At 48.5% G+C, this 57,671-nt stretch carries 54 protein-coding genes (2 of these 54 cut by a window edge); 6 read left to right on the top strand and 48 right to left on the bottom strand.

The window, feature by feature from the left end; translation table 11 throughout:
- The 4 genes from GGC63_RS25835 to GGC63_RS25820 all read right to left on the bottom strand — a co-directional run.
- Positions 1-522, bottom strand: partial view of a ferric reductase-like transmembrane domain-containing protein gene (locus GGC63_RS25835; protein ID WP_192704772.1) — the 5' portion only. 39 nt of this gene lie to the left of the window's left edge; the window shows 522 of its 561 coding nt (coding positions 1-522); it begins with the start codon at positions 520-522; its stop codon lies off the left edge, out of view.
- 26 nt (positions 523-548) lie between these two features.
- On the bottom strand, positions 549-1,556 hold the full coding sequence (locus GGC63_RS25830) for an FAD:protein FMN transferase (protein ID WP_192704771.1): 1,008 nt from the start codon (positions 1,554-1,556) through the stop codon (positions 549-551).
- Between the two features lie 37 nt (positions 1,557-1,593).
- The gene (locus GGC63_RS25825; RefSeq protein ID WP_079913229.1) at positions 1,594-1,935 is read right to left on the bottom strand and encodes a hypothetical protein; all 342 of its coding nucleotides are present in this window, start codon (positions 1,933-1,935) and stop codon (positions 1,594-1,596) included.
- A 214-nt stretch (positions 1,936-2,149) separates the two neighbouring features.
- Complete coding sequence (locus tag GGC63_RS25820) at positions 2,150-2,707, bottom strand: dihydrofolate reductase family protein (protein ID WP_192704770.1); 558 nt, start codon at positions 2,705-2,707, stop codon at positions 2,150-2,152.
- 200 nt (positions 2,708-2,907) lie between these two features.
- Here GGC63_RS25820 and GGC63_RS25815 point away from each other — a divergent pair, with 200 nt between their 5' ends.
- On the top strand, positions 2,908-5,190 hold the full coding sequence (locus GGC63_RS25815; RefSeq protein WP_192704769.1) for an ATP-binding cassette domain-containing protein: 2,283 nt from the start codon (positions 2,908-2,910) through the stop codon (positions 5,188-5,190).
- A 194-nt stretch (positions 5,191-5,384) separates the two neighbouring features.
- Here GGC63_RS25815 and GGC63_RS25810 read toward each other — a convergent pair whose 3' ends face one another.
- The 14 genes from GGC63_RS25810 to GGC63_RS25745 all read right to left on the bottom strand — a co-directional run bounded on the left by GGC63_RS25810 (position 5,385) and on the right by GGC63_RS25745 (position 23,424).
- Positions 5,385-7,421, bottom strand: a complete 2,037-nt coding sequence (locus GGC63_RS25810; RefSeq protein WP_192704768.1) for an IucA/IucC family protein — start codon at positions 7,419-7,421, stop codon at positions 5,385-5,387.
- A gap of 17 nt (positions 7,422-7,438) precedes the next feature.
- On the bottom strand, positions 7,439-8,653 hold the full coding sequence (locus tag GGC63_RS25805; protein ID WP_192704767.1) for a type III PLP-dependent enzyme: 1,215 nt from the start codon (positions 8,651-8,653) through the stop codon (positions 7,439-7,441).
- Positions 8,654-8,763: 110 nt separating this feature from the next.
- Positions 8,764-9,540 carry an HpcH/HpaI aldolase family protein gene (locus tag GGC63_RS25800; RefSeq protein ID WP_192704766.1) on the bottom strand — a complete coding sequence of 259 codons (777 nt, stop codon included), beginning with the start codon at positions 9,538-9,540 and terminating at the stop codon, positions 8,764-8,766.
- Positions 9,541-9,545: 5 nt separating this feature from the next.
- Entirely contained in the window at positions 9,546-11,399 is a 1,854-nt protein-coding gene (locus GGC63_RS25795) for an IucA/IucC family protein (RefSeq protein WP_192704765.1), read from the bottom strand.
- Positions 11,396-13,321 carry an IucA/IucC family protein gene (locus GGC63_RS25790; RefSeq protein ID WP_192704764.1) on the bottom strand — a complete coding sequence of 642 codons (1,926 nt, stop codon included), beginning with the start codon at positions 13,319-13,321 and terminating at the stop codon, positions 11,396-11,398. The genes GGC63_RS25795 and GGC63_RS25790 overlap by 4 nt, the downstream gene beginning before the upstream one ends.
- A 29-nt stretch (positions 13,322-13,350) precedes the next feature.
- Entirely contained in the window at positions 13,351-14,427 is a 1,077-nt protein-coding gene (gene sbnB, locus GGC63_RS25785; RefSeq protein ID WP_192704763.1) for a 2,3-diaminopropionate biosynthesis protein SbnB, read from the bottom strand.
- A 25-nt stretch (positions 14,428-14,452) separates the two neighbouring features.
- Positions 14,453-15,442: a 2,3-diaminopropionate biosynthesis protein SbnA gene (gene sbnA / locus GGC63_RS25780; protein WP_192704762.1), complete on the bottom strand. Its 990-nt coding sequence runs from the start codon at positions 15,440-15,442 to the stop codon at positions 14,453-14,455.
- Between the two features lie 188 nt (positions 15,443-15,630).
- The gene (locus GGC63_RS25775) at positions 15,631-16,095 is read right to left on the bottom strand and encodes a response regulator transcription factor (protein ID WP_192704761.1); all 465 of its coding nucleotides are present in this window, start codon (positions 16,093-16,095) and stop codon (positions 15,631-15,633) included.
- Between the two features lie 512 nt (positions 16,096-16,607).
- Complete coding sequence (locus GGC63_RS25770; RefSeq protein ID WP_192704760.1) at positions 16,608-17,945, bottom strand: LLM class flavin-dependent oxidoreductase; 1,338 nt, start codon at positions 17,943-17,945, stop codon at positions 16,608-16,610.
- Between the two features lie 13 nt (positions 17,946-17,958).
- Positions 17,959-19,212: an MFS transporter gene (locus tag GGC63_RS25765; protein ID WP_225948501.1), complete on the bottom strand. Its 1,254-nt coding sequence runs from the start codon at positions 19,210-19,212 to the stop codon at positions 17,959-17,961.
- Between the two features lie 213 nt (positions 19,213-19,425).
- Positions 19,426-20,268 carry an ABC transporter ATP-binding protein gene (locus GGC63_RS25760; RefSeq protein WP_192704758.1) on the bottom strand — a complete coding sequence of 281 codons (843 nt, stop codon included), beginning with the start codon at positions 20,266-20,268 and terminating at the stop codon, positions 19,426-19,428.
- Positions 20,269-20,288: 20 nt separating this feature from the next.
- Positions 20,289-21,344 carry a FecCD family ABC transporter permease gene (locus GGC63_RS25755; RefSeq protein WP_192704757.1) on the bottom strand — a complete coding sequence of 352 codons (1,056 nt, stop codon included), beginning with the start codon at positions 21,342-21,344 and terminating at the stop codon, positions 20,289-20,291.
- The gene (locus GGC63_RS25750; RefSeq protein WP_192704756.1) at positions 21,341-22,345 is read right to left on the bottom strand and encodes a FecCD family ABC transporter permease; all 1,005 of its coding nucleotides are present in this window, start codon (positions 22,343-22,345) and stop codon (positions 21,341-21,343) included. Before GGC63_RS25750 ends, GGC63_RS25755 begins: the two co-directional genes overlap by 4 nt.
- Positions 22,346-22,422: 77 nt before the next feature.
- Positions 22,423-23,424 (bottom strand): ABC transporter substrate-binding protein, encoded by a 1,002-nt coding sequence (locus tag GGC63_RS25745; RefSeq protein ID WP_192704755.1) that lies wholly within the window; start codon positions 23,422-23,424, stop codon positions 22,423-22,425.
- A 143-nt stretch (positions 23,425-23,567) separates the two neighbouring features.
- Here GGC63_RS25745 and GGC63_RS25740 point away from each other — a divergent pair, with 143 nt between their 5' ends.
- On the top strand, positions 23,568-25,208 hold the full coding sequence (locus GGC63_RS25740; protein WP_192704754.1) for an AraC family transcriptional regulator: 1,641 nt from the start codon (positions 23,568-23,570) through the stop codon (positions 25,206-25,208).
- A gap of 348 nt (positions 25,209-25,556) precedes the next feature.
- Here the strand turns inward: GGC63_RS25740 and GGC63_RS25735 are convergent, their stop codons facing one another.
- The 3 genes from GGC63_RS25735 to GGC63_RS25725 all read right to left on the bottom strand — a co-directional run bounded on the left by GGC63_RS25735 (position 25,557) and on the right by GGC63_RS25725 (position 26,971).
- Positions 25,557-25,925 carry a hypothetical protein gene (locus tag GGC63_RS25735; protein ID WP_192704753.1) on the bottom strand — a complete coding sequence of 123 codons (369 nt, stop codon included), beginning with the start codon at positions 25,923-25,925 and terminating at the stop codon, positions 25,557-25,559.
- A 176-nt stretch (positions 25,926-26,101) separates the two neighbouring features.
- A complete protein-coding gene (locus GGC63_RS25730) occupies positions 26,102-26,491 on the bottom strand; it encodes a hypothetical protein (protein ID WP_192704752.1) in 390 nt (129 codons plus the stop codon).
- Positions 26,492-26,581: 90 nt separating this feature from the next.
- Positions 26,582-26,971: a hypothetical protein gene (locus GGC63_RS25725; RefSeq protein WP_192704751.1), complete on the bottom strand. Its 390-nt coding sequence runs from the start codon at positions 26,969-26,971 to the stop codon at positions 26,582-26,584.
- Positions 26,972-27,240: 269 nt separating this feature from the next.
- On the opposite strand from GGC63_RS25725, the gene GGC63_RS25720 reads away from it, so the two are divergent.
- Positions 27,241-28,902 (top strand): S41 family peptidase, encoded by a 1,662-nt coding sequence (locus GGC63_RS25720; protein WP_192704750.1) that lies wholly within the window; start codon positions 27,241-27,243, stop codon positions 28,900-28,902.
- A gap of 268 nt (positions 28,903-29,170) precedes the next feature.
- Here GGC63_RS25720 and GGC63_RS25715 read toward each other — a convergent pair whose 3' ends face one another.
- The 3 genes from GGC63_RS25715 to GGC63_RS25705 all read right to left on the bottom strand — a co-directional run bounded on the left by GGC63_RS25715 (position 29,171) and on the right by GGC63_RS25705 (position 31,957).
- Positions 29,171-30,193, bottom strand: a complete 1,023-nt coding sequence (locus GGC63_RS25715) for a DUF4179 domain-containing protein (protein WP_192704749.1) — start codon at positions 30,191-30,193, stop codon at positions 29,171-29,173.
- The gene (locus GGC63_RS25710; RefSeq protein ID WP_192704748.1) at positions 30,186-30,689 is read right to left on the bottom strand and encodes an RNA polymerase sigma factor; all 504 of its coding nucleotides are present in this window, start codon (positions 30,687-30,689) and stop codon (positions 30,186-30,188) included. The genes GGC63_RS25715 and GGC63_RS25710 overlap by 8 nt, the downstream gene beginning before the upstream one ends.
- A 281-nt stretch (positions 30,690-30,970) precedes the next feature.
- A complete protein-coding gene (locus GGC63_RS25705; protein WP_192704747.1) occupies positions 30,971-31,957 on the bottom strand; it encodes an S-layer homology domain-containing protein in 987 nt (328 codons plus the stop codon).
- Between the two features lie 364 nt (positions 31,958-32,321).
- Here GGC63_RS25705 and GGC63_RS25700 point away from each other — a divergent pair, with 364 nt between their 5' ends.
- Complete coding sequence (locus GGC63_RS25700) at positions 32,322-32,960, top strand: hypothetical protein (RefSeq protein WP_192704746.1); 639 nt, start codon at positions 32,322-32,324, stop codon at positions 32,958-32,960.
- 37 nt (positions 32,961-32,997) lie between these two features.
- Here the strand turns inward: GGC63_RS25700 and GGC63_RS25695 are convergent, their stop codons facing one another.
- From GGC63_RS25695 to GGC63_RS25630, 15 genes are all read right to left on the bottom strand, one after another.
- Positions 32,998-33,870: an SDR family oxidoreductase gene (locus tag GGC63_RS25695; RefSeq protein ID WP_192704745.1), complete on the bottom strand. Its 873-nt coding sequence runs from the start codon at positions 33,868-33,870 to the stop codon at positions 32,998-33,000.
- 34 nt (positions 33,871-33,904) lie between these two features.
- Positions 33,905-34,708, bottom strand: a complete 804-nt coding sequence (locus GGC63_RS25690) for an aldo/keto reductase (protein ID WP_318781125.1) — start codon at positions 34,706-34,708, stop codon at positions 33,905-33,907.
- Positions 34,671-34,868 (bottom strand): hypothetical protein, encoded by a 198-nt coding sequence (locus GGC63_RS34675; RefSeq protein WP_225948517.1) that lies wholly within the window; start codon positions 34,866-34,868, stop codon positions 34,671-34,673. Before GGC63_RS34675 ends, GGC63_RS25690 begins: the two co-directional genes overlap by 38 nt.
- 103 nt (positions 34,869-34,971) lie before the next feature.
- Positions 34,972-35,409 carry a MarR family transcriptional regulator gene (locus tag GGC63_RS25685; protein WP_225948511.1) on the bottom strand — a complete coding sequence of 146 codons (438 nt, stop codon included), beginning with the start codon at positions 35,407-35,409 and terminating at the stop codon, positions 34,972-34,974.
- A gap of 164 nt (positions 35,410-35,573) precedes the next feature.
- Positions 35,574-35,972, bottom strand: a complete 399-nt coding sequence (locus GGC63_RS25680) for a DUF6843 domain-containing protein (protein WP_192704743.1) — start codon at positions 35,970-35,972, stop codon at positions 35,574-35,576.
- Between the two features lie 70 nt (positions 35,973-36,042).
- Positions 36,043-36,501 carry a DUF2269 family protein gene (locus GGC63_RS25675; RefSeq protein ID WP_192704742.1) on the bottom strand — a complete coding sequence of 153 codons (459 nt, stop codon included), beginning with the start codon at positions 36,499-36,501 and terminating at the stop codon, positions 36,043-36,045.
- 14 nt (positions 36,502-36,515) lie between these two features.
- On the bottom strand, positions 36,516-37,244 hold the full coding sequence (locus GGC63_RS25670; protein ID WP_192704741.1) for an NAD(P)-dependent oxidoreductase: 729 nt from the start codon (positions 37,242-37,244) through the stop codon (positions 36,516-36,518).
- 330 nt (positions 37,245-37,574) lie between these two features.
- Positions 37,575-37,907: a winged helix-turn-helix transcriptional regulator gene (locus GGC63_RS25665; RefSeq protein WP_192704740.1), complete on the bottom strand. Its 333-nt coding sequence runs from the start codon at positions 37,905-37,907 to the stop codon at positions 37,575-37,577.
- A 245-nt stretch (positions 37,908-38,152) separates the two neighbouring features.
- Positions 38,153-39,037, bottom strand: coding sequence for a creatininase family protein (locus tag GGC63_RS25660; protein ID WP_192704739.1), 885 nt, complete (start codon positions 39,035-39,037; stop codon positions 38,153-38,155).
- Positions 39,015-40,004, bottom strand: coding sequence for an aldo/keto reductase (locus GGC63_RS25655; protein ID WP_225948500.1), 990 nt, complete (start codon positions 40,002-40,004; stop codon positions 39,015-39,017). The genes GGC63_RS25660 and GGC63_RS25655 overlap by 23 nt, the downstream gene beginning before the upstream one ends.
- 120 nt (positions 40,005-40,124) lie before the next feature.
- The gene (locus GGC63_RS25650) at positions 40,125-40,442 is read right to left on the bottom strand and encodes a MocE family 2Fe-2S type ferredoxin (RefSeq protein WP_079913199.1); all 318 of its coding nucleotides are present in this window, start codon (positions 40,440-40,442) and stop codon (positions 40,125-40,127) included.
- A 37-nt stretch (positions 40,443-40,479) separates the two neighbouring features.
- On the bottom strand, positions 40,480-41,580 hold the full coding sequence (locus GGC63_RS25645) for a fatty acid desaturase family protein (RefSeq protein ID WP_192704738.1): 1,101 nt from the start codon (positions 41,578-41,580) through the stop codon (positions 40,480-40,482).
- An 88-nt stretch (positions 41,581-41,668) separates the two neighbouring features.
- The gene (locus GGC63_RS25640; RefSeq protein WP_192704737.1) at positions 41,669-42,571 is read right to left on the bottom strand and encodes a sugar phosphate isomerase/epimerase family protein; all 903 of its coding nucleotides are present in this window, start codon (positions 42,569-42,571) and stop codon (positions 41,669-41,671) included.
- 21 nt (positions 42,572-42,592) lie between these two features.
- A complete protein-coding gene (locus tag GGC63_RS25635; protein ID WP_192704838.1) occupies positions 42,593-43,690 on the bottom strand; it encodes a Gfo/Idh/MocA family protein in 1,098 nt (365 codons plus the stop codon).
- A gap of 108 nt (positions 43,691-43,798) precedes the next feature.
- Complete coding sequence (locus GGC63_RS25630; RefSeq protein ID WP_192704736.1) at positions 43,799-44,791, bottom strand: aldose 1-epimerase; 993 nt, start codon at positions 44,789-44,791, stop codon at positions 43,799-43,801.
- Positions 44,792-45,062: 271 nt separating this feature from the next.
- Between GGC63_RS25630 and GGC63_RS25625 the strand changes: the two genes are divergently transcribed.
- Positions 45,063-45,929 (top strand): helix-turn-helix domain-containing protein, encoded by an 867-nt coding sequence (locus GGC63_RS25625; RefSeq protein WP_079913194.1) that lies wholly within the window; start codon positions 45,063-45,065, stop codon positions 45,927-45,929.
- Positions 45,930-46,261: 332 nt separating this feature from the next.
- Here the strand turns inward: GGC63_RS25625 and map are convergent, their stop codons facing one another.
- From map to GGC63_RS25595, 6 genes are all read right to left on the bottom strand, one after another.
- A complete protein-coding gene (gene map / locus GGC63_RS25620; protein WP_192704735.1) occupies positions 46,262-47,011 on the bottom strand; it encodes a type I methionyl aminopeptidase in 750 nt (249 codons plus the stop codon).
- Position 47,012: 1 nt separating this feature from the next.
- A complete protein-coding gene (locus GGC63_RS25615; RefSeq protein WP_192704734.1) occupies positions 47,013-47,615 on the bottom strand; it encodes a TetR/AcrR family transcriptional regulator in 603 nt (200 codons plus the stop codon).
- 180 nt (positions 47,616-47,795) lie between these two features.
- Positions 47,796-48,749 carry a family 43 glycosylhydrolase gene (locus tag GGC63_RS25610; RefSeq protein ID WP_192704733.1) on the bottom strand — a complete coding sequence of 318 codons (954 nt, stop codon included), beginning with the start codon at positions 48,747-48,749 and terminating at the stop codon, positions 47,796-47,798.
- 33 nt (positions 48,750-48,782) lie between these two features.
- Entirely contained in the window at positions 48,783-50,549 is a 1,767-nt protein-coding gene (locus GGC63_RS25605) for a glycoside hydrolase family 2 protein (protein ID WP_192704732.1), read from the bottom strand.
- Between the two features lie 289 nt (positions 50,550-50,838).
- Complete coding sequence (locus GGC63_RS25600) at positions 50,839-52,278, bottom strand: family 43 glycosylhydrolase (protein WP_318781124.1); 1,440 nt, start codon at positions 52,276-52,278, stop codon at positions 50,839-50,841.
- 119 nt (positions 52,279-52,397) lie between these two features.
- Entirely contained in the window at positions 52,398-53,708 is a 1,311-nt protein-coding gene (locus GGC63_RS25595; RefSeq protein ID WP_192704731.1) for an ABC transporter substrate-binding protein, read from the bottom strand.
- A 321-nt stretch (positions 53,709-54,029) separates the two neighbouring features.
- Here GGC63_RS25595 and GGC63_RS25590 point away from each other — a divergent pair, with 321 nt between their 5' ends.
- Positions 54,030-54,935, top strand: a complete 906-nt coding sequence (locus tag GGC63_RS25590) for an ArsR/SmtB family transcription factor (RefSeq protein WP_192704730.1) — start codon at positions 54,030-54,032, stop codon at positions 54,933-54,935.
- 174 nt (positions 54,936-55,109) lie between these two features.
- Here GGC63_RS25590 and GGC63_RS25585 read toward each other — a convergent pair whose 3' ends face one another.
- The 3 genes from GGC63_RS25585 to GGC63_RS25575 all read right to left on the bottom strand — a co-directional run.
- Positions 55,110-55,832, bottom strand: a complete 723-nt coding sequence (locus GGC63_RS25585; protein ID WP_192704729.1) for an aspartate/glutamate racemase family protein — start codon at positions 55,830-55,832, stop codon at positions 55,110-55,112.
- Between the two features lie 95 nt (positions 55,833-55,927).
- A complete protein-coding gene (locus tag GGC63_RS25580; protein WP_079913174.1) occupies positions 55,928-56,350 on the bottom strand; it encodes a tetratricopeptide repeat protein in 423 nt (140 codons plus the stop codon).
- A gap of 529 nt (positions 56,351-56,879) precedes the next feature.
- Positions 56,880-57,671, bottom strand: the 3' portion of a protein-coding gene (locus tag GGC63_RS25575) for a hypothetical protein (RefSeq protein ID WP_192704728.1). The gene runs 6 nt beyond the window's last position; 792 of the gene's 798 nt are visible here — the last part of the coding sequence; the start codon falls outside the window, past its right edge; it ends in the stop codon at positions 56,880-56,882.

Here is a 57,671-nt window from a genome sequence, read left to right as displayed (position 1 = left end):
GAAGCCGCGAATCACGGATACACCTAATACAGCAGCTAGGGTAACGAGATACATCATATGAACCGCTGAATTGCTGGTGTCTGTACCCAAGTAATATCCGTGAATGAAGGCCATGAAAAATGACGGATATGCCATTAAGTGAAGTACGAACCATACAGACTTTTTCAGCTTATTGCGGAGGTCCGTTGTGAGGATCACAATCAGCATAAGGTAACCGGAAATCGTGCCGAGCCCATTCAAAATCGGATGTTGCTTTGACGTAAAAGGAACCAATACTTCTATCCATGTATACGGCATATATGCATCGATCACTGTAATAATGCCATGCAGCGAACCGATTCCAGCGCCTGCCAGCGTAAAGAAGTTATGCAGCTTGTACATGTTTTTTTTCCAAGTTACAGGTAAGATTGGCATGCTATAGGATATGCCGAGACAAATCCCGATAGCAAGAAACAAATAAGATACGATTCCTAATGAGCGAATAATCTGCCAGATCGGTAAGTTAACGATAGTTTGCAGCATAGTGATTCCTCCTATCCCTTCTGAATTTAAACCGTTAAATGAATTTCATCCGTATCGACTGTCTTCCACAATTCACTTTTCCCATAAAAATGACTCTGATAGTCTTCCGTAAACACCAGCGCCTCGTAACCGGGGGCACGTGCCAAGAGCAGCTGCGTTCCTTCCTCTCTGCCTAGAATGCAAATGGTTTTGGACCAGATTTCGCATTCAACCGGGTCTTGCCCTATGACCGTACATTGCACCGTATCGCTCGTACTCGGCCGCATTGTGCGCGGATCGATGAGATGATGCTGAGCTCCTTGGCTGTTGGTCCATTGTCTGCCTAAAGTACTGGAGGTCGCGACTGCCAAATTGTTGCGGTTAATTACGCCAAGCTCTTTCTTGGGATTCCAGGGATCTTCGATCCTGATAGACCACTGGTGCGTTCTTTCTTCACTAGAGTTCCATGCAAGGAGATCTCCTCCCGCGTTTATGAGGCCTTTTTCTACGAAACGCTTATTCCGAAGATAAGAAGCGAAGCGTTTAACCGACCAGCTTTTGACGATTCCGCCCAGATCCAGATGTAAGCCTGCTGGCAGGAGTACGGATTTCATCTTAACATCCAGAGCGATTAATGGATAAGCTTGGGCCGTATGGCGGTCGCGGAACGGACTTGAATCCACTCTATCTATGTCGAGCAGCTCGAACGATTCGCAATAGCCCGCTTCTATCAACGCCTGCAATATGAAGGGTTCGAATATGTGATCTGTCTTAGTGCGGTACAGCTCTGTGAGCTGCAAAACTTCTAGCATGGGGTCCGATACCAAGCACGTTTTGCCGGCCGACCGATTCAGATAACACAACTCGCTATTCGCCCGAAATCGACTGAAGCACTGTTCAACTGTCTCAAACCAGTTTTTTGCGAGATGGATCAAATTCTCTACCTCATTCTCCACAGCTTGGAACTTAACCTCGATCCACGTATTCATGGCGCTGAAACTACATTCATATTGACCAGGCGTATTAAGTTGGGTAACGTTCATGGACGTCATCATGTATCCCTCTTTTCAATAATGACATGCAGGCCGGCGATTACGATCTTCCAGTCTTTGAGCGGGAGAAAGTGTCCGAGTTGTGGCTCGAGCGTCTCTCCGTGTTGCCGGATAAATCGTTTTGGTTATTCTTGGTGCTCGGGTTGGTTAAACTTGAAGAACCAGGCGTATCGCTAGAGCCGGACATTGCTTGACTAGCCCAACGATCCATATAATCTTCTGTCCCGGCATTCGCTGAGATCTTTGGGTCCGTGGTGCTGTTTTTGGCAGCTGTTGTCGCTTGCTCGAATGCTGAACTTGCTTTCACTTCATGGAAGAGAAAAGCTGCAATGACCGAAGCCACCATACCAACCTGCCATTTAAACCATTTGGATTGTTTCATGTTAGCCATACCTCCTTTGTTTTATCTCGGTGAGAGAATTTTTGTGATCATGATTAATAAGCATCATTATGCCTCCTCTCTCTGAAATACTCATGAAAGTTTCCTTAACGTTTACTGAGAAATAGGATATGACCACAAAAGAAAGAGACCCCGTCTGTTATGACAAGGTCTTTCCGTTTGACAAAAGCTTGATATCCCATAAACTCACTTGCAATTATTCATTCCCGTTCAAATGATAGATTAGTTGCACTACGCCAGAGGAGAACGTTCTAGTATCCACTAATTTTAGATTCAACCTCTGTTTTATTTCATTAAACAATGGTTTTCCTTCTCCCAATATAACGGGGTGAACAGATAATCTAAATACATCAACAAGTCCTAAATTGATAAAAGTTGTAATAAGACTTGCCCCGCCATATAGCCAGATGTCTTTGCCAGGTTTATTCTTTAATTTATTTACTTCTTCGAGAATATTATCATTTATATATATTGCTTTATGATCTGTCCCTTTTTTTGTCCGGGAAAACACATACTTCTCTTTACTATGAACTAAGTCCCATATTTCTCCTTCGACTTCAGTTTGTTCCGTTCCTGGACTATATTGTCCCCATAAATCATAGCTTTTTCTTCCATAAAAAATAGTATCTATTTGATTTAAGAAATTAGTAAACCCCAGCTCAGAGTCCATAATACACCAATCAACTTCCCCATTCTTCCCTTCAATAAAACCATCTAAAGTAACTGCTAAATCTAAAATTATTCTTCGTTTCATGATATTTTACTCCTTTTCGTTAATATACCCCTCATTATAAACCTTATATACGTCACCTTATGTCATATTAGCGACAGGATCGAGTAACTTTTCAACTATGCTGCCTGCTAGTTTCGTCCCCTGCTTGAATATGACAGAAGATGGCATGAATACCCCAGTATACTGATTCGTGTATAAACTACTGGAAGGGTGTTGAAAGCATGGATCAAAACTGCATCTTCATAAAAGGCGCACGTGAAAACAACTTGAAGGATGTCACGCTTTTTGTCCCGAAGCGGAAGCTGACGGTCTTCACAGGGGTATCCGGGTCCGGCAAGTCGTCACTTGTTTTTGACACGATCGGTGCCGAGGCGCAGCGGGAGCTGAACGAAACGTTCAGCGCGTTCATCCGTAACCGGCTCCCGAAATTCAGCAAGCCCGAGGCGGAAGCGATCGAAAACCTTTCCCCCGCCATCGTCGTCGACCAAAAGCGGCTTGGCGGCAACTCGCGGTCGACTGTCGGTACAATTACAGATACCTACACACTCTTGCGGCTTTTGTTTTCACGTGTCGGGCAACCGTTCATCGGTTACTCCAACGCTTTCTCCTTTAATGATCCATCCGGGATGTGTCCTGAATGCCATGGTGTCGGCAAGATCGTCACGGCGGATCCTGGCAAGCTGTTGGACCGGGAGAAATCGTTGAACGAAGGCGGCATTACCTTTCCGACATTCCGCGTCGGCACGTGGTATTGGAAGCTGTACGTCATGTCGGGGTTGTTCGACAACGACAAGAAGCTGGGAGATTACTCGGAAGAGGAATGGAACTTGCTGCTATACGGTATTCGCGGTAAGGAAGCGAAAATAACGTTCGATACAACGTCTGGCCCGATGGAAGCCAGCTACGAGGGTGTCATTACGAAATTTGAACGGCTTTACATCAAGCGAGATTCGGAGGAAATAGCCGAAGCGACGTTAAGTCGCGCCCAGCCGTATATGTCCTGCAACCCCTGCCCGCTCTGTCGTGGGACGCGGCTTAATCAAGAAGCGCTAGGTTGTCGTATCGGCAGTTTGAACATCGCAGAGATGGCCGCCATGGAGATCCGAGAGCTCTTACGAGTCGTTCATGGCATTCAGGAGCCGGCAGCGGTGACGGTAACGTCTGCGCTGACCGAGCGGCTGCAGCAGCTGATCGACATCGGACTCGATTACCTTAGCCTCGACCGGGAAACGGCGTCGTTGTCCGGAGGCGAATCGCAGCGTGTTAAGATGGTGCGCCACCTCGGCAGCAGCCTGACCGACATACTATACATTTTCGACGAACCAAGCGCCGGGCTGCACCCGAGGGATGTCATTCGGTTGAATCGGCTGCTCCGCCGACTGTGCGACAAGGGAAACACGGTGCTCGTCGTCGAGCACGACCGCGACGTCATCACATCAGCCGATCATATCGTTGATGTTGGCCCCCGTGCCGGTGTGAATGGCGGGCGGATTGTCTATGAAGGAGACGTAGAAGGACTGCTGCGTGCAGATACGCAGACGGGCCGTCACATGCGGCACGAGGTACCGCTGCGCAAGGATGTCCGCAAACCGACCGGTATCTACCCGATCGTCGATGCGACGCTTCATAACTTAAAGCGGGTATCGGTTGACATCCCGGCAGGCGTGCTGACGGTCGTGACCGGCGTAGCTGGCTCCGGCAAAAGCTCACTGATCAATGGCGAGTTTCTGGCGCGCTACCCGGAGGCGATTGCGACAGATCAGTCGGCCGTCGGGGCTTCAGTCCGCTCGAACCCGGCGACGTATACGGGCATAATGGATGAGCTGCGCAAGCTGTTTGCACGGGTGAATACCGTGAGTGCCTCCCTGTTCAGCTTTAATTCATCAGGCGCATGCCAGACGTGCCAGGGGCTCGGCGTCCTTTATACGGATCTCGCCTTCATGGAGGGGATACGTACCGTCTGTGAAACGTGCGGTGGCCGTAGGTTCAAGGAGGAAGTGCTGCGCTACCGGTATCAAGACCGATCCATATCAGATGTACTGGAGCTAACAACGGAAGAGGCGTTGGCTATATTCGACAAACAGCCGGCCATCCGTCGCCGCCTACAGGCGGTCTCGGACGTCGGGCTAGGCTACGTGACGCTCGGACAGCCGCTGAGTACCCTGTCGGGCGGCGAGCGCCAGCGGCTTAAGCTCGCCTGCGAACTGCATAAGGCGGGCAGCATTTACGTCATGGACGAGCCGACGACAGGCCTCCACATATCCGATGTCGGACTGATGATCGACATCTTGAACCGGTTGGTTGACGCCGGCAATACGGTCATCGTTATCGAACATCACCCGGACATCATCCGGAGCGCCGACTGGATCATCGATATGGGCCCGGAAAGTGGAACCCGAGGCGGTACCGTCATGTTCCAGGGGACACCGCGACAGCTGATCGAAGGGCAAGGTGATGCGGCGCGATCGATCACCGGCAGTTATTTACGCGGTGAGCTGCGGTAGCGGGTATTTTTTAATGGAAATTCGCCGATTCTTCAAGCCGAATGAGACCTTTTGGTAAAGCAGTGTTCGCACTTCAATAGTTTTCCCGTACTGCTGCCAATGTGAGGGAAGAAATATAAAGCCATATGGATGGTAAAAAAGGCAAATCCCCTGCTGATATTTCAGTGGGGATTTGTTTTATTCTTGTGAGCTTTTCAGTTGAGGCTCAAACGATGAAACGGGTTCACCGATCGCCCGGCGCCTGAAGGCATGCTGCCCGAAGGAACCCCCTCCTGCTCGAGCAGCGGCTTGAGCAGGTTTTTCCATGGCCAAACCGGTTGATCAAACATCGCTTGCTCGACAATAGCTCTGACATCGGAAGAGAGCTCTGCTAGCTCCATAGCCTGCAGGAGGCTGCTTTTCATTACCTGCCATAACCGACTCTCACGGATGCCGTAATGTTCGGTGACCGCTTCAAGAATGGAATATAGATTGACCTGAATGCCTAAGGTTTGCAAATAGTACAGGAGCTTTTGAGGGGTCCCGTTATACAAGGAGTTAGGATAACCCGGCTTCATCTTGTAGCAGGGGTCAGCCAGCCCATTTTCTTCCATCCACGGAAGGTACAAGCGGACAGAATCGTGATCTCGGAGCAGCAGACCTGCTGCATGCCCGTCCTTTAGAACAAGCACCGCATTCTGCCCGTGAATTTCGGGCATGACACCTAGCCGGAACAGCCGCAAGCAAAGATGGAGAAAGTGCAGGCATACCTCGCCGAACAATACCTCGGCTCCTGCTGGGCTCGGCTCCTCCCCCTTCACCCGCATCCATGCATCCAAAACATGCGAGCCGTTCAGCGCATAGGCTGCCAATGCCGACATCGGCACGAGTGCCGTTCCATCCGACTCCATCAAGCTGGATGGATATTTTCGAACCAAAGCGGACAAATGTCTCGGCGGATCGTCAAAATAATCGGCAGATTCCGGCAGGTAAGCCCACCAGCATGTTTCGTCGCACAGGCTTAACTGATCCCGAAGTACGGGATCACGTTCTTTCGCCTGCTCCAGCAGGCGCTGTCCGCGCTCCCCATTCATCATGTGTACCGCAGGCAAATAGCGGACAGCACCAAGCGATACAATTCCAAGGGGCAGCTTCACATGCGCCGTACCTCCGCTGGCCGGAGCTAAGGAACGAGCGGACGAGCTCGCATAATAAGTGCCGGTCACCACATCCAACGGCACGAAGTCACCTGCTGCCTGCTCGTTCGCGAGCAATACAGGCAGGATTACGTCCAGCTGCCAAGGGTGAACGGGCAGCGCGATATAATCATCCTCCGGCAGCTGAAGTCGCTGCATAGCTTTCTTCAACAGTCTCTGCTCCTCCACGCTCAGCAGCAGCTCCGCAGGGCTTGGAGGAGCGTCCGTCTCTGACACTCGAACGCCTCCACTTTGCAGCAAATGCCGTCGCTGCACCGCAACCCATCGCAGCGTGATCGGCTGCCCGAATTCTGCACTGTAGCGCTGGTAATCTTGCCGACTCCAGCCCCCCTTGGCCTTCGCGACCGGATGAAACGGGCGATCCCGGAAGGCTGCCAGCCGCTCAAGACCTGCCAAATCCTCCAATTGCGGCGGATTCGTTCCGGCGGATACCTGTGAGGTACCGGACTGCTCCTCGCAGGTCCAGCCGGTTTGCTCCAGCGTCAGCTGCAGCAGTTTTGTCAATCGGGTCACGCCGTTTTCCGTCTCCCCCTCCGTTTGACCAGCGTTCACCGGGTATAATGCACCTGTTATACGGCTCCATACTTCCATAGCACCAATACGGACAGGAACAGCCTGTGCTGCCGGGGACACCTCATACACGCCTCCCCCGGTCACATAACGATAGGCCTGAACGATCGCCGGCCGGACCGGAAATAGCAGATACGATGCATCCGAAGGAAGACGACGCCAGCGAAACAGCTTTATGCAATCAGAAGATGACCTCCGCTCAGACAGCTCGTGATCCTCTGCCGTAAGCAGAGTCCCGAGAACACTCCCTGCGAAGCTATCCGTAGACAGAAGTTCTCCCGCTTCGATGATTTCGCCGCGTTCGCCAACATCCCATAATCCTTCTGCCAGAAGTGCGTTGATGAGATCGGACAGAATCTTTTCCTCTGCTTGCTGCAGAGAGTTTATGCCGCTCCCATTCCGCGAAGTCTGATCGAGTCTGATCCTGCCATTGCTTGTGAGCAGTTCTGTGGTGGCATCTTTCATCCTAAATCACCTCCTAGTCAGCTCGGATCGATAAAGATATGCTCGGGATGGGCATGGCTTAAGAAATCGTGGGCCGAAATCGTCCAGCCGTACGCTCCGGTATAACGAAACAAAAGTACGTCTCCGACGCGAAGACGGGATACACGAACATCCTTCGCCAGCACATCTTTCGGTGTGCAAAGCTCTCCGGCTGCTGTGATGTCCACATCGCGGACCTCTGGCCGCTCAAATGGATAATCCCATCTCTCTAATGGGACTATGTCGAACGGATGGCTGTGCTGCCAGGCACCCGGAAGCCGAAAATGGTGCGAGCCGCCCCGAAGTATGGCGTAATGCTTGCCATGGTTGCATTTGAGATCGATGACCTCGGCGGCGTAATAACCGCAGGCAGCTGCCAAATAACGACCCGGCTCAAATAACAGCTCGACGCCGGGAAGCCGCGTCGCTTCAAGTACGTTGCGCAGTTCTGACGTAAACTCAGGCCAATCGAATTTACGTTCCAAATCCGTATACGAGATGCCAAACCCTCCGCCTGCATTAAGATAGCGGAGCTGCAGACCGTAACGGGCCTGCCATTGCTGAACGCGCTCCAAGTACACAGATACGAGCTTGGCATGTAGACGGGCGTCCAGGTTATTTGAAATCGAATGCAGGTGGAAGCCCTCCAGCTGTACATGGGGCAGTGCAGCCGCTAGCTCAATGGCGCTGTCCGCCTGCTCCTCGTCAATTCCGAACTGGGTCGGTCTGCCGGCCATGACCAGAGTGGCCTCAGGGAAAGACGCTCTCAGATTGATGCGAAGCAGCACGGACGCCTTGACGCCCATCTGCCCCGCAATATGCGAGATGCGTCGCAGTTCATGCGTGCTTTCAGCATGAATTAAGGTCACGCCTAGAGCTAGCGCCTCTATAATTTCGGAATCCTTTTTCCCGGGACCGCCAAAAATAACCGGAATATCGCCGGAAACGCTGCGAACCTTACGTATTTCGCCGATCGACGCCGTCTCGAAGCCATGCACGATCGGAGCTAAGGCTTCCAACAGCTCCTTGGCCGGATTCGCTTTCATGGCATAGAACAAGCGGCAGCCTTCCGGCAGTGTGCTGATGCACGCGCTCACATGCTCGCGAAGCGCCTTCAGATCATAGAAGAAGGCGCACACCGGTTCCGATCGCTCCTGCTTCCACTGTGCTATGCGGGATATAACCTTATGATCTTCCCCAACCAACTGATTCATTAAATCTCACCCTCACCTTTCCTCATTATACTCACAGTTCCTGACCGCTCTCAGGCTTTGCACCACAGTCAGCCTTTCGGGCTGACCCTGGCTGACCGGAGCCAGCCCGCTTATGCCCTGTACTCAGGGTGAAATGCCTGCAGATGCGACCTCAGCGCACGAAACGAAACACCTCGTTCATCACCCAGCACGAACGATTTCACGCCAAGCTCTTGCCATTTAGCATAATCCTCTGCGGCGCGCGGAATGGCGCAATAAGGCACGCCTGCCTTAATGGAGGCGGCATACAGCTGCCTCAATCCCTCCTTCACCTGAGATGAACGGGTTTGCCACGGAATCCCGTAAGATTGCGATAAATCCGCAGCACCCTCCAGCACCATGTCGATGCCCGGAACCGACAAAATCATTTCGGCCTGCTCCACCCCGGCTCTACTCTCGATCATGGGAACGACCATTACCTCCTCGTTAGCCCTCTCAATATATTGCGTCAAGTCATATTTACCGAACGTCCCGGCCCGGCCGCTGTTCAAGCTTCGGCTGCCGATAGGACCGTATTTGCAGGCACGAACAATTAGCTCCATCTGCTCCCGGGTCTCCACATGGGGAACGACGATCCCGAGGGCGCCGGCATCGAGGACGCGCAGTATTTCCTTCGGATTGGGCTCGCTAACGCGCACCAATGGTGTAAGACCCGACGTCTCGGCGGCCCGTATCATATGCTCTAGAGTCTCCGGGTTAACCAGCACATGCTCCGTATCGATAATGATAAAATCAAAGCCCGCGCAGCCGATCATCTCCACGACAACAGGCGAGGGGATCGAACCGATCAAGCCGAATACCGCTTCCCCCAGCCCAAGCTTCCGCTTTAAACGATTTTCTCTTAGCATAGCGCTCACCGGTAAGGCCGGAGCGGATTAGACGCCTTCTGCAGACGAAGCTCCGTGTCCCCGAATAACCGTCTTGCCGTCAGCTGCTCTACTTCGATGGTGTCGGCAAATAAATCGAAAGCTTGAAACCGCGCTTCGTGCTGCGGGTGCTTGCGGCAGTAGTCATGAATGAGCTGCGCCGTCATCTGCCAGAAGGCTTTTTCCGAGAGCCCGTAATGGTCCTCCAGCAGGAAGCACAGCTCTGTCATATTAATGAAGAAGAAGGCATCATGGACAAAATCCCGGACCCCTTCCGCCTGATCCGTTTCAATAAAAGAATTCGGATTAATCCGCCTATGATGATCGGATAATGAGTGCAATGGAGGGCAAGCTTCAGGATGAGCCAGATGTCGCCGGGAAAACCGGATTCCGTCATGGAAATCCTTGAAGGCTACACGTGTGGGCCTTCCCTCTCTATGCAGCAGAATCATATTCTGAGCATGGGATTCTAAAGCCACACCATGAGCGAATAGCAAATGAATTAAGGGAAGAACGGCTGCCTCCAGCAGCTGCCAAGTCCATGCCTCTACCCCCTCGTTCTGCACCCACGTATCGATGAAAGGTTTCCCCGAACGCTCCAGATGACACAAAGCATTGAACGGTACGGCTTCCTCTCCGTCTCTAAGATACAGATGCAGGCTTTCCCGCCATATTGCCCCAAGTGCCCCATAGGCGCGGGGTCTCAATAGCTCCGGCAGCGTTTCATGGTCATAAGCCACACCTGCCACCTCACGGAGCAGTACAAAATCCATCTGCTGCGCTTCCGTATCCTGACGCACCAGCCCGCTTAGCCAATCGGAAATCAACGGCGCATTCAAAATCGTATGCTTGGCCAGCATCCGCCCTGTGGACGTATTCACCAGATTCATCGGCAGCTTTACATACGGTTTATGCCGCGAAGTCGCGTTGGCCAGCGTGCGGATGGACTGCTGGGGCCGGTAGCCATCCTGCCCTTCTCCAAGCACAACTACCTGCCTATCGGCTAGGTGGCGGTATAATACGCGCAGCGCCGTTTCCCTCCATTGCCAGGGATGAACGGGGAGGTAACGAACCTGTTGCGGATTGATCCCGGCGGCTTCGAGCCTGGCGGTAAAATCAGCGATCGTTTCCATACCCAGCTCTGCCTCCATGAAGGCTTCATAGGACTGCAGTGAGGCTGAAATCGCGTGAACACTGTCCTCGGCAGGCAATGCCAGCCAGAGCGGCTTCAGCAAGGGTTGAAACTCCGGCCCATACGTCGCATTATCAGGCCCGTTAAAGCCGATTCTGGATTTGTAGCACGGATGGTACGGGTGACCATCCATGATATTCCCTTCCAGCGCATCGTACATCCGCTCTTCGCCGGATAGCTCCCGATGCCGATTCACATACTGGGATTGCGTATCCTTCAGCAGCGTCTGCACCAATTCTTCAAGAAACCCGCCCAATCGCTCCTCAGGAACGTGCGGTCCGAGGACTTCAATAACGAATTGCTCCAGCCGGGCCTCGCTCCTCACGCCGTCCGCGTCCCTGCGTACGATTGGCTCTATGCGGTTCAAACGAATCCGGTCGAAGCTTGCTGTAGTGCGACCACGGATCATGTAAGCGACAGCTTGCCCCTTCGTATCAACAGCCTGGATAAGGAACGTGTCCACCGCTCCTTCGGAAGAGGATCGGCTGTAGGGGGCAATGTTTTCATATAGCAGTGCTTCCGCCAGCTGACGAAGGATTCTTCGCTCTACCTGTGCATATTGCGGTGAGCTTAGTGCCTTTGCCCAATCGACGTCCTTTGGGGCTGTGGGCGTGAAGTTTTCATTTTGCAATATATTCGGCCCGTTCATGACTTGAACTCACCTCCGCAATAGTAAATCGGATTCGGAATCTCTACAAAATCGGGTGTTTCTCCACGTCCTTGAAACCGGCTGATCAAATTCGCTTTGGCAGGCAGACTCCGTTTGTTCAGCAGATCATCGATGCACACGACTAATCCGGCGAATCGCCCCAAATTAGCACGATCATCGAGCAGAACCTGCCGGACCGTCTGCCAATAGACCGCTTCGCTTTTTTGATCGAATCGTGCCACAGTATGAATCAGCGCCCCCAAATGGTTAACGATCAAATAATACTGCAGCCTTAGCCACGCCTCGGCTTGTGTATACAATACCGGACTGGTCTCCGGTACGGTGTCCGGCGTCCATCCGTGAGCTATAGCCTGCTCCCTGCTTACGCTAATGCCTTCGAGATCGCGGACGTAATAGCGGACCGGCATGCCGTCTGCAAGCGTCAGCAGCGAATTTTGCACATGAGCTTCCATACTGATTCCCTTATCGGCAAACAAGCGGAGAAGCGTCAGCAGCGACAGTCTCAAGTAAGCTGACAGCCATGCGTGCCAATCAGGAAGCTTGCCGCCTCCGGACTGCCGGACGGCCTCGAACAGCAAGGGCTCCTTGCGGCCGGGAGGCACCTCAAACAGCGATGCAACGACGAAGCAGCGGCTCTGCTCTTCCACATCCAGCGCTACGGCATGACGGTAGACGACAGCAAGTGCCGAACTCACCGCCTCCCGATCCGCATCGTCTGCTTCTTCGTTCGGCAGCAAAACCGTCTGGTAGCCGGTTTCTTGCAAAATTCGCAGTCCCTCTACACCGGACTTTTCTCTGATCGCCCCATCCCCATCATCTTGTCCTCCTGCTGTATAATAGCCTTCCAGCTGCGCTCGTTTCAGCACAGCCGCCGCATCCATCGTACGCCGAAGCTGCTCTGACGTATTCTCGCGGATAAAGTTCGTAATCCGAACGTGAATGGGCAGCTTATAAAAGATGCCGGCCTGCGGGTCCCATACGGTCCTTACCGAAGATGTCGGATAAACCTTTTCACCGACAGCACCAAGCGGAACCAGCCTGCCATTGTCGATCAGCCGGCGTACGGTGCTTAGCTGCGATATGTATTCCGCCTGCCATGGATGTACCGGCAGCGGACGATAATTGATTGCCCGCTCCCCTAGTCTTCGGCGTGCTGCCTCCGCTGCCGCCGGGGATGGTGGACGGCTTTCACCGATCCACTCCTCACTGAGAAGCTCCGAGGCCACAGCAAAGTAATGCAGCGGAAAGGCTGACCCCAGCTCAGGCGCGTAGGCGGTCAAGTCTTCGTCGCTGAAGCCCTCTGAGCTTTTAGGTGTCGGATGAAACGGATGACCGTACAATAGCGCTTGCTCGGAGCGGATGTAATCAAAGCAAGTCACTTCCCGCCCCGCATTATCCATCGCTCGCTCCAGATAAAGAACTGTCCTGCGGATACTGTTGTAAATCTGCGCACGGAGCTCTGCAACTCGCTGCTTGCGTGATGCCTTTGGCTCCCTATAGCTCAACTCAAGCAGCAGTGCTTCGACGACTTGTTCAGTATCCGCGGTCTGGCAAGAATCGTTTTGCAAGACGGTAGTCGATGTGTACAATGCTTCCCCGTACACATGCTGGCCGATCATTGAAAAATAAGTTACGGTCCCCGCAATCCACTCTTCAGACCGGTCCAGTGCCAGAACGAAGACTTCCCCGTGATCAGCGGAGCGCTGCCGCAGTATGTCTGCCTTAACAGCTGTGGCTGTTGAGCTTTCTACAAATGCCGGCCATGCTTCTCCGATTCGCGGGTCCTGTATGCCTGTCTCCCGCAAAAAGCTGTTTAGCAGTCCCCGGAGTGCCGAGCGCTCCGCCAGCTCTCTGCATCGGTCTGAAGCAGCTTTTAACGGGACATGTTGTTGGTGCAGCATCCCCTATACTCCTTTCGTGAACCGATCTATTAATATAAAGGCAGCCGCTGTCCCGAACCCTCCTGTAGTGCCTGCAAATAAATGCGGCGGGCGCAAGCAATATCTTCAATCGCCATGCCCATCGGATTTAAAATAATGATTTCGTCATCAGTTTCACGCCCCGGCTTAGTACCGATCACGATCTCTCCCAGCTCAGCATGCAGCTGCTCCCTTGAGAATTTTCCCTCCAGAACGAGCTGGTTCAGCACCTTCTTCTCCCGATTGGACTGTTCCCAATCATCAACAACTACTTTGTCGGCTTGTAGATAGGCTTCTTTATGCACATCCATGATCGATATATTGCTGACAAAAGCCCCTTCGCGAAGCCACTCGAACGGAATATACGGCGTATCCGTTACTGTGCAGGTAATGACAACTTCCCCTTGGCGTACCGCTTGCTCCGCGCTGCCAGAGACTACTGTTCTGACTTGTGGGGAGAGCACACGGAGCACCTCTGCCAGCCGTTCTGCAGCCGTCTCCGACTGGTCGAACAGATGAACCTCTTCAATAAGAGGGTAGTGCTCCAGCATCGAGGTCAGCTGTGCCTTGGCAATCAGCCCGCATCCGACGCATGCGACAGAATGGAATCCTTGCTTTGCCAGCCGTTTTGCCGCCACGACGGTAACCGCTGCCGTCCGCATGCTGCTGATGAGCCCAGCCTCCATAACTGCTACGGGATAATGGCTTGCAGCGTCATTGAGCACTAGAATACCGCTCGCCCGCTCCAATCCCCGCACCTGTGGGTTGTCGTGCTTGCTCCCGATCCATTTGATACCCGATAAGGGCATCTCCCCGCCAATATGCGCGGGCATTGCAATAATCCGGTCGGCGATATGCCCTTCTTTCCCAGACGAGCGTAAATACGGCTTCAACGGCTGTACGAAGTCTCCTTTGGCGTGAAGCGCCAGCGCCTCCTCCAATGCCTCCACATACATGCGGGATGAACCGCCGCCCAGCACGGCGATCGTCTCCCGGTTCAGATAGAGCAGCTCCGGCCCATTTGAGCCCGGTGCGGTTAAGAGTGTCTCGGCAGCAAGAGGATGCTGTACTCCAGCTTGGTAGATCATAAAATGTATTCTCCTTTTCTCTATATTATGGTAATTGGGCAACCCACTCGTCATCGTACACTAAATCCAAATAGCGGTCCCCGCGATCAGGCAGGAGCGTAACAAGCCGCAGCGGACGATCGGGCAGAGCTTCCAATGAAGGAAGCAGCTTGCGAATGGCCGCCATGACGGAGCCCGATGAACCGCCGGCGAATATGCCTTCCTTGAAAAGAAGCTCACGGCAGCCCTCTGCGGATTCCCTGTCATTTACGTGAATCACGCCGTCGATTTCAGCGCGGTTCAATATTTCGGGGACACGGCTTGCGCCGATTCCCGGAAGCTCCCGTTTGCCTGGAGCCCCTCCAAACAGGATCGAACCGACTGCATCGACGGCAATAACCTTCAGATGAGGAAATTTTTCGCGCATTTTTCGGCTGGTCCCCATAATACTGCCTGAGGTGCTGACACCGGCAATCAATAGATCTGCGCGGTCAAGAGCATCTGTAATTTCTGTTCCCGTGCCTTCGTAGTGAGCTTTCCAGTTATTCTCGTTTGCATATTGATTAATCCAGAATGCGTGCGGTACCTGCCTCAGAAGTTCGTTTACCCTTCGAATTCGGGTCATCAAATACCCGCCTTGATCGTCGCGTTCCTCGACCATTTCAATCTGTGCGCCCATCTGGCGTAAAATGTTCAGGTTCGTGCTTGCGATTTTAGGATCAACCACGCAGGTCACGGACAATCCGTAGATGCGCGCCATCATAGCGAGAGCCACGCCTAGATTGCCTGAGGTACTCTCGATAATATGTGTCCTGGAATCAATCGCACCGGTCCTCAGTCCCTGCTCGATAATGTACCTGGCTGGCCTATCCTTCATGCTGCCTCCCGGGTTCATATATTCCAGCTTGGCAATAACCTGCACGTGCTTTTCCGGAAACAGCCTGCTTAAATGTACGAGCGGAGTCCGCCCTACACATTCGGCAACGGAGCCTTTTACTGAAGCCGTCTTTGCGTCCGCATGCAGTATAGATGACATCGTTATTCCTCCTCCTGAACCGCTACTTACAAAAGAATGATAATGATTATGATAATCATTATCATTCTTTGTGGCTTTATCGTAGCATACCGGAGAAATGAGCGTAAATTCTCCGAACAGATAATCCTAATGATTCGATTGGAGTAATTTTGTGATTTATGGGATAGAAAATAGCATGAACGGAACGATCATCCGTTTCGTATTACTGTCTCGGGGAAAAGCATTTGCTTGAGAGTATAAATAAAGTCTGCGCCGGAGCATTCGATCTCCAATGTTTTTTTGATGTTTTGCATATGTTTTTTGACGGTATTCTCTGAAACGCAGCACTCATTTGCAATTTTTTTAATGGAATAGTGATTGCACAACATGACGGCAATCTGGTGCTGCCGCTCGCTCAGCTTCGAACCGTGCATGTACGGACGAACCGAAACCTGGTTTCTCGAAACCGGTGCGTAGGCGTTCGAACTTAACGGCTCTTCCTTGAACCCTCCAGCCGGTGCGGCATACTCCAGCGTAATTTTTACTTGCTCGCCAATGTTCATGGCCGATACGGCTCTGACGATCAAGCTATGTAAACGAGCTAGTTTTTCCTGTTCGCCCGCATTTTGAATGTGAGAATCCACCGTAAGCTTCAAGTTTCTAACAGCCATCATTTCATCTCTCCCATGGAAGTCCGGTCATCATCGCCCGTTCACAGCGGGTATTAATTCCTAAAGGTATCTCCCGGATTTCATTGATTTTGATTTTTAAGAATAAAAGGATATGGCTGCGCCATTCCCGAGACCGTTTGCTTCACTTTTGTTTTACTTGGGATCATCTCTAGCCTGGTGTTTCAATGAAGCAATGCAAGCATACAGTTTCGGCGTCTAGCGTGAAGATAGGTAAGGTTGGTTATTTACCAACAAAAACGCCTCTCGGCGTCTTTGATGTTGGGCAAGGGGGTACTGAGATAAACCTCTATCGAGGTCTTTCAAAGATGAGCGACCTTAAAGTTTTGCTAAAGCAAAACTCATTTCGTAAGCATGGTAGGTTTATTCGCCAATCTGAATGCTCTTCATACGCGCTTTAGCGCTGTAAAGAACTTAAACATTTTGATGTGGTAAAATCGTCACATGCCGCCCGCAGCCAATACAAGCAGCCTTCTGCCGTCTCCTCCAGCTTAAGACTAGGTTGCATTAATCCGTTGTACGTCCGGATGCTTCAAGCCAAAATGCTCCCTAAGCGTACGGCCGCTGTATTCGGTACGAAACAATCCCCGTCTCTGGAGCTCCGGCACGACACCGGTAACAAAGTCTTCCAAACCGCCAGGGAAATACGGGGGCATCACATTGAACCCGTCGGCCGCCCCGCTTCTGACCCACTCTTCCATCACATCGGCGACTTGTTTCGGAGTTCCCACCGTCGTAAAATGCCCCCTAGCAGCGGCAGTGCGGTGAATTAACTCCCGGATTGTCAAGTTCTCCGCTTTAACCATTTCCACGAGCATCTCGAATCGCGCTTTCTGTCCCTTAACTTCGTTGAGAGCGGGTAAGTCGTGCAAAGGTACGGGCCCGTCAAGCGGATAGCGGTGCAAATCGATTTCAAGAGAGTTCGACAAGCGGATAAGCCCAAAATCGGGTTTAATGAGACTTGTGAGCATCGCCTCTTTCTCTCGAGCTTCCGATTCCGTCGCCCCGATAATGGGGCTGAAGCCAGGCAATATTTTCAATTCATCCGCATCTCTGCCGAATTTCGCCATTCTCCCTTTCAAATCCGCATAGAAAGCCCTGGCATGCTCTATGGTGTCCTGAGCCGTAAATACCAGCTCTGCAGTCTCTGCAGCTAATTCCTTGCCCGCATCGGAGGACCCCGCTTGTACCAGGACTGGAAACACCTGAGGCGATCTAGTGACGTTCAAAGGACCTTGTACGGAATAATATCTTCCTTTATGGTTTAGCGGGTGAATTTTACGATAATCGGTGAATAAGCCGCGCTCCTTGTCTGCTAGTAACGCGTCCTTTTCCCAGCCGTTCCATAAGCCTTTAACCACGTCAAGAAATTCCCTTGCTTGCTCATAACGCTCGCTGTGCTCAGGATGACGCTCCCTTCCGAAATTAACGGCCGTCACGTCGCCTACCGATGTAACGCTGTTCCAGCCCGCTCTGCCTCCACTGATATGATCCAGCGAAGCAAACATGCGTGCGGCATTGTACGGCTCCGTATAAGTTGTGGAGACGGTGCCGATTAGACCGATCCGCTCTGTGTTCATTGCAAGTGCAGATAACATGGTAAGCGGCTCCAGTCCTCCCCCGATTTTGTGTTCAATGGCGGGTGTCAGGACAAGAGCGTCAGCGATGAATAAGGAGTCCATCTTCGCTTGCTCCGCCATCCGGGCGAGCTGGGTATAATAATGAATGTCCGCTACAGCTTCAGGCCTAGTGTCAGGATGCCGCCAGGAAGCTTCATGATGGCCTGTATTCAGTACAAATAGGTTCAAGTGCATCGTTTTGAAGGGTTCGCTCATTCGTTTGGCTCCTTTACTTTTCGTTGGGCAGAGGGCGGTGACCGCAGCCCGGAATATCTTCTACTCCGCGCCGTGCAAGCTTCGGGGAAGCGAACAGCCCGACCAGCAGGCCACCTGCGGCGATAGCAGCTCCGTGCAAAACGAACAAACCGGAGGTGGTCAACATGGTTCCCAGTAGACCGCTAGTCATAGGACCTGCGATTTGTCCTGTAAATAAAATACTGCGCGTAAAACCTAATCTCGTTCCCAGCTCCCCCTCCGGCGCAGATCTTGTGACTACGAGAAAAACCGATTGTACAAGCGCGCTGGAGGCCGCTCCTTGCACAACCCGGCTGGACACTAGCCATTCCATTCCCGGTGCTAACGCTTGAAGGACAATCGCGACTCCGCATAATGCGGCGGCGAGGGCATAATTGCGATGAACCGGGCTTACATCGTTTCGACGCCCCCACCAGGAAGAGGTGAGCCATACGGCAGCCCAAAGTACGGCTTGTAAAATACCTACCCATACGGCCGTCTGAGCTGATGTGCCGATATAAGGCTTCAGATGCAGCGGCAGAACGGGGAGCAGCCCGAAGATGCCGAAGTTAGCTGTGATTCCTGCCAAGAGAAACAGACGCAGCTCACGTTTATGGAGCAGCCCTCGCAACGGGGCTGTTATGCCGGTTTGTGTCACGGCAGCTGTTCTTTTCTCCGACTGCCTCTCCTTCAACAGAAACGCGCATAGTATCGTCCATAGTGCTAGCAGGATGGCTAAGGAGTGAAGGATATAACGGAACCCGATGGCGCCCATCAGGACCCCCCCGAGCAACGGTCCTAGCATTGAGCCAGCAGCAAGAGCTCCCTCCAACTTACCGCGTGCCTTCCCCTGTTCCTCTTTGCCTGCTTGGGAGGCTGCGAAAGCTCCTACGGCATCGACAACCCCTCCCAAGGCCCCTTGAAGAAAACGGAGAAGAAACAGCTGAAACGGTGTGTTGGCTAAGCCCATCGCTGCCAGTACGCAGGCGGAGGATCCCAGTGCCCGAATCACCATCCATTTGCGGCTGGTGACGTCGCCAAGCCTGCCCCATAACGGGGCCGTCAATGCGGCCGATACTGCAGGAGCCGTCAAGCCCAAGCCGCTCCATAGCAGAACCGCGGCCTGGTCACCTGCGCCTAATTGCTCCATATAGAACGGCATTAAAGGAGCAATCACCATCGAGCTTAAAACAGACAAAAAATGGCTGCCCCATAGCAATCCAAAATTGCAACGAAACGAATTGGTCATATCACTGGAAACTGCTTAAGGCAGCTGTCCTTCGTCACCCCGCCCCCTCTACATTGATAATGATTATCATTTTTATCCCTCCCCGTGAATTATCTTATCATGGTTAATGTGGGACGAGTATGCTCTAATCGTATAGTTTTGGGTAATCCAATCGGAGTACGCGTCCCTCTGCAGGCAACGTGCCCGGGGACAGACATCCTTTTCATGTCCCCTTCATCCTCGTGCCTTACGCAATTCCTGTTTTGCCTTAAAGTCATGCCGTCCAATGATCTTTCGGCCTTTGCCATGCGGAACACATACAGGCGTACCAAAGAGAGGATCCGTGCCGATCTCGCAATCCATGCCGAATACGTCCTTAATCATCTGCTTCGTCATAATCTCCTCCGGCAGCCCTTGTGAATGGATTCCTTTGTTATGTACGGCAATGATATGATGCGCGTACCGGCAGGCGAGGTTCAAGTCGTGGAGCACCATGACGATCGTTCGCTGCTCTTCCTGATTAAGATCGTACAGCAGATCCAAGATTTCCACTTGATGCGCCATATCCAGATAGGTGGTCGGTTCGTCCAACAGCAGCACCTCCGTATTTTGCGCCAGCGTCATAGCGATCCAGGCCCGCTGCCGCTGTCCTCCCGAGAGGGAGTCAACCGCCCGGTCCTGCAGCGACTCCAGATGCGTCATCCGAAGTGCTTTGTCCACTTGGTGCTCATCCTCCTCCGACCATTGCTGGAACAGCTTCTGGTGCGGATAACGGCCAAGCCGAACTAACTGCAGCACAGTTAATGCCTCGGGCAGCACAGGTCCCTGCGGTAAAACCGCCATTTGCCTGGCTACCTCCTTGGTAGACATCTGGGAAATGCCCCGGCCATTGAGAAGGATCGCGCCCTGCTCAGGCTTCAGCAGGCGGGCGAAGGAACGGAGCAGCGTCGATTTCCCGCACCCGTTGCTTCCGATCAAGATGCTGATTTTTCCTTGCGGAATTTGCAAATCAAGCTGATCGATAATGAGCGCAGCGCCATAAGAAAGCGATAACGATTGAGCGGCTAGCTTATTCATAATGGATGCATATCCCCTTTCTATTCCGTCTGTTTTTTCTTTGTCTTGATCAGCAGGTACAAAAGCAAGGGCGCCCCGATCACGGCCGTGAACACCCCAGCAGGTACGTCGCGAGGCGCAAACACCGTGCGACCGATAAGATCGGCGGCAATCAGCAGTATGGCTCCGACGATAGCCGAGCAAATCAAGAGAAGGCCGTGGGAGCCACCTACCAGCTTGCGGGACAGATGCGGCGCCATCAGCCCAACAAAGCCGATTCCACCGACAAAAGCAACGGCAGAGCCCGACAGGGCCGCGGCCGTCACGAGGAGCGCGAATCGCTGCAGCTGAATTCGGCCTCCCAGCACAACCGGCAGCTCATTGCCGAGAACTTGGATGTTCATCCGGCCTGCCAGAACAAACAACAGCGGAATGAACAGCAAGAGCCAGGGAGCGAAGAACTTCACGGAGGTCCAGGTGGCGCCATACACTGTTCCTGTGATCCAAATTTTTGCCTGACTCGTGACAAATATCGGACTGAATACGAGAAAAAGTGTCTTAAGCGCTTCAAGCAGCGCGCTTACGCCCAATCCGACCAGAATCATGCGCAGCGGTGATACGCCCTTTTTCCAGGCTCCAAAATAAATAATCGCCGATACCACAGCCGCACCGGCAAAAGCAAATAGCGGCATCCAGACAATACTCGTCTTGACCTGAAAAACTGCCAAATAGAGTACCGCCATCATCGCCGCCCCGCTGGTGACGCCAATCACGTCGGGAGAGGCCAGCGGGTTGCGGACGACCGCTTGCAGAATGGTGCCAGCCAGGGCTAACGCCATCCCTGCCATTCCAGCCAGCAATATCCTCGGCAGCCGAAAGTTCAGAATGATGTTCGCTTCCATCGTGCCCGTGCCCATCCCGAGCATGACTTGGATCGTCCGCAGCGGTGAGATATAGAGCGTGCCTATGCCTACGCTAAAGACAGCAAGCAATGCTAGCATAAGGAGCAGGAGTAGTGACATCCAGGCGCTTTTTTTCTCAAAAATAAAGGATAGCTTTGGCCGCGGCCATCGAATCGTAGCATACCGGCTGCTCATTTAGTTAACAGCTCCTTTCGGGCCAGATGAATAAAGAAGGGAGCTCCAACAATAGCTGTCATGACGCCGACAGGTACTTCCTTGGGAAAAGCAATGAATCGCGCACCGATATCCGCCGCAAGCAGGAGCACCGAACCAAGAATGGCACAATACGGGAGAACGAAGCGGTAGTCGTTACCAACCAGCCCTCGAACCAAATGCGGGATGACGAGTCCGACAAAGCCGATCGGTCCCGCCAATGAAACCGCTCCTCCTGCCAGGAGTACGATGACCAGCAAGGAAACCAGCTTCACACGAAACGTATTTTGACCAAGACCGGTAGCTACCTCTTCCCCTACTGCTATCACATTCATGGCTTTGCTTAGCAGGAATGCACTTAACAGCCCGATTAGGCAAAACGGAAGCATCGTGAGGATCTGCTCCATCTTCCTCCCCTCTACGGAGCCGGCCAGCCAGAAAAAGACGCTGTCCAGCGTCTTCTCATCCGAGATTAGCATTGCTGACGTAAACGAAGAGAACAGGGCGGCCATGGTCGCTCCGGCCAATGTGAGCTTGAGTGGCGTGATGCCTTCGCGCCCCACCGAACTGACCGTATACACCGATACAGCCGCGACAGCCGCTCCCGTTAGGGCGAACCAGATCAGCTCCCCTTGGCTGGATAACGACAAGAATGTCACGCCCGTAACGACAAAAAAACCAGCGCCCGCATTCACGCCCAGTATACCGGGAGAAGCCATCGGATTGCGGGTCAGCGCCTGCATCATCGCCCCAGACACCGCTAATGCCGCACCGACCAATAAAGCAACGATAGCGCGAGGCACACGAATATCCCGAATAATGACCTGAGCGTTTGATCCATCAGCCTGCTGGAACGCTCGCCAAACCATGGACCAAGTCGTATCCGCATACCCGTATACAATGCTTGCCGCAAATAGCACGACGAGAAGTAGTAAACTCACAACGATTCCTATCATTTTGGATCCTGTATTTTGAAGTATCATCCTACGTAACCCTTCTATATAAAATGAAAAGCTAGAAACCCGCATAGGAATCCGTTACCGGATGCGGGTAAGCTGCATTAATTCAATATATATTTCGCCAGATCATCCAACAGTAAGTTTGCTGAAATGATGCCGCCGGAGGAATTCCAAATCCCATCGTTCACTTTAAACGCTTTACCTTTTTTAACGACATCCAGGTTCTTCCATAATGTTTCTTCCTGCCATGCTTTTTCGGTTTTGGTTGTTTCTCCCTTCTCGTCTTCCAGTGTAAAGTAGAATAAGATGTCCCCTTCCAAATCCGGTATGCGCTCTTTGCCGATAATGTCGGCGAATGTAGGCTTATCTTGAATTTCTGGACGCTTCAGACCCACTTGCTTCAATATACCGCCTGCAAACGTATCGTTATAATAAATGCGCACTTTATCGCCAATATAGAACCGGACAAGCGAAATTTTGGTGTTGATTTTATCACCCAGCTTCGCACACAGATCCTTGATCTTATTATCAAAATCAGCAAGCTGCTTATCGCCTTCAGCCTTCCTGTTCAATGCTTCCGCATATATTTTGAAATTGATCAGCGCATCCGAATTCGTCCGCTCGGAGAAGATGGTCGGCGCGATACTTGTTAGCTGGTCGTATATTTTTTCCTGACGAAGCTTGTTGCCGATAATCAGATCCGGCTTCAAGGCAGCTATAGCTTCCAGGTTGGGCTGATTCTCATCCCCTATGATCTGCACGCCCTCGAGCTGGCTCTTTAAATGATCGTAGTACGGCTGCACACCCCAGGCTTTGACCATACCGACGGGCTTAAAGCCTAGCGCCAGCGATGCTTCCACCGCATCATTAACCAGTACGACCACTCTCTTTGGCGTTCCTTTTACCGTGGTTTCCCCCATCGCATGCTTTACGGTGTAGGGTGCACCGGCATCAGGCTGCTGACCGCCTGCTTGCCCTACCGTTTTGGCGGCACTGTCCGCAGCAGGTGTGTTCGCTGTTGTTGAGCCGCATGCGGAAACGATCAGTATCAGCGACAGAAACAGCATCGTAAAAATTGCGCGTTGCGGATATTTCTGAATCATGAAGTTCTCTCCCCTTGTTTGTTGATAATGATTCTTGTTATCATTATTGGTATAGTGTAATACGTACTGGAAGAATCGTCCATGTCCTGAAGTATCCGTTTTATTGCACAAATCTACCTCTTTTAGATAGGAGCTGACGTGTTTTGGCCTTATCCATTCACCATAAGAGACCCTATACAATGTATCTGCTTTCCTCCGTGCGAAAATACGAGCGAGCCCATGCGGTTCGCTTGCGTCGAAGTCCTCTCCCCGTGCCTATGCTTTGCTGGATCGCCAAAGGGAGCGGGACCGCAGCTATCGACGGGACGGTTTATTCTGTACAGCCGCAGCAGCTGTGGTTCCTGCCTGCAGGCAGTCATTTGGAGGTGTCCGTTACAAGCCAAGAAACCGTGTATTATGTGGTGCTGTTCGAAGCATTGCAGGCAGAGAGGCGGCGGGGACAATGGGAGTTAGCCCCATTAAGCGGCGGCACTTCCCGATCGTCCCTACTCCCTCCTGGCCCTCAGCCACTCCAGAATCCCCAAGAGGTGGAGCGCAAAATCGAGCAGATGTATGCCCTTGGCAGGGAATACCAGATGGATTTGGTCAGCTCCGATGACGCAGCCTTGGTACGGTCGTCTCCTGTCGATTCAAACCTGCTGCTTCAATCTCTTGTTGAGCTGGTTCTCCGTTCAGCCCCGCTTCAGCATGCGAACCGGCCCCCCGATCCTGGTTTGGATGTATGCATTGCCTATATGCACGAGCATTTTCAGGAAAAGATCAGCCGCAATACGCTGGCAGGCCTGGCGAAGCTGACGCCTAACGCTTTTTGCCGCAGCTTTAAACGCACCACAGGACAATCGCCTACCGATTATTTAAACAGCCTTCGGATTGAGAAGGCCAAGCAGCTCCTCTCGCCATCCGTCTCTATCAAAGAAGTAGCCGTTGCCGTCGGTTACGGAAGTGAGTACTATTTCAGCCGCATCTTCAAAGAAACAGTGGGCTTGTCCCCCTCTCACTTTATTAAAAGAGAGCGTTTGAGGGTGGCGACCGCATCCCGATGCGGCTTTCATGAGAACCTCTCCTCCATGGGCATGGAGGCGGTAGCTGCTGTAGATTGCTACAGATATCCGTGGATGAACGACCATGAATACAGCTGCCAGTTATTATCTCAGTTGGAGCAGCTGCGTCTGGCCAAACCGGATTTGATTATTGCGGATTTCGCCCAGCGGTCGTGCTATGAAGAGTTCAAGCGGATTGCTCCAACGGCGTTTATCGAACATGGGCTGGATTGGCGGGCGACATACCGCCAGCTTGCCGAGCTGGTCGGACGCGAGAAAGAAGCCGAGCAAAGCATGGCTCGACTGGATGTGAGTATAAATGAAGCGAAGGGGCTTCTGATGGCATCCCCCGGGAATAACAGCAGCGTTGCTGTTGTTCAACTTTTGCCGCAGCGGATCCGTGTTCAAGGGACGATCCTCCATCCATTGAACGAATTGATTTATCAGGAACTCGGGCTGCTGCCCGGGTCCGGGGTACCGAGGAATAAAATGCGGGATGAGAGGCTTTCGGGAGAGGTGACCAGACTGGAAGCGGATCACCTATTCGTCATCAAGCTGGATACTCCCCCCCTCATGAGCAGGGAATCCGAAACGCAGCAGCCACAAGCGAAACCATTCGATTTGAATCCGCCCGGTCATAATCGGAAAATCCATCTCATTCCGAATTGGCTTGTCATGAGTTGGACCCCCCAGGGAAGAAGATGCATCGCTGAGGAGCTGGTGAGCAGCTTGTCTAAGAATTAACATCTATATTGTTAGATTAAGCCCGTAGAAGAGATCGTAGGGAAAGTATCAGGTGCAGCTCAAAATCTTGTTTTTACCTTAGATATTGAAAATGCAGCTTGTGCTAACCGCATGGAACCGATTCGCCTTGCTACCATGATATTCCTTCTCTACGATGTTTCTTGTGTGGATATATCACCATCCCAGAGTTCAATAGGAACATCATCAAGCACATCATGATACTCATGATTCCCATCAATGAACAAGGTGGCAATTGGCTTCTCCTAATGGAGCCGCTTCAGCCAGTACTGATCTTAATTACTTATTATTGTTGTGGTCTGCGTTTACTTGCTCTAGAACCTCCCTCATTTATGGAGTTATAGCAAAACAATTCTCTATATCATTTTCTTCTTCAAGTGCCCAATAAATGATTTTATTTTTATGAATAGTGAAGTGTTTTAACAGAAAGTATCTAATTTTTGTCCATACAAGATCTGGTACATTCCCGCCAGATAAATAGTCATCATATGAAGCGATAATCAATGCCATAAGTGCGAACCGTTCATTTTCATTAAGGTCTTGCTTTTCATAAAAAATGATAAATTCCAGTACTCTCGACGAATCAGTTATTTCGAGTTCCCAATCTTGCCTAAACGGCTCAAGAGTAGGTAAATCTAATTTACTTGTAAGACTTTTAATCGCTGCTCCCGTGATGTATAATGGACTTTCATCCTCCATTTTTACCCTCCGTTCTAATTATCTAGCATCCGTTGAAATGTCCATTTTATAAACTTATCGCGCAACAAAAAACACAGTATTTTTTACTTTGTTTTTATCATTCTTTCCTGTAGTTCCTTGTAATACACTATCCCCAAATCTGCATATAATCAGAACCTGCTTATGAAATCTTAATTTCATTCAGACATATATTCTTTCAGGCAGCGTTCAATGAATTCCTCGTAATTAGGTAATTCATGAGTCAACCAAACTCTTCCTGATTTAGACGGTTTATAAGCAACATTCGAGCTATTGGCGAAATGGGATGCCCAACCAATAATATCCTTTGAACTATCATAACCCAAAAAATATATTGGTTCGATTGCTTTCTTTAACAGCGGCTCAATGATTTGGGGGTTGTATTTCGCAATTGACGAAAGAATGGAGAAATATCCCTCTGCAGCTGATTCGCAATTGTAACTCGGAAGCCACGTAAGAAACTTTTTGACGATTTCGTTATCAACCAAGGATGCGTCTCCAACTTCAATCCTTCGTTGTATAAGTTCCATATCACTATGCTTAATCACGGAAAATCCCCTCTCCATGAAACTTCCATTTTATCTTAACGATTTCCTTACGGTTACATAACTGCTCGGAGTTACTTTACCCTATGGAATCTATGAATACTCATTCAATCCCACGAAATCTAATTGCTTATCTATTATCGTTGCGGTGAGATACACGCCATCGCCGCCATATGCAAGATGTATTTCTGGCGGGTCATGATTTTCATTAATAATAAGAGAAAATGACACTACTTGCTGTTCCTTAAATACTGTAAGATCTGCCTGAGGTGGTAGATTGTTTTCCACCAACATATTGATACTCTCTATATTTTGTTCTAGCCAGAGCAGGGTATTTTGAATCATAGGGAAGGTTTTTTTAAAATCTTCATCCGAACAAGCTGTTTTAAACATGACACCTGAACGATATTGTATATTACCAAGGATATAAATAAATGTAAAAAAGCAATTTCCATAACGAGTAAAATCTTCTATAGCAATCATCTCATCACCAACCTTTTATTATTACTTCTCATAAAAACTATCTTTTTATCGTTCCTTTTAGCAGCCTCTGCCCCAATAATTCCAATCAACAGTCACCCGATTCCAATCCCCTATCGGTTCGGAAAGGTAAAATTCAGGTAAAATTCAGATAAAGTTCAGGTAAAACTTAGCTTATCTTTCCGTTTTGTTCATGTTCCTCTGCTATGATCAAATCTGTGCATTACATCCGCCCCATCCCGGGAGTCAACTTCGATTGGAGGGCTTTACATATGAGCTTATGGGGGATGATTGATTCCGTCAAGTGGTTCACCGTTTATGACCTGCTAATCTCCATCATCACGATCGGCGTTTTAATCTGGTACTCCGTGCCGATTCGAGTCCATTACAGATGGCTTGATTTTATGCCTAGCGTCGGAATGCTGCTCGTTGCGGCCAGCATTATCAGCGGAGACCTTGATTTTTTTACTTTGTCGAACCTGATCTATTTGCCGGCCGTGATCGTCTTCTTATGCACGGTGAAGAAAGTGTTTAAACCGACACACACGATAAGGGTTCCGAAGTACCGGGCGCTTCGGGTCATCCTATGTGTATGCGCGGCGGCGCCGATCGGCCTCGGGCTTACGGTGGCGGGGGAACTCAGGTACAACCCGACAAGCCATTTCGGCAATATGAGCTACGCTTCGGCTTTTGTCAAAATGAACGAGCGTTTGTCGGTCGAATACCCGTTCGGGGAATGGAAGAAGATCGATTGGAACGCTCTCAGGCAAAAATACGAGCCGATCTTCCAGCAAGCCGACAGCAACAAAGACAGAGCCTTGTACGTGAAGACACTGAAAGAATATGTTTGTTCCATTCATGACGGACACGTTACTCTTTACAATGAAGAGGACATGAAAAAAGAAGTCGGAGGCAGCTTCGGGATCGGCATCATTCGCCTGGACGACGGCTCGGTGTTCGTCCGTTCCGTTGTTTCGGACAGTACGGCTGCCCAGAACGAGATCAAAGTCGGGGCGGAAATTGTGAATTGGGATCGGAAGAACGGCAAAGACGCTTTGCAAGACCTCGGTTGCACCATGACCTCTACGGCAACGGAGCAAGGCAAAATTAATAATCAAGAGCTGTTTATGACTCGAGGGCCAGTCGGAAAAACAATAGAAGTCGGGTTCAAAAATTGGGGCGAGCAAGAAACGAAAACGGCCACCCTGACCGCTTTCGACGATCAATTCAAATCGCTTAGATCAAGCGCGTCTGACAGCGAGCCGATTACCGGCAAGCTGCTGGATAACGGCTATGGCTATGTCAAAATCACCGCCTTCCCGTCTGACCCAATCGGAAAACCGGAGAAACCGCTGGAGGATCTGCTGAAGCTGTATCAGAAGGAGCAAGCCAAAGGACTGATTCTCGATCTTCGCGACAATAAAGGCGGCGAGGATGATCTCGTCGCCATAATAGCGGGATATTTCGTCCCGGAAAAGAAACTGTACGAATACACGAGCTATTATAACCGTTATATGAAGAAATTCGAGATCAACCGCAACGAAACGCGCATGATCAAGCCTGCCAGCAATGTGTTTACCGGGAAAATAGCGGTTTTGATCAACAGTCGGACGGTTAGCTCCGGCGAAGGACTCCCTCTTGTGATGAAAGGGATGCCTAACGTCAAATTGATCGGGTTTACTGGTACGAACGGCTCGTTCGGAATAGTGTCGAGCCGCATTACGATCAACATGCCGGAAGGATATTCAGCCAACTTTCCGGATGGACGGTCGCTGAATAAAGACAAACAAATTCAAGTCGACAGCAACTATACTGGGCAAGGCGGCGTGGCCCCCGACATCCGAGTTCCCCTGACAAGGGAAACGTTTAAACAAGTCTACATTGACGGGCAAGACGTCTTGTTGAACGAAGGGCTCCGTTGGTTGGCCAACTAATGTGATTATTGCCCATTTCTTCCTATAAAAAGGTTCCGAGTCTTTGGTGGAATGGGGAATAAACTCTGAACCTTTACCTGCTGCAATTAATTAAAAATAATAGTAATTAAATTGCCCCCAGGCATTGGAAATCAGCCAGTCCCCTTCCCTGCTCCTTTACATCGTGTCATACAATGTCAGCTCATAGTCGCCCATTTTTTCACTCGGGTCCTATGAATCGAAATTCAGCATTTTTGAGATCGTTACCAGTGTAGTGGAGGTTCAGTTTTTATAGCTGAATTTCTTTATCAAAAAATACAATAGATGCGATTTCCTTATCATTGATAACATTTTCAAAAGCTTTGATCGTAAGCATTTTGTCATTTAGATAATCCAGCAAATGCATTCCGGTAAAAATGCTAGTTGTTTCTGAGGTACCATCTTTATACTTTATCGTGATAGGGTAATTATCCAAATATTCATTTTTGCCAATTTCCTTTAATCGGCCGGCGGCTTCGTTAATCTCTTTCAACGAACTGCTTTCAATCTTTAAAGAAATCGAAATTGGCGAGATGGAGATCGTTTTTAATACTGCCGGATAACCAAACATGTCCATGTCTTGATTGATCTGATAAAGGGTAGAGTACTCCTTGAAATCCAACTTAAATGTGGTTTCCCAAGAACCCGGTATGACCGTTTCAAAAATCCCAGGAAATGGTTCCGCTGCTTGTACGTTTTTGAATTCGAAATGCAGGGTTTGGCCCGCGATTGAATTTTTGGTCATGATACTCATGACCAAGCGAATTTTATTATCATTTGGATTCCCATCATCTAGCACCTTAAATCCTGTACTAAAACTCTGATTTGTATTAATCATAGGTTCCTCAAAACGGTATCGCGCTGCATTTAGAACAGTGCCCTCTGGAGCAGTGAAGTCCATTAAGAGATAGGTAAGATTGCTGTCACCGATAACTTGCTTAATAGTAAGCGATCCGTTCTCATTTGCCACTTGTTTGTCAACCATATAAGCGCCATTTGACAAATATTGCGCCTGCTCCTTATTTACTGGATTAAGAAATTTTAAAAAAGCTTCATCTAATCCCATATATGCCGCTGCAATAGCTGTTGTAGTCAAACAAACCATCAGCACGGCAGCCAGTATTGCAGATCTTAAACGTTTCACGGGAGTAAATCCTCTATAACTTGTATTTTCATTCTGGCTTTGCACTAAAATGTTTTCAAACATCTTTTCTTTTTGTTCGGGTTTTGGCGTAAGAGCTTCAAAAATCCGATTAATATGTATGTTACTCAAGGTAAGTCCCTCCCAAGTCAAGTTTAAGTCGTTTGCGGCCTCGAGATAGTTGTGTTTGGATCGTGCTTTCTTTTTGCCCTAACATAGCTGATATTTCTTTTACCGAGTACTCCTCGAAATAGTAAAGATATAAAACGGTTTTGTATTTTTCGGGAAGCGAAAGCATCTTTGAAAGAACCTTCCTCGGCGGATCCTCTCCATTCCAAGAAGAAACTTCCGGTAAAGCGTCTAAAGCCACACGACGGGTTTTCCACCAATGTTTAAGAATGTCTTTACAGTAGTTTTGGGTAGTTGCAATCAACCAAGCTTTTTCATGCTCGTGGTCGTTGAAAACCGTTTGAGATTTGATCAGTTTTAGAAATACAGACTGAACAGCGTCTTCTGCATCAACGGGATTTTTCAAATATATATAGCACAGTCTGTAAACTAGATCTGCATGCCGTTGATATAGTTCGGCTAATTCTTTATCCGCACGCAATAAAGAATTGTTATTCATTTTTTCGCCTCCTACATACAACACGATTGGTGACTCGAAAATATCCCATTATCCATTGTTTTTTTATAATAAAGTATCGTGAATAGGCATGCTTAGTCACATTTAGCGTTCAAGGAAGTTGATGCCTCACAAGTTTCCCGCTTCCATCACCTTTATTTACACAAAAAAAAGAGGACATTTCCGTTCCCGTGAAACGGATGTCCACATATGTGTGTACAATATATGAAAATACAGTAGCTTCCTAGAAACGTCAACAAAACTTGTGAATTAATACTTAGATGCTACAAAGGTTCATCTGTCATTTTTCCGTCAGGGCTCATAACAAGCAAATAAATTTTATTATCTTTTGGATTTACGTAAGAAACGGAATACATGTGTAATGTTTTGTTTTTCCATCCGATAAATAAATAGGCCCCAAGCTTCTTGTTCTTAAGTCCTTCTTCGTCAATAACGTGATCTGGTATATCTTTACGCAAATAACCTGGTTCCTTAAAAAAGCTATATTTCCAATACGAATCGCTTCCATTTTCTAAATCACCGTTATCATGTGCTATTTCATGTTCTTCTTTAAATAATTTTTGTACTTCTTCTTGTGATAATCCCACTTTAAGCTTCTCTTTAATTTCGTGAACCTGTTTCATGATTAATTGATCTCGTTCCGTTTCCTTTCCTGCTTCTTCCTTTTTTCCTGCCGGCAACAAACGATCTCGTTTAGACTTGAAACGCTGAATAAGAGCTACGGCCTCCGCCCTTGTTACCCTATCGCCACCCTGATATCCTTCAACCGTCTTTGCTGTTTTTCCTTCGATTATGCCGATTCCAAGTAAGTATTCGATAGATTGGTCGATCGTTAATTTTTCACCTGAGGCATTGGCCAGATACTGTGCAGCTTTACCTCTTGACAGAGGAACAGGGGTTTCCTCTGATGTTGGATTGGTAATCTCCCAGCCCATCTTGGATGAAAAGGTAAAATATGGGGTGCTCCAATCAGAGGCATTAGGGTCCGGAATAAACTCCGCTGGCTGGTAAGCTCTGATTAGCATCGCCAAAAATTCAGCTTCCCCAACATGCTGGTCGGGTTTAAATGTCCCGTCTGGATACCCCTCGATGATGTGATTATTTAGAGCCCATTCGATGTTTGAATAACCCCAGAACGTTGTTGTTATATCGTGAAATGCGATATCCTGAGCATACGACGATTGACCGGTAAAGCTGGTTATAGTGGAAGTTATTAACGCGGTTGCAAGCATGACCTTGTACTTTTTCACATGTTCCACTCCTTTGGAGGTAACTTTATCTCTACAATATAAACGCTATTCTGAGGTGTTTTGTTACATCCAAACGGGAATGAAATGTGTGATTTTTTCTTTCTCCTTTTGGGGCCTCTCCAACCCATCTAAGTACAGGAGCAAATCGAAATTAAGCAAGAAAAAAGTTACTGTTGCTTTTACTGCAGGCATTCTCACAATGTGAAAAAGCGGTACCTTTGGGCCGCAGCCTTGAGAAATGGCTTTGTTAACCTTCCTTTGAATGCATGCCCCTTAGGTCAGCTGTTCCGTTTGTTTTTATATAAGGTAGTATGATAGCATTTCGGAATAAGGATCAAAAAAAATGAAATAAGGTGTGTTGCAGATGACAGATTTTAAAATGATTAAAAACCTGTTTCATATTACTGAACGAAACGGGTTTAGTCATGACGAGATACAAATCATTAAAACTATTTTTGGTGAATTGCCTCAGGTGTTTATAGATTATTATTTGGAACTCGGTAAAGACGAGCGACTGAATCATACGCAAGATAGTTTGGTTAAGCCCGAGCAATTCGACTATTTCAAACATAGCGAATACTTAATTTTTTATTGTGAAAACCAGCGTGTCTGTGTATGGGGAATCCATAAGAACGATTTATCAAGGACCAATCCCCCTGTCTATATGAGTTACAATGAAAAGGTATGGCATAAGGAATTTGAAACATTGACCGATTTTTTTCATGCGATGGCCTTTTTGCAAACTGTATTCGCTCTTGAATACGGCTGTGAATCGTTCTATTCCATAGAACAGACGGACTTGGATTTTATTCGTGAGAATTTTAAAAACAAAGGTTTCTCCTTTCGGCATTGGATCGGTATCGAATTTTATGGGAATTACGATGACAGTATCATAACGGTAATGAGAAATGACGATAGTTTTAATTTGATTTATGCTTCAAGCGACAAAGAACATTTTGATGAAATGGATCAGGTTCTTTCGAAACTGGGTGTTGTCATTTGAAATTTTTCTATAGTCACTGCATGTACTTAATCAAACCTTATAAATGAGAAATCGACTCTTTCAGGGCCTCTCTAAAACTTTTCGGAGGACGGCCGATCAAATTAGCTAGAGCAGGATCGGCTTGTGCAAAGTCTCCCTGACGACTCGCCAGAAACATACCCATCCGCATATTTATACTCGTTTCCCTCACGCCTCGTGACATCATGCGGTCCCGAAATTCTTCGTCCGACACAACGATCCGGCGGATGGTTCGCCCCAAGACCTCGGAAGCGATTGTCGCAATCCCATCCATGTCAATGGCCTCGGATCCCGTAAGATTGGGGGTCATGCCATCCAGTTTCTGCTCGCTTATGATCGCCGCCGCAGCCTCGGCCAAGTCGGAGTGGGCTGTCCAGGCAACTGGACCGTCCTCAGGAGCAATCAATTCCCCTGTTTTTATTGCTCCGCCAATCATCATAAGTGCCGAAGCAGTGTAGTAGCCATTACGGAGCGATGTGAAGGCTATACCTGAAGCTTCCAGCAGTTTTTCGGTAGCCGCATGATGAATCATGGGGGCGAAGTGAGATGTCGGGGAAGAGCCCATATGACTTGTGTATAGCACTCGACTGACCCCTGCCTTCTTTGCCGTGTTAATCGCGGTTTGATGCTGCTGAATACCATGCGGGATATCAGCCTCGCCCATGATGCCGGACGAAACGATGAGAACCTGCGATGCCCCCTCAAAGGCATGGTGCAAACTCTCGGCATCGTTGAAGTCGCCCCGACGGACACGAACTCCACGTTCCCGAAGCTCATGTGCTTGAAACGGATTGCGGACGCTGACACCGATCTGCTCGGCAGGTACACGCTTAAGCAACTGTTCTACCACGGCCCGCCCTAATTTCCCGTTGGCTCCGGTAACGATAATCATGGCAAACAACATCCTTTCATTTGTAGGATAGTGCTTATACGCGAACAGTCTTCCCGTTTCTAAATTGCATATTGGGGAATGAAGCGCCGGCGATCTCCTGTTCTGGTATCGCATCTTCGATTTCCCTGATATCATCTTCAGTCAAATGAATATTAAGTGACTGCAAAGCTTCTTGAAGATGAGCCTTCGATACGGTACCAATGAGCGGTATGATGTCTTCGCCTTTGGATAATATCCATGCAAATGCTAGTTGGGATAACGTCATTTGTTTTTTTGCGGCGATCCCACCCAGCTTTTTGGCCAAAGAAACGTTTTTCTCTATATTCTCTTCAAAAAATAATGGAACGTAGCCGCCTTTGCTCTTTTGGATTCGTTCGTCTGTCCAATGACCGGCAAGAAGACCATGAGCTAGCGCCCCAAAAGCAACAACGCCGATGCCCAATTCCCTCGCAGTCGGCAAAATATCTTTCTCGATGCTTCGGTTAAAAAGTGAATATTCGACTTCCACCCAGCTGATCGGATGCGTGGCATGCGCTCTTCTCAGCGTCTCTGCGTCAACCTGACTGACTCCGATCTGCCTGATATAGCCGGCCTTAACCAATTCAGAAATGGCACCGATCGTTTCTTCAACAGGGATACCCAGATCGATTCTCGCGGGCTGATAAAGATCAATATAATCAAGATTGAGTCGTTTGAGCGAATAAGCGAGATAGTTCTTAACATGATGAGGAGAGACATCCAGCCCGTACAAGGAACCGTCGATCGTATTTAATGCCCCAAACTTCAGCGATATAAAATAGTCATCCCTTTTGTACCCCTTCAACGCTTCGGCCTGCACCGTAAAAATCCCCTGTGTTGAGATGATTGATTCCACTCCCAAAGGCAGCATGAATGGCGGAAATGCCAGCACTTTTGACAGCTTCATTGACATTTGACATATGGCCGCAGCCGAGTCCGATTCTGGATAGCTCCAGTCCGTTTTGTTGATCTTTCATCATGACCATCTCCTAAACTTTAAAATATAATGTGTAGTCGTCTACCTAAATGTTTAAAAAAATATAATAATACATGGCAAATTCATCACTTCACATGGCAAATTCATTATTTCGGCGGCTGTTTTTCGACATTTTCAAAAGCACGGGTCAGCAAAGAAGCAAACATGGCTTTTTCGGCATCAGACATCCCTTGAGTGATCAATTCTTCAGATTTCGAGAAGGCATCACTCCTCTCGCTAAGAAATTGTTTGGCTTTGGCCGTTAGATCGATACGGAGGTTGCGTCCGTCGTCAGGGTTGCTGCTGCGCGTGATAAATCCGGATTTTTCTAGACCGTTCAATAAATTTGTCACAGACGGACCGCTTAAAGCCATTGTTTTTTCAAGATACTTTCGATTGATCTCTATATGCTCCTCTATGGATTGATAAATATGTGAGAGAAGAATCGCTTGCGAGCTGTTCAAGCCATGCTCCTTCAGAAGCTGGTCGATAATTTCCCGGACCCGTTGCGCGATAAGCTTAATGTATAGGCTATAGGGGTACATGTCGAAAACGCTTGGCATAAATTTCTCCTTAAATTCATGTAGATGTCTACACTATATATGGTTTTTATTGATTTGTCAATTGAAGTGTCAGATGTACCATTGTGCTGTTGATCTATCGATAACATTCCAGACAATGGTGTTTGCATCCAAGCTGATACATAATATCATTGTTGTTTCAAATAATTCTCGTACTGTTCTTTAGAACCGATAAAAAATGTAGAAGTTGTACCTCTGTCACTGCTATGCGTAGACGCTACATTGTGAAGTTGTTCATGGCTTACTTTTTTTCGCGTACCCTGATTGTCAATATAGTACACCTCTACAGGTCCACTTTTCAATGTAGACGATGTTTTCAACTCACCTGATTGAGGTATGATATAAATGTAAGCATTTCTTTCTTTTTGAAGTGGTGGGCTATCCGATTGTTCAAAAGTAACTTCTACTTGTCCAGTAAAATTTTCGGGTACTTGGTAAATATGGAGCGGATTTTTATTTATTGTAGCAATTAGAAAGACTGCACATATTACCAAGAAGGTTAGGGCTGCAGCTACATATTTTTTCATTGGTTCCCTCCTGTCATATTTACGATGGATTAGCAGTTAAAATATGGTTAGGAAGTTTCCATCAGCCTCGTTAAAATGGCTTAACGACCATAAGCACCAATATGGCAATCATAAGCAGCTGTGCTGCCGTCTCGATTGGTACGATCTTTTTTATCAGCAGTCCGAACTCGGCGGGTATTTCATTACCCTGGTTTTGACTTTCAGATATGAGCTTTATGATCTTTTTCATACGCGGCTCTATCCATCCGTCGATCATGACGATCAGAAGCAGCGATAAAAGAATGGATACATTCAGCCACATTTGGGCTAACCCCATCTTGGTTATGATCATAAGCCAAACCCCGGTTAAAATAAGTACGGTTCCGCCAATTTTAGGCATTATGGCAAGCTTGGTCGTTATCCCAAAAGTAAAGTGCAGCTGGTCTGCGGTTTTAGCGGATCTTCGAATGAAGGGCATCACGAAAGCGGGGCCCATTATGGCGATTGAAGCCACTATATGCAAAACGAGCAGGAATCCAAACAAACCCATTATCCCCTTTCTCCTTAGCGCGCCGTACTATTGCTTTGATAGGCTAGACCGACCCTTTTTCTTTTAAATGCTCCTTCGAGCTCAAGATGGTCCAACATACATTTTGCGACGTCGTCATAAGTTACATTCATCTCTTGAAGCCGGCTGAACAAGTGACCGGCTATATCTGCCTCGGAATATTCCTTTATCATCTCCGGAATTGGAATAGGCAAGGTTTCCGTTGTTACATGCAGATGAACCGGATCTGGATACTCTCGCGAATCCATCATTGTTCCCGGACACATAATGGACCAATCGAGCCCTGTCTGCTGCAGCCTTTCGAAATTCCGGTTGTGATTTCTAAACTCAGGTGGGAAACCGGGTAAATTGTTGCCAATTAGATCCGTATAGGGAATATCCAGCAGTCCGGCTCCTCCCATGATCCATACCCGCCCAGAGAAACTAGATTGAGCTTCACATTGGCTTATAATGTTATCAACGAGACGAACAAACTCTTCACCCTGGCCCGCATGGCTAGCTGCAATAATAGCGGCGCCTTGATGCGCGAGCGCCTCACCGACTCTCACCGGGTCCATCATATCGTCCACGATCACCTTCACATGCTTAATGGAATGCTCACCTAGTTGATCGTAAAGCTTCTCGGAATTTCGCACAAATGCGGTCATTTCGTGGCCCATTTGTATCCCTTGTGCCAACACTCTTTTCCCTGTGTTCCCCGTAGCTCCAAAAACAATAATTTTCATTATTCTTTCCTCCTCTGAATGGACCCCAATATTTGGTTAGCTCAAGCTTATCATCGCTTCAGAATGATGTTAAGAACCCACTTTTTAGTAGGGTACTTACTTAAAAGTAAGCATGGTAAAAAGGGATACCCTAGTTACACGCGGAGGACGGGAAGATTTTAACGACAGATTGGCGGCAATTCCACATGGTAAGGAGTTTTATTACCTCCACCCCGATATTTAGTTCGTATCAGGAGTGCGACTGCAGGTAAACAAAAAACTGCCCGGAATCCCGTGGCAGTTATTGCTTTGAGTTTGATTGAATCAGTGCACAAGCACATTGAATCAGCTTTATGACGCTGGCTCTTCATATTTCCGCTTATTGTGATTTTCTCCCCAAGCACACATAACTTCTGCTACAGGAATCAAAGTTCTGCCGTATTCGCTAAGAGAATATTCTACTTTTGGAGGGACAGTAGGGTAGACCGTTCTATCGACGATGCCTTCTCGTTCCAAATCTCGGAGATGTTGCGAAAGCATTTTTTGTGAAACATCAGGTATAAGCTTTTCCAGATCGTTGAATCTTTTTTTGGATTCAATCAAATGCCATAAAATCAATGGCTTCCATTTGCCGCTTAAAACATGAATGAGTGTCTCAATTGGACAGTCACGCTGATGAATCATGGATAAATCATCCCCTTACTTTCAAGTAAGTGCATTACCTGAAATTAACATAACAAAATTTTACGATAGCGCTGCTATCAAGTCAATTAGGAATATTTCCCCCAACATTCCGTAAAATTTTGCAAACGGGTTACGCCCAGCGGCTCCAATAGTTTGTTGGCAACGGACAAGTTCAACCGATAGCCATCGGTGGCACAAACGAATTTCGGCCACGGCCGCAGAGCACAACCATCTAGTAATCAAAACTAACTGTCCAACCTGTAATACTCGTACGTTTTCCATCGCGAACGGGAGGATACCGGTTTTTGATCCGGCCACGGCTGAGCCGTAACCCAGGACTTAGAGCCGGATAATACTCGGCGCCATATTTCTTCGATGCTTGCGTACGTTAGCGGCGGAATGGTCTTGGTGTCTCTAGCCCTGTTTAATGAACAAACCGCGGCACAAAGACGATCCAGACAAGCATTCATAATGTTTTGTCCCAGCTCAACCGTTGCTTCATCCGCATCGTCACCGAGCGCCATTTTCCCTCCGGAGCCCGGCACATTCTCCCATACCCTCGCCTGCATATCCACAAGATCGGGACGAAGGTACATTTGCTGGGATAGCTCGTATTTTCCAGCGTGATCCCCTGTGTACATTCCGTCCACGAGTTCAGGATCGCTTTGGACCCATACGGTAACCGGAACATGCTCCATAAAGACAGCAGCTGCTTGGCGTAAATCCGATTGATTACCACCGCTATGTCCTGAAACGACGACAATGGTTCGAAATCCAGCGTTGACGAACGACCTCAGCTGGTACAAAAATAAATGAATCATCACTGCAGGAGGAATGCCGGTTAGGAGAGGATCGGTTTCCCCTACTTCCTCCTCCAGCCATCTGGCGTGGTATCCAGTTTCATGAATGTGATAGCCCATAGAGGGTGCTACGATCCCTCCGGTACGACGAGCCGCTTCGATACAGAGCCATTCCGCTTTAAACAAATCAAGTCCAAAGGCACTTACCTGCCCATGCGGCTCACAAATCCCAAGCGGCAGATAAACAGCCGGGCACTCCGCCAACCTGGCTCTGAATTCATACGGCAGCAGCTCGGACCATAACACTTTAGGCCCAATATTTGGTTTCATAGAAGTTCCTCACCCATCTATAGTGGCGGCGAATGTCTTCAAAAACGTCCTCCGGCAAAGGCGGTTTGCCGGCAGCTGCAATGTTCTCATCGGCATACTTCATCACATGCATCGAGCTGATTGCTGTCGTCACTCCCGGATGCTGCAGAACAAACCGGATGGCCAGCTCGGCTAAGCTGTCGGCATATTGGGGGATGAATGCCTCCTTCAAGCGGTTCACTCGCTCTATATAGATAGAACGGGGCAAATAATCGAAGTACGATTTGCGGAAATCCCCTTCCTCAAATGGAGTGTCTTCCCGCAGAAAGCCCGTCAATCCCCCTTCGTCCAGAATACAGCGTGCGATGACGGCAACATGGTTCTCAACGCAAAATGGAATCAGGCAATCCAGAGGAAGAGGATCGAATAGATGAAATACCGTCTGCACCGAATCAATCTTTCCGCTCTGTACGAGTGATAAGGCAAGGTCATGGCGCTGATCAGGAAGCGAAATTCCGATTCCGCGGATCTTCCCCTCCTGCTTTAGCTGGAGCAGCTCCTCCATCCAATAATCTACGCGATCCCATTGGGGCCAATATTGGTGAAGCTGCATTAAATCAATCGTCTCTACACCAAGCAGCTTGAGCGAAATCTCTGTGCTTTCTCTAAGCCAGCCCTTGGGGTAGGCTGTCTCAATAGGAATCGGCTGGCCCCACCCCAGATTGCCGGGGCCTTGGGACTGGATTTTGGAAGCGATAAAGGGCTTCTCACCGGTCCACTCTCTCAGAGCCAGCCCGAGAATTCTTTCCGATTCCCCGTAATTACGAGCCGTATCAATAAAGTTGACGCCTTGCTCCAGACAGTTCAAGACGGACCGGATCAGTTCTTTTTCTCCATATTGCCCAAACACGCCGCCCAGACCCATAGCTCCAAAGCCTAAGCGGGAAACGGATGTTTCCAGTTTCCCGAATGGATTCTTTTGTATCATATGGCTCCCTAGACCTCCTGACCATTAAGTAAGTGGTGAAATACGATAACTGCGCATGCGAAAGCACTTCCAACCGGTGTTGTCCCCAGATTTCCTGATTTTCGTTCTTCACAACACTTTTTAAAGCTGAATAAATACTTTGTCATTCTCTATCTTTACCGGATACGTCTTAAGATCGACACACACGGGCGCTCGTTTGGCTGCGCCGGTCTTTATATCGAAACGGCCGTTGTGCTTCGGGCATTCAATAACACTCCCCATAACGAGCCCGTTCGAAAGATGAATTTTCTCATGGGTGCAGTACCCGTCGGTTGCGAAATATTCACCTTTATCGGTACGATACACAGCAAAAGTGCGGTCGTCATGGTCAAATCTTATGACATCTTCCAGTTCAATATCCTCCATATGGCAGACTTCCAGCCATTCTGTTACCTTCATGCCGGCTTCACTCCTTTCTTTATGACGCTCTTTAACGCTAAGACCTCGATAATTGTAATTCGAGATACAATTCGTTGGGGATCCCATACATATAGGGGCGTGCCGTGCTTGGCAGCGGTTTGACAACCACATAAGCCGGATCCTGCTTCTGCTTGCGCAGCGCTGTAATGACCTCTACCAGAGCCGCCCAAAGACTGGTTCGCGCAGCCGGGCAGTCCGCCTTCATCTCCTCGTGCAGCTTTGGAAGCGCATGATAGGGAACCATCGGGAACATATGGTGTTCCGTATGATAATTCATGTTCCAGTACAAGAACCGAAACACCGGATTCATATAGATCGTACGGGTATTCAGCCGATGATCCAGGACGTCTTCGTATAAGCCGAGATGCTGGGTGATGCCGAAGGTAATGACGACGATACCACCGTAAAACGAGGGCAGGAATACAAACATGGCCGGCAGCAGGCTTCCGGCATAGAGACAAGCTCCTATAACCCCCAGTATAATCAACATGTACACACGTGCTTCCCAGAACGTTTTCTTATACTGGGATTCAGGGATATATTCCTTCTCTTGAGCCTCCAATTTGCCGAAAGTATGCAGAAGGAACCGCTTGATTTCTATGGGACCACCGTATAAATGGAAGACCTCCAGCAGAAGCTGCTCCCAAATGGGCGGTCTCTCCGTAATGATTTCCGGGTCGCGTCCTACGATAATTGTATCCGTATGATGCCGGGCATGGCTCCAACGCCACGGAGTAGCCGAGCGAAGCACCATAAAGGAAGCGATCTGATATAGAACCTCGTTCATCCAAGGCGTTTTGAATGCCGTACCGTGTCCGCATTCATGCCATCTGGAATCGCCTGGTGTAGCGTAGAGAATTCCATACGCCAGGAAGGCCGGTACCGCCCACCAGGTCCCCCAGGAAAGAAAGGCCAGATAACCTAAGAGAACAAGTCCGGCGAACCATATTATCGTATCCCGTATCGCAGGACCGTCCTTTCTCTTCATCAATTCCTTCATTTTCTGGCGGGGAATCGGGCTGGTGTACCACTCAGCTGCTACCAGTCCCCGTTCCTCCGCACGTTTGCCCTCCGGTCCTGTAATACTGTAATCCCTTCTCTTGATCTGTACTTCCATCTCAAAGCTCCTTTCTATCGGTCAACTGGTAACGGATAAGCGCGCTTCTTTGCACGCTTATCCACCAATCAAACGTTCAAGGGTTGGTTTAGACGCCCAGTCGCTTCAGCTTGCCGTCCAGAAACCGCTTGGCACGGAGAATGTCGGCCTCGTCGAGGTGCTCAATAATGATCGGAATATTCGGGTGCAGCTTCGCCAACCGGGCCAAGTACAGATCGTAGTTCAGTATGCCCAGTCCCGGCGCCGGAAGCTCGACAGCCCCCGCTCCTCGGAAGGTATGGGATTCGGCAGCGTCGATATTGGCGTGCTTTTCCCCTTTATCCTCCGCCGGCTTACAGTCCTTGGCGTGGGCAATCTTGATTCTGTCGCCCAATGCATTGAAGATGCGGTGAATCTCTTCATCCACATGATGAATGTTCGTGTCCGTAAAATAGTTGGTAGGGTCCATTAGCAAGCCGAGCCCCGGATGATTCACATCGGAGAACAGCCGGGTCAGCTGATCGACCGAACCAATGATATTATTCACATAGTTCTCAACTAGGAACACCGAACCATGCTCGTAAGCGAATTTTGCCAGGTCTTCAATCTGTCTGCATATCTCTTCATAAGCTTCCTCTGTTCCGTTCTTCGAATCCCAGACCCAATCGCTTTCTTGGTTATATGTACCGGTTTCGCTGATGACATACGGGGTTCCCAGGTCGCGGGCATAGCGCAGGAGATTCTTTAACCCTGCGATGTTCTGTTCCCGAATATCCGGGTTAGGATGAATAATATTAGTGTATCCCGAGATGGCCACTATCGGCAGGTTAGCATCGCGGAATGCATGCTGAATGAATTGTGCCTTGTTCCTATCCAGGTTATGAGCGGTTACATCCAGATCTTTGAAGGATAGATCCAGTTGAACACAGGAAAAACCGTCCTTCTGAATTCGTGAAATCGTTTCCGCCAATGTGTACGGGTAGTATCCGTTAAAAATACCTACTGAAATCATGAATCATCGCCTCCCAAAACGTTATTTGAATGGACTAGCCACTTCCTCAAACAAAATCGTGCGCCCTTCGGCAATCGATCGGTAGCATCCATCGACGGCAGCCATCGTCAGCAGATTGTCCCTGCCGCTAATCTCAGGTTCGCTGTCCGTCTCTACCGCCCGAAGCAATTGAGCCATCGTCCCTTGAAATGCATCCGGGAACCATACCTCATCCCAGGTTGGACGATGCCACTCATTCGGCGATGTTTTGGTCGTGTATTCGATCGTACTGGGTACCCGCTCCGGATAGGAGGGCCATCCAATTGTCCCTTGTGCCAGACCGTCCAGTCCAACCACTCTCCACTTGATGTAGATGTCCTTCTCGGTGCCTTCGCCCGGCCATGCCCAGACATCATCAAGACTTGTCGCCAACAGCTCGTTAGCGTACTGGAACGAATATTGGGAAATACCGTCAATATGCCGGAAGGCCGTTCGCGGGTCCCGCCTTGCGACAGCCGTGATTTTCAGCGGGTTACCGAATAAGTACCGGAACGTATCGATATGGTGGATCCCCATGTTCAAAATTTCGACGTTCTCGTACTGATGCAGAAAATCCTGCCAGTGGGGAATCGCACGCATTTCGATTGTGGCCAAGACGGGCAATCCAAGATCACCCCGGCCCAACAGCGCCTTGAGGGCACGGATCGATTGATCGTAACGCATATTCGAATTGACCCCTAATTTGATGCCTGCCTCTTCACAAAGCTGGACGATTTCGGAAGCTTCACGTGAATTCATGGCCAACGGCTTTTGGCACAAAATGCCTTTGACGTGCTTTTGCTTTACGGCCTTTTTAACCACCTCAAGCTGCTTATCCGGCGGGATGGCAATGTCCAAAATCTCGATCTCCGGATCGGTTATTAGCTCTTCCCACGTTGCGTACACCTTCCCAATACCCCGCTGCTCCGCCACCGCTTTGGCATTTTCATATGTCCTAGAGGCTATGGCTGCTGGAGTGAATCCTGCATCCCGATATGCAACCAGGTGACAGTCCCTCATAATAAACCCGGAACCGATACAGCCGATTCTGAAATCTTTCCGATTGGGCAGCTGCGGTCGTATAGATAAATCCAAATCCATCGAATTCAAGCCGATTCCTCCTTATAGTCAAATTAGCGAATGACATGCAAAAAACAGCTCAACACGCTTCCTTCGCCAACTGCGGCAGCATCTTGCAAAACGAAACCGTCAACCCAGCTTCTCGGTCCACATGGAAGTCTCAAAGCGGAATGTTTCTCCCGGTAAGAGGCCTCTGGCTCCAGTCCGTTCCGATTCATAAGGCAAATTAAACGCGTCGGTAACATACGTATAAGGTTCCAAAGAATAAGCCGAGGACCAGTCCGGTCGGAACAGCACCAGATAAGGGAACTCCGGGCCGGGACGAAAGAGGATGGAATACGCGTTATCAGGCACGTCGATTCGGCAGGCGGCCCCGCCTTCCTTAAGGGTAATCAGCGAACAGCCCAGTTCGGGATACTCCACGATCGAGATGCCTTCGTTAAGACTTCGGCTGAACTCGGTCTGCGAAGGCAGGCCCTTAACCATTGCCTGAGAAGTTACAGGCCACTCCTCCAAGGCAGGAGCGTGGAGAATGATTTCTCCTCCACGATGGAAAGGCAGGGAAAAATAAGGGTGAAGCCCGAATGCAAAAGGCGACTCTTCCTCTCCCTCATTTACAATGGTGCCTTCCAAATATAGACGTCCCTTCAATAACCGGAACGTCATCGTAAAGGTCAGTGAGTGAGGAAAATAAGCCATTAGGTCCGGATGGGAAGCGTAGCAAAAACGGCTTGTTACATACGCTCCGCCATCGTCCGATACCCCCTTTTTCACGACCTCCCATGCCCGTTTACACAGTTCCCCATGCAGATGAAAATCCGGAGGTTCGTTAATGGGCAATCCGTAATCCCTTCCCCGATAGCTGAACCTTCCCTTATGTACGCGATTGGGGGGAAACAAGATAGGCATGCCGTATTGGAATGGCGCAAACGCCTCCGTTTGCAGCATCTGCAGACGGGCCGGCGGCTCGATGACCGGATGGCCTCCGCTTTCAAAACGAATAAGATTGTTCCCGATGCCAGTAATGATCTCTGCTGTGGAGCCGGTAGCCGGTTCGCTGAGAACAACGATATCCAATCCTTCTTTGACGACCCGTTCTGACGATGCCGAATCACTTGTCAAAGCAAATCCCTCCCCAGTTGGTAACGCTTTCTAGAAATCATTATAGGAAAAGTCCTCTCCCTTGTATTTAGCTAAAAGCAACATTTCAGTTGCCGAAATCACTTTTTTGAAAAAAATTTGGATAGCGCCTCGTTATATCTTTCAAGTAGCCAGTTAGCCCTAAAGGATTAGAGCCGAGAGTAGGCTATTCAGCTTCTTATCTTTAACGAGTTGCTAGAATCATTATTTTTTGATTACAATGAATCTATCGAATCAGTGAGGAGTGATCGGTATGGAACGTGCTCCGCATGAGGATCAGGAATACTTCGCTCTAAGCCCTGAAGAGACGATACTCAGGCTGTTTAACTATTACTTTCCTCCCTATATTACATTGGCCAGCCGCTTCGATTTTTTGCATGGAGAAGAAGACTTGTACAAAAACCGGCGCTTGAAGCAATATTTATTAGAGTACGTAGAGGATGGAAGCGCAGATTTCATGCTCGGAGATAAGCCCATGCCGGTAAAACAAGGGGATCTCTTTCTGATCCGGCCCGATCATCCCCACACCATCCATGGGAAAGCCGGAAGTCCTTACAAGTGCATCAGCATCTTGTTTCATTTCGGACAAAGCAAAAACTTTCCGCTATCGGACTTGCTTCCGAAAGAGACGTATCTCGGATCGATTCGCGGCTTGCCGCTAGAAGACCAGCTTCACCAGCTTGTCCACAATTATCAGGACCCCCATTGGGTCAATCAGTTGAGGTGCCAGCATATTTTGATCGGCATTCTGCTGCAGCTGCTGACCTCTGCGGCGCCGTTCGCCTTGAATCAAACCCGTTCGGGAGCAAGGGTCGAGTTGGCTAGGCGTTATTTGGAGCAGCATTATGCGGAGAATATTACTTTGGAGCAGCTGGAATCCGTGTCTGAATTAAGCCGCAATTATTTGCTGAGCAAATTCAAACAGTTCTATAATCTGTCTCCCATGAAGTATCTGAGGTGGATTCGCATCCAGCGGGCCAAAGAGCTGGCGGCCAACACGAGTCTCTCGGTCAATGAAATCGCCATTCGGGTAGGCTACGCCGATGTTCATACATTCGGCAGGATGTTCAAAGCTGAGACCGGAATGAGTCTGACGCAGTTCAGCTCCAGTATTAAATAAATAAAATCGGAACCCCTTCTATTGAAATGGGTTCCGATTCCATCCGGTCGTAATCTTCTGTTTCCCTTCATTGAGTTCCTCGTTCTTTGTTCACTCAAATCAAAAAAGAGAAAGTCACCCTCAATTGCGAGCAACACTCTCTCCTTTATACGCCTGAATCATTCATTGTCGCCGTTCAATTAGCCTTACCTTCTAAACCATCCTTGGCAGAATCGTACTACTGGCTTAGTATGCATGGACTCTACAAACTGCTTCACTGAATCCGTATAGCCCTATCAGTTAATCAGACCGTAGTCGCTATAGCATTTGGCTTATGAAAACTATACACGGGGCTATTCCTGCGCAGTTAAAATGACAGGTCCCTCTTTCGTAATGGCAATTGTATGCTCGTACTGAGCGGATAGCCTTCCGTCAGCGGTTCGCGCGGTCCAACCATCGTCGTCGATCGTCATGCGATACGTTCCCGCGTTCAACATCGGCTCAATGGTAAAAACCATTCCTTCCTTAAGGCGGAAGCCTTTGCCCGGCAAGCCGACGTGCGGAAAATTAGGCTCCTCATGCATGTTTCTACCCACTCCATGGGCAAGCAAATCGCGCACAACGCCAAAACCATTTTGCTCCGCATGTTGTTGAATCGCATGGACAACATCACCGATCCGGCTATCAACGGTTGCTCGTTCGATACCGATGTACATGCACTCTTTCGCGACCCGCATCAACTTCTCGGCTTCCTCCGAGACTGGGCCAACCGCGTAGCTCCATGCGGAATCGCCAACCCAGCCGTTCAACTCCGCAACGATATCGATGGTGACGATGTCTCCCTGCTGAAGCGGCTTGCTGTCCGGGAACCCGTGTGCGATCACATCGTTCACGGAAGCGCATGTTGCATACCGGTAGCCATTGTAGCCCAAAGTGGGCGCTCTACCCCCGGCTTTTGCGATGAGCCTCTCAACTTCGTCGTTAATCTCCTGTGTCGTAATGCCCGGGCGAATCATTTCGGCCACTCTTTTGTGGCATGCTGCCACGAATCGCCCGGCTATTTTCATCTCTTCTATTTCCGCTGCCGATTTCAAAGTGATCATATTATCGGTTCCCTCCTGGCAAAATTCCGGATAGTAAAGTTTCCGCTGCCTCGTCGATATCCATCTCTTCATGCTGATGATGAATATGCAATCCGGCATAGCCGACAAGCGAGCCAATCAGCATGTTGGCCGCTTTTTCCGGGCTTCGCCCGCCGGCGTATTCCCGGAATACCTCCGTCAGCGGCAAGTACAGCTCTTCGTGGAACCGCTCGGACAGATTCCTATAGCGGCCGCCGGGCAGCTGGTGAAAATTTTCCACCGACATTTTGTACAGGATGAACACCGATAGATTCTCCGACCACTGGCGAAGCATGAGCACGATATATTTCCGCAGCCGTTCAGGCCATGGTCCTTCGCCGCTCAAGGCAGTTTCCGTGACCGATTTCGCTTTTTCGAAAGCGCACCACAGCAATTCATCAAACAATTCGTATTTATTTTTGTAATAATGATAAACTGTTCCGTAACCGAGCGAGGCCTGGGCCGCGACATCGCGCATCTCCATAGTGATTCCTTTATCAATATATACCTGCGCGGCGGCCTGCAGCATTTGCTGGATCCGAAGCGCACGAATCTCTTCGTTCTGTTCCTTCGTTCGGGGAGACATGATCGGAAAGTCCTCCTTTTTTTGACCTACTGTAATGTCAAAATAAGAATACATTAATTTTCCTTTTCAGTCAAATCGACAACGATTGGCTCATGTCTCCCGCTTCAAAAGAGATGTCAAGGGGCTTGACTATTACCATAAGTCTCTGGCCAGCCATGTTTTTCGGTCGGTCAATCACACCTATTCACCGGACGGCACGATAAGCTCCGTATCTGTCGAAACCGGCACCCCAAAATCAGGTGCTCCGTTATCATCCCAGGTAAACCTTTGTGCCCGTGTGCTTCTGCGCTGTGCTCCGCCGCCCGAAATGTCGATCGCATGGTATATAATCCAATCCTCCGTGCCGTCCGGCGATTTCGTGAAGCTGTTGTGACCTGGGCCGAACACACCGTTTTCCACACTTTTGGCAAATACAGGGCTCGGCGATTTGATCCAGCTTTCCGGCCTCATCAAATCAGCTGATGCTGATGCCGTAAGCATCCCGAGACAATAATCGTCCGACCAGCAGGCGCTTGCCGAAAATAGAAGGTAAAGCTTATCGCCCTTACGCAGTATGACCGGCCCTTCATTGATGGCCATGCCGCCCTGTTTCTCCCATGGCTCTGTCGGGGCAGAAAGCAGCACGTTATCTTCTACCAGCGTCCAAGGATTGCTCATCTTCACGATATAAATCGCCGACCCGTAATCCGGATAACAGCCATAGCCGGAGTAGATAAAATACAATTCTCCCCTATGCTCCAGAACGGTTCCGTCCAGCCCGGGATAAGCCGTGTCAAGCTGGCCTTTATCGGTCCACGTACCCTTCATCGGGTCGGGGGAAGAGTTCTCAAGAACGAAGATCCGGCGGGACGCATCGCCCGCCTTCCCTACTTTGCCGTCATTAGCCGTGTAATAGATGTACCATTTTCCACGAATATAATGGATTTCCGGAGCCCATATGTGTTGGCAATTAGCTCCCTGCTTAGGCGGCGTCCAGATCGTGACAGGGGCTGCTTCCGATATGCCGGATATCGTAGTCGATTCCCACAGATCTAGCCTATTCCCCCGGGTCACCATAAAATAATAACGTCCCTCGTGCTGATAAAGCCAAGGATCCGCCCCCTGCAGCAGCAACGGATTGAAGGTTCTAGACATGCTGAAGTCTCCTTCCCGCCTTGATTTCGGCGATTAATACTTAACCCGCCCGCCAATTATTTTTCGAATATTTTGTAGTGAAGATTTGGGAGTACGGTCATAGCTCAGCAGCCCGTTAATCTCTTGTTCTACATCAGTTAGCTGGGTGTAGCAAAAACCTTGGACCTGCGGGGATTGTAATAACGGCTCGACTACATCAGTAAGCCTCTTTAAGAAATCCTCTTCATTCTCGGCTCCGGAATACCCCCAACCCTCCTGGTCGTTTTTCTTAAAGGCAATACCACCAAATTCCGTTACTAGAATCGGCTGGTTCTCATAGACTGTGCCGCCAACCAGCAGCTCACGACGTGTGCGCTTCATTCCCAACGTGTTTTCCAGTGTAGCATATTTCTCCTCCAGCTCTTCTCGTCTCCACTCGTAGTCGTGGATGGTCAAGAGATCCGTTTTCATGTGTTCCCAGCCGTCATTAGAAACGACCAGTCTAGTATCATCTAGAGACTTGGTTAAGTGGTACATTGCCAGTGCATGCTGCTGCTGCCGCTTATCGATCAGGATGTTCGGGACACCCCAGCTTTCATTAAGGGGTACCCAGACGACAAGGGAAGGATGATTGTAATCTCGTTCAATGGCCTCCTGCCATTCGAAGGTGATCTTTCGAACATACTCCTCCGAGTATTGATAAGCGTTAGCCGTCTCGCCCCATACGAGAAAACCTAATTTATCCGCCCAATACAGATAGCGGGGGTCTTCAATCTTCTGATGCTTACGCGCTCCGTTAAATCCCATTTCCTTTGCCAATTCAATATCCCGTTTCAATGCTTCGTCGTTCGGAGCTGTTAGGTTTCCCTCTGGAAAATAACCCTGATCAAGGACAAGACGCATGAAATAGACCCGATTATTCAGCATGACCTTGCCTGCCTCAACGGAGATTTTACGCATGCCGAAATAGCTTTGAATGGAGTCGACTACCTCGCCATTCACCAACAAGGTTATAGTTACGTCGTACAGGTTGGGATTATGCGGCGACCACCAACGCCCCAATCCATGATCGTTAAAATCGTGCAGCCCTACGGTCCTTGTTTCTTCTGAATGATGAAAACTTAACGTTGTGCTGGTGAAATATTCATCTTTATATCGAATATCGATGCGAGCTTCTACCTTATCGACCACTGGAGCCTGATTCAAGAAAGTCCGGATTTGAATTTCGTTCTTATCAATATCCGGCTTGAATTTAATCTTCTTAATGTGCAGCGGGTTGACTGGCTCTAGCCAAACGGTCTGCCATATGCCGGTTGTCCGTGTATAGAAGATAGAAGCTGAATGATCCTTCCAATATTGCTTTCCGCGCGGAAGGGTGACATCACGGCTGAAATCCTCAACACGAACGACAATGATATTCTCATCTTGTTTCAGTGCGGCTGTTATGTCTGCATGGAATGGCGTATGTCCCCCTTCATGAAAGGCAACTACTTTGCCATTCACCCACACCGTTGCCGCATAATCTACTGCACCGAAGTGAAGAATGATCCTGCTACCGGTCCAATCCTCGGGAATGGTGAAGCTGCGCTTATACCACACCAGATCGTGAAAACCCGTCTCTCCAATTCCGCTTAAATGGCTCTGGTAAGCAAAAGGAACCTGAATTTCTTTCGTAAATTCTCTCGTGACCGAACCCCATTGCTGTTCATCTCCTATACGTTGATCATCGAATTCAAAATCCCAGGTTCCATTCAGGTTAAGCCATTTCTCCCTTACAAGCTGCGGGCGTGGGTACTCCTGTCTTTGGATCTCTAGATTCATGTCTGCACTCCTTTTTGAATAAGTAATATAATAATTAATATAATTACTAATACGTTAATATAATAGGTGCCGTGTTCCACTTTGTCAACCTTATAGTTCAAAAGTTAACTTTATCGTTATTTAGTGTGGTGGTAGTCCGTAATATTCACCGCGATCTGCTATTCCATCGGGAATAGGAATAATTCTTGCCAGGTCGACAAAACAAAGTTCCCCCCATGACATAAAAATTTGAGGGGAACATACTTTGAATCACATGTTTTAGAATGCCGTTAATGCTTTCGCACCCTCCTCATTCGCTGCCATTTCGGCCGTATGATAGGTTAGAGTGTATCGGTATTTGGATACAATCGATTTCTGCGAAGCCGGTTCCCTTGGTGAATGTAATCGTATTGCTGCCCGCTTTTAAAGAAACGTTTGACGTCACAATATTACCTTGCGTCCATGCCCCGGTTCTCGGATACGTTATTATTCTCGCTGTATCACCATTCACCGAAACATTATGCGTACTATCCCCACCCGTACCATTGTCATATCGTACATACATCGTGTAACTGCCGGTGACAGGAACGTTGACATTGAACCGAACATAGCTGTCCGCGTAGTCGATATGGCCGACGACCTGTCCTCCGGATGCGTATGTATGACTGACAACCCGGGTATTGAATGTTGCCGCTTGTTCCGCTTCATAGGTGGTTCGCTGCGATGCTTCGCCTGAAGGTAAGCCTACCGGCAAATCAGGCGATATCGGGATACCGAAATTCGGAGTCCCGTCGGCATTCCAACCAAATTTCTGTGCACGGATGCTCCGGATCCATCCTGCTCCGCTGTATTTGGCTGCATGATAGATGATCCAATCTTCGGTACCATCGATTGATTTCGTGAAAGAGTTATGCCCCGGACCGTACACAATCCCTGCCGACTGAAAAACAGGGGTTTCTGTCTTCACCCAAGAGGCTGGATCGAGCGGATCCGTGCCTTCCAGCGTCAGCATTCCGAGACAGTATGCATTTTTCCAGCTGGCGTTCGCAGAATATACGACATATGTTTTTCCTTCGCGCTGCAGCACTTCAGGCCCTTCGTTAATGGCAGCACCGCTCGTTTCCCAGCTATACGTAGGAGAGGAGATAATAACCCGCTTGCCGCTTATATGGGTAGGTGAATCCATAGGAGCGATAAACAGTCGTTGAACCTTATCTGTCGTGCTGTTCCAACCAGACCATATAAAGTACAACTGGTTGTTATACGATAACACAGTTCCGTCAATTGCCCATTGATCTGACGGGTCGGTCACCTGGCCGATAAAGGTGTACTTGCTGAGCGGATCGGAATTAGCGCTTATCAATACATACATGCGATGAGTCGAATTGTCGCCGTTTACGTCTGCCGCAAAGTAAATATACCAATGATTGTTAAAATAATGCAGCTCCGGGGCCCAAATATCTTCGAATGTCGTATTCACATTGGACCAAACGACGACCTTGAGACTATTCTCTAAACTGCTGATCGAATCCGATTTCCATATGGTTACATTATTGCCTGTGGTGCAAGTAAAATAATATACGCCATTGTGTTGGATCATCCAAGGATCAGCACCATTCGACATGATTGGATTGTAGAACGTTTCGTCAGAGGAAGCATAAGATCGTTTCTGTGAGGTTAACGAACCGGGAAGCATCGTTGCAACCGATGGAACGAATGCTGCAGCTTTCTTAGACATATTGGATACCACTAACCATCCCACCTCCTAAATTTGTACTACTTCATATGCCGGAGTCCTCCTCAGGTCCTACATGTGAATATTATGGAGCTTCGTACGTTCCATGTTCCGTTATCATTCAGAACAAATGATTATCGGGCAGCGGATTGTTCCCTGATATACTGGTTCAGTTTTTCCTGTGCATTCCGCAGGGCAGTATTGACATCGATACCTTTCAATATCATATCGTTGCCGGCTTCAACAATTAAACTTCTGCCTTTTGTATCATATTTTGTATGTTCATGTATTCCTTGCTGGAGGGTGAAGAACGCATTCGTATTTTTCCCCTTCAGGAACTCCAAATCTACGCCAAAGTCTTTCTTCAATTCCTCCGTTTTCTTCAGAACCGGTATTCTTCCGCTCTTATTGATTAGCTTCTGCACCTCTTCACCAGCGACATAGGACAACACTTGGAAGGCTTGTTCCTTATGTTTGCTTGTCGTGGTCACAATCATATTATGCGTTTCCGCCTGCCATGCATAGCCCTTGTCCTTCTCAAACGTGGGGAGTGTTACCATGTCCCAATGAAGCTCCTGACCGCTCTTTACCAGTTTATCGATTTCCCCGATGACATCTGTGCCCCAATAGCCGGCCATAGCAACTTTTTGGTCTTTTACAAATACGGTGTGCGAGTTGCTTGAAAGTTTACCGTCCTTTACATATCCCGGAATGTCATACATCGATTTATGCATATTCAGAACCCTGGCCCAGCTATCCGTTGTCAATACGGCTTCGTTCGTCTGCTTATTCACATAAGGCAAAGTAAGCCCCATTGCAAAGCGGTCCACTCCGCCTGCGTACAGACCCAAATACTGGACACCTCCATCATCGCGTGTCAGCTTGCGCGCCAAATCGATGGTCTCCTCCCATGTCATGCCTTCTTTGGGATAAGCGATTCCGAATCGATCGAATATGTCTTTGTTATAGAAGAGGGCAGGGATGTTCATTCGGAATGGAAGCGCAACCATTTCACCTTTTGCTCCAAACTTCTTGATGGATTCAATCGGGACCGGTTCGTATTTGGACAGGTCCAATCCAAATTTTTTGATATACGGATTGAGATCCTCTATGATTTGTAATTCCTGTAAAGCAGGAATCCCAGGCAACCCTGCGATTAAAATATCAGGCACGTCACCCGATGTTATCATCTCCTGCAGCTTGCCACTAACCATTTCCAATGTAATATGCGGATATTTCTTTTTTACCGGTTGGGCAAAATAAGCGTCAAAATCTTCTTGAGCGAAAAAGCCGTGGGCAACCATTAACTTTAAAGTCACGGGTTCTGTACTGATCTCCGACTCCGGTACATCCAAGCCCTTATCGCCAGGGCTCTTTTGACTTTGGCAGCCGGCATTCAGGAGCAATGTTAAAACTGTGGCAGTAAGAACTAACTTTCGTTTCAAATTAGATCCCTCCATGTTCATTGTAACTATCCAGCACAAACTCTATAGTTTACTTCACACGCTGCCTTTGAAAAATCCACTTTACATCGAGCCAGTCCTGGTAAACGCTTACATAATTTCTACTAATTTTGCTCGTTTTGTGAAAGAACCTCCTTTCGTTTAATAAATTGGACCATCGCCCCCTTTTTTCGTTTAATTAATAAATTAATTATCTTTATTCTATTATTGTTAATATAATATCCCCTTTCTCGTCTTGTTGTCAATCTAAAGTTGATTAATTAACAATTTGGTTATATAATTGGAGCATTAGGAGCGTGCTGTATGAAAATAGACGTAACCACTAGAAATATGAACGTATTGGAGTGTTTTTCTTCTGAGACGCGAGTTCGGATCATTGAATTGTTGAATGAGAAACCTTATAACATTGGTGAACTCGCAGAGGCATTAGGCTTGTCCTCAGCCATAATTACAAAGCATATTCAGAAGCTAGAGGAAGCCAGGATTGTTTCTACGGAGAATACGGTAGGAAAACGAGGGACGCAGAAGCGTTGTTCATTGAATGTGGATAAAATGACGCTAGTACTCCGAACTGCCGAAATAGAAAAGCCACAGAACCAAACTGGATTTACGGTCGACCTGCCGGTCGGACAATACATCCGGTATGAGGTTCACCCAACCTGTGGTTTGGCATCCTCCGACAAGCGCATCGGCATGATGGACGATCCCCGTTATTTCGACGACCCCGAGCGCACGATGGCAGAGCACCTGTGGTTTGCAAGCGGTTTTGTCGAATATCGGATTCCGAACTATTTGGTGGGAAAAGAAACCGCGTCAAGCCTTAGCATTTCATTGGAGATTTGCTCCGAGGCACCTTATTATAACGACAATTGGCCTTCGGATATTACCTTTTCCGTCAATAACATGGATGTGGCTACTTGGACCTGCCCGGGGGATTTTGGCAGCAAGCGTGGACAATACACACCCGAGTGGTGGGTGGATACGCAGTACGGACTTCTTAAGGTCCTCTCCATTACCGATGAGGGTACATTTATCGATGGGGTAAGGTTTTCTGATGTTCGAATTCATCAATTGAACGTAACAGCAGGTCAGGAGCTGCTCTTCCGAATCTCTTGTCCCGAATCCGCTGCGAATTGCGGAGGTGTCAGCCTTTTTGGCAAGAACTTCGGCAACTATCCGCAGGATATTCGAGTAACTATTTCAGTTTAAAGCTCTAATTATAAAAAAAACGATCGTTAAACAACCTAACCCCATTTAATTGGTTTTAGGTTGTTTTCGTTTCTTTTTTAGTAATCTTCAGAGCTAGTTCAATCCAAAGGGAGCACCAGCGATTACTAATCCAGCAAGGTTCCAGCTGTTAATCGGCTGAATGTATTTAGGTATTCAAGTCCAGATCCTATCCTTATTAGTCGTCCCTTTTAAAGCGAAGTCAACGGCACTTTCAGCATGAAGTCTTGTTGTATCATAGACGGGTATACTGCAATCATCTTGTGAGATGAGCAGCGTTATTTCTGTACATCCCAGAATAACGGCTTCTGCTCCTTGCTGTTTAAGCTTATTTATGATCTTTAAGTAGGCTTGCTTGGACTCTTCATTAATTAGACCAAGACAAAGCTCATGATAAATGATGTCATGTATAACCAATCGATCTTCTTCATTCGGCACAATAACCTCAAGTCCAAACTTTTCAGTAAGTCTGCCCTTGTAAAAATCTTGTTCCATCGTAAATGCAGTCCCTAATAACGCGACCTTCTTAATTCCATCTTTAACGATTTCGATCGCTGTTGAGTCTGCAATATGAATTAACGGAATGGACACCGAACTTTCTACCTCTTGTGCCATCTTATGCATTGTATTTGTACAGATGACGATTAAATCTGCTCCGGCCGTTTCAAGTTTTTGTGCTGAATCAATCATAATTTTTGTAGCCTCATCCCAGTTCCCTTGATGCTGTAAAGTCTTGATTTCTTGAAAATTTACCGAGTACATGAGACTTTTAGCGGAATGATGCCCGCCAAGTCTTTCTTTTACACATTGGTTAATGATTTGGTAATAGAGCAGAGATGACTCCCAGCTCATTCCACCAATAAGACCTATAGTTTTCATTGGTTAAGCACCTCATTATATTATGGTTCCATATATCGCGGAATCTGCCACAGAATGGCCTTCAAATAATAAACCTGTATGGCTATCCTGGTACTTCAAACCTCTATTCTTGTCTCCAAAAATTCAAGGTACTTTGGATCATCTTCCATAAAGATACCAATCCCGGCACCCATATAAGCCCGGGTCAGCTCGTCTGCCGCCTTTTCAAGGTTTTCCTGTTCGTAATACAATTGCCCTAGTCGAAGATGAATGTAGGGATTCCCTAACCCCTTCGGGCACTGTACAGCATTAAAAAAACACTTGAATGCCTTATCGTAGTTCTTCATTTGAAAATGGACATCCCCAATAGCCACATAGATCCACGTTGCGGCCTCCCATTCTCGATGACTTTCCGGCAATAATCGGAGGGCCGCGACGTACTTATTCTTTCCCGCCTCGAGATTGCCTGCACTAACCAGATCATCGCCTTGTTTACACAGTGCGGTAATTTCGGCATGGGTGGAATCTGAAAGCTGCACCGTCATCTCTCCTATCTATTCAATTTGAATCCGCCGCATGTTTTATTTTTTTTACCAGCAGCGAATTATTGTTTTTTGACTTTCATCAAAAAGGATTGCGCCAGGTATCTCCGACAAATAGTCTATCGCCCAAATGATATGATTCGTGAAATCCCTTCCTTCATCAGGCGAGAATACGAAGCGAATACGTTCGGTACAGTCTTTGATTTCAGGCGGACAATCCTTGACGGTGCTTGTAATGTAATTTACATCTTCAGCTACATTATGGCCAGTTTCAAAATGCGCTGTAAAATTCCAACCCGGTCAACGGAGAATCAAGTATTTCTCTTTCGTAAACGGATTTGCTGATGCTCCTATTTCCAGTCCGTTCTTTGTTTCAAAATCAAAGTAGGCGCTTAACTCAGAAGCAAGACGCTCATGAGAGAATGAATTTAACGACTTAGCAAGGTTGGCATGTATTACGGACATAATATTTCCCCCATCGTACCGGATATTCTCAACTCGCCGAGTTATTCATTTGGCAAAGACTCTATGGCAAAGTTCTGGATGGCTTTGTCGGATAAGGAGGCTTCCAGGCTAGCAGGATTCCGGCGTCTCCGCAGCATTTGGTTACTCCTTCCATATTATCTCTTGCAACCTCCCAAAGCCACAAATCATTGCTGATTTTTTTTAGAGTACCGCGGCCGCGTTCTTTGACAATCCACTCTCCGAGTGTCGTTCCTTGAATTTTTATATGTAGATGGCTTTCGTTTATCATATTGCAAGGATATACCATTCTTAGCATATCTCCTCTATAACGAACTCTCCCTTTAAATCTTCCGGGAGTTTCTTCTTTAAAAATCCTCGTATCCTCGTATGGAAATAATTTTATCAGATTCTCGCCCTGAGCATAATAAAATCCATCTGCCACTCTTTTAGCAGCATACACGATTCCATACGGGTAGCTAAATTTTTTCGATACATCCTTCACAAATCCGATCATATTTTCATAAATCTCTTCCAAAGGCACGGCACACTGACCATCGATATGATGAAAGCTGCCAAACTCATCGGTCATGTACCCAAAGGATGCAAACCATGGAGAGTAGCTGCTTTGCTCACAATATAATCTAAATGCTGTAACTTCTTTTGAGATTATTTTACTCTTGAGTTCAGAGAGTGAGGCTTCTATCAAATCAACATCGAGTCCATCTTCGCCATTCTTGTAAGTATAATATCCGGCAGTTGTAATCCTTGCACCGATTGCTTCAAAGAAAGACTCGCCTGCAATGCAAGCATCAAGTGGAGTGATTTTACTTGTGTCGTACATCGCCATCCCTGT

It is taken from the genome of Paenibacillus sp. OAS669 (assembly GCF_014873645.1).
In the GTDB taxonomy this organism is placed as follows: Bacteria; Bacillota; Bacilli; order Paenibacillales; family NBRC-103111; genus Paenibacillus_S; species Paenibacillus_S vulneris.
This window is presented reverse-complemented; position numbering and strand designations above follow the sequence as displayed.

Excerpts from the sequence above, each read along its gene's own strand:
- GGC63_RS25830 (WP_192704771.1), bottom strand. The coding sequence starts at position 1,556 with ATGATGACGTCCATGAACGTTACCCAACTTAATACGCCTGGTCAATAT.
- GGC63_RS25825 (WP_079913229.1), bottom strand. The coding sequence starts at position 1,935 with ATGAAACAATCCAAATGGTTTAAATGGCAGGTTGGTATGGTGGCTTCG.
- GGC63_RS25820 (WP_192704770.1), bottom strand. The coding sequence starts at position 2,707 with ATGAAACGAAGAATAATTTTAGATTTAGCAGTTACTTTAGATGGTTTT.
- GGC63_RS25815 (WP_192704769.1), top strand. The coding sequence starts at position 2,908 with ATGGATCAAAACTGCATCTTCATAAAAGGCGCACGTGAAAACAACTTG.
- GGC63_RS25810 (WP_192704768.1), bottom strand. The coding sequence starts at position 7,421 with ATGAAAGATGCCACCACAGAACTGCTCACAAGCAATGGCAGGATCAGA.
- GGC63_RS25805 (WP_192704767.1), bottom strand. The coding sequence starts at position 8,653 with ATGAATCAGTTGGTTGGGGAAGATCATAAGGTTATATCCCGCATAGCA.
- GGC63_RS25800 (WP_192704766.1), bottom strand. The coding sequence starts at position 9,540 with ATGCTAAGAGAAAATCGTTTAAAGCGGAAGCTTGGGCTGGGGGAAGCG.
- GGC63_RS25795 (WP_192704765.1), bottom strand. The coding sequence starts at position 11,399 with ATGAACGGGCCGAATATATTGCAAAATGAAAACTTCACGCCCACAGCC.
- GGC63_RS25790 (WP_192704764.1), bottom strand. The coding sequence starts at position 13,321 with ATGCTGCACCAACAACATGTCCCGTTAAAAGCTGCTTCAGACCGATGC.
- sbnB (WP_192704763.1), bottom strand. The coding sequence starts at position 14,427 with ATGATCTACCAAGCTGGAGTACAGCATCCTCTTGCTGCCGAGACACTC.
- sbnA (WP_192704762.1), bottom strand. The coding sequence starts at position 15,442 with ATGTCATCTATACTGCATGCGGACGCAAAGACGGCTTCAGTAAAAGGC.
- GGC63_RS25775 (WP_192704761.1), bottom strand. The coding sequence starts at position 16,095 with ATGATGGCTGTTAGAAACTTGAAGCTTACGGTGGATTCTCACATTCAA.
- GGC63_RS25770 (WP_192704760.1), bottom strand. The coding sequence starts at position 17,945 with ATGAGCGAACCCTTCAAAACGATGCACTTGAACCTATTTGTACTGAAT.
- GGC63_RS25765 (WP_225948501.1), bottom strand. The coding sequence starts at position 19,212 with ATGACCAATTCGTTTCGTTGCAATTTTGGATTGCTATGGGGCAGCCAT.
- GGC63_RS25760 (WP_192704758.1), bottom strand. The coding sequence starts at position 20,268 with ATGAATAAGCTAGCCGCTCAATCGTTATCGCTTTCTTATGGCGCTGCG.
- GGC63_RS25755 (WP_192704757.1), bottom strand. The coding sequence starts at position 21,344 with ATGAGCAGCCGGTATGCTACGATTCGATGGCCGCGGCCAAAGCTATCC.
- GGC63_RS25750 (WP_192704756.1), bottom strand. The coding sequence starts at position 22,345 with ATGATACTTCAAAATACAGGATCCAAAATGATAGGAATCGTTGTGAGT.
- GGC63_RS25745 (WP_192704755.1), bottom strand. The coding sequence starts at position 23,424 with ATGATTCAGAAATATCCGCAACGCGCAATTTTTACGATGCTGTTTCTG.
- GGC63_RS25735 (WP_192704753.1), bottom strand. The coding sequence starts at position 25,925 with ATGGAGGATGAAAGTCCATTATACATCACGGGAGCAGCGATTAAAAGT.
- GGC63_RS25725 (WP_192704751.1), bottom strand. The coding sequence starts at position 26,971 with ATGATTGCTATAGAAGATTTTACTCGTTATGGAAATTGCTTTTTTACA.
- GGC63_RS25720 (WP_192704750.1), top strand. The coding sequence starts at position 27,241 with ATGAGCTTATGGGGGATGATTGATTCCGTCAAGTGGTTCACCGTTTAT.
- GGC63_RS25710 (WP_192704748.1), bottom strand. The coding sequence starts at position 30,689 with ATGAATAACAATTCTTTATTGCGTGCGGATAAAGAATTAGCCGAACTA.
- GGC63_RS25700 (WP_192704746.1), top strand. The coding sequence starts at position 32,322 with ATGACAGATTTTAAAATGATTAAAAACCTGTTTCATATTACTGAACGA.
- GGC63_RS25695 (WP_192704745.1), bottom strand. The coding sequence starts at position 33,870 with ATGATTATCGTTACCGGAGCCAACGGGAAATTAGGGCGGGCCGTGGTA.
- GGC63_RS34675 (WP_225948517.1), bottom strand. The coding sequence starts at position 34,868 with ATGATGAAAGATCAACAAAACGGACTGGAGCTATCCAGAATCGGACTC.
- GGC63_RS25685 (WP_225948511.1), bottom strand. The coding sequence starts at position 35,409 with ATGTACCCCTATAGCCTATACATTAAGCTTATCGCGCAACGGGTCCGG.
- GGC63_RS25680 (WP_192704743.1), bottom strand. The coding sequence starts at position 35,972 with ATGAAAAAATATGTAGCTGCAGCCCTAACCTTCTTGGTAATATGTGCA.
- GGC63_RS25675 (WP_192704742.1), bottom strand. The coding sequence starts at position 36,501 with ATGGGTTTGTTTGGATTCCTGCTCGTTTTGCATATAGTGGCTTCAATC.
- GGC63_RS25670 (WP_192704741.1), bottom strand. The coding sequence starts at position 37,244 with ATGAAAATTATTGTTTTTGGAGCTACGGGGAACACAGGGAAAAGAGTG.
- GGC63_RS25665 (WP_192704740.1), bottom strand. The coding sequence starts at position 37,907 with ATGATTCATCAGCGTGACTGTCCAATTGAGACACTCATTCATGTTTTA.
- GGC63_RS25660 (WP_192704739.1), bottom strand. The coding sequence starts at position 39,037 with ATGAAACCAAATATTGGGCCTAAAGTGTTATGGTCCGAGCTGCTGCCG.
- GGC63_RS25655 (WP_225948500.1), bottom strand. The coding sequence starts at position 40,004 with ATGATACAAAAGAATCCATTCGGGAAACTGGAAACATCCGTTTCCCGC.
- GGC63_RS25650 (WP_079913199.1), bottom strand. The coding sequence starts at position 40,442 with ATGAAGGTAACAGAATGGCTGGAAGTCTGCCATATGGAGGATATTGAA.
- GGC63_RS25645 (WP_192704738.1), bottom strand. The coding sequence starts at position 41,580 with ATGGAAGTACAGATCAAGAGAAGGGATTACAGTATTACAGGACCGGAG.
- GGC63_RS25640 (WP_192704737.1), bottom strand. The coding sequence starts at position 42,571 with ATGATTTCAGTAGGTATTTTTAACGGATACTACCCGTACACATTGGCG.
- GGC63_RS25635 (WP_192704838.1), bottom strand. The coding sequence starts at position 43,690 with ATGGATTTGGATTTATCTATACGACCGCAGCTGCCCAATCGGAAAGAT.
- GGC63_RS25625 (WP_079913194.1), top strand. The coding sequence starts at position 45,063 with ATGGAACGTGCTCCGCATGAGGATCAGGAATACTTCGCTCTAAGCCCT.
- map (WP_192704735.1), bottom strand. The coding sequence starts at position 47,011 with ATGATCACTTTGAAATCGGCAGCGGAAATAGAAGAGATGAAAATAGCC.
- GGC63_RS25615 (WP_192704734.1), bottom strand. The coding sequence starts at position 47,615 with ATGTCTCCCCGAACGAAGGAACAGAACGAAGAGATTCGTGCGCTTCGG.
- GGC63_RS25610 (WP_192704733.1), bottom strand. The coding sequence starts at position 48,749 with ATGTCTAGAACCTTCAATCCGTTGCTGCTGCAGGGGGCGGATCCTTGG.
- GGC63_RS25605 (WP_192704732.1), bottom strand. The coding sequence starts at position 50,549 with ATGAATCTAGAGATCCAAAGACAGGAGTACCCACGCCCGCAGCTTGTA.
- GGC63_RS25590 (WP_192704730.1), top strand. The coding sequence starts at position 54,030 with ATGAAAATAGACGTAACCACTAGAAATATGAACGTATTGGAGTGTTTT.
- GGC63_RS25585 (WP_192704729.1), bottom strand. The coding sequence starts at position 55,832 with ATGAAAACTATAGGTCTTATTGGTGGAATGAGCTGGGAGTCATCTCTG.